This window comes from Arthrobacter oryzae (assembly GCF_030812315.1).
Classification (GTDB): Bacteria; Actinomycetota; Actinomycetes; order Actinomycetales; family Micrococcaceae; genus Arthrobacter; species Arthrobacter oryzae_B.
Window position 1 is genome coordinate 1 of record NZ_JAUSSM010000002.1, and the last position, 55,557, is coordinate 55,557.

At 62.0% G+C, this 55,557-nt stretch carries 56 protein-coding genes and 4 pseudogenes (1 of these 60 only partly in view); 26 read left to right on the plus strand and 34 right to left on the minus strand.

Going from position 1 to position 55,557, the window contains the following annotated elements; genetic code table 11:
• From J2S97_RS03300 to solA, 3 genes are all read right to left on the minus strand, one after another.
• A partial coding sequence (locus J2S97_RS03300) for a transporter substrate-binding domain-containing protein (protein ID WP_307046568.1) occupies positions 1-434 on the minus strand: 434 nt, incomplete at its 3' end.
• 744 nt (positions 435-1,178) lie between these two features.
• Positions 1,179-1,853 (minus strand): haloacid dehalogenase type II, encoded by a 675-nt coding sequence (locus tag J2S97_RS03305; RefSeq protein WP_307046570.1) that lies wholly within the window; start codon positions 1,851-1,853, stop codon positions 1,179-1,181.
• Between the two features lie 88 nt (positions 1,854-1,941).
• On the minus strand, positions 1,942-3,138 hold the full coding sequence (solA, locus tag J2S97_RS03310) for an N-methyl-L-tryptophan oxidase (protein ID WP_307046573.1): 1,197 nt from the start codon (positions 3,136-3,138) through the stop codon (positions 1,942-1,944).
• Between the two features lie 169 nt (positions 3,139-3,307).
• Here solA and J2S97_RS03315 point away from each other — a divergent pair, with 169 nt between their 5' ends.
• From J2S97_RS03315 to J2S97_RS23945, 7 genes and pseudogenes are all read left to right on the plus strand, one after another.
• Complete coding sequence (locus J2S97_RS03315; RefSeq protein ID WP_307046575.1) at positions 3,308-4,210, plus strand: LysR substrate-binding domain-containing protein; 903 nt, start codon at positions 3,308-3,310, stop codon at positions 4,208-4,210.
• 237 nt (positions 4,211-4,447) lie between these two features.
• Positions 4,448-4,795 carry a cupin domain-containing protein gene (locus tag J2S97_RS03320; protein ID WP_307046577.1) on the plus strand — a complete coding sequence of 116 codons (348 nt, stop codon included), beginning with the start codon at positions 4,448-4,450 and terminating at the stop codon, positions 4,793-4,795.
• 687 nt (positions 4,796-5,482) lie between these two features.
• Positions 5,483-6,163 carry an aspartate/glutamate racemase family protein gene (locus J2S97_RS03325; RefSeq protein ID WP_307046579.1) on the plus strand — a complete coding sequence of 227 codons (681 nt, stop codon included), beginning with the start codon at positions 5,483-5,485 and terminating at the stop codon, positions 6,161-6,163.
• Positions 6,164-6,192: 29 nt separating this feature from the next.
• Positions 6,193-7,479, plus strand: a complete 1,287-nt coding sequence (gene otnK, locus J2S97_RS03330; protein WP_307046581.1) for a 3-oxo-tetronate kinase — start codon at positions 6,193-6,195, stop codon at positions 7,477-7,479.
• 5 nt (positions 7,480-7,484) lie between these two features.
• The gene (gene otnC / locus J2S97_RS03335; protein WP_307046584.1) at positions 7,485-8,105 is read left to right on the plus strand and encodes a 3-oxo-tetronate 4-phosphate decarboxylase; all 621 of its coding nucleotides are present in this window, start codon (positions 7,485-7,487) and stop codon (positions 8,103-8,105) included.
• A 54-nt stretch (positions 8,106-8,159) separates the two neighbouring features.
• On the plus strand, positions 8,160-8,321 hold the full coding sequence (locus J2S97_RS03340; RefSeq protein WP_307046586.1) for an FAD-dependent oxidoreductase: 162 nt from the start codon (positions 8,160-8,162) through the stop codon (positions 8,319-8,321).
• Positions 8,322-8,341: 20 nt separating this feature from the next.
• A pseudogene (locus tag J2S97_RS23945) lies at positions 8,342-9,457 on the plus strand (NAD(P)/FAD-dependent oxidoreductase); the annotation flags it as partial.
• 55 nt (positions 9,458-9,512) lie between these two features.
• On the opposite strand, the pseudogene J2S97_RS03345 reads toward J2S97_RS23945, so the two are convergent.
• The 4 genes and pseudogenes from J2S97_RS03345 to J2S97_RS03360 all read right to left on the minus strand — a co-directional run bounded on the left by J2S97_RS03345 (position 9,513) and on the right by J2S97_RS03360 (position 12,188).
• A pseudogene (locus J2S97_RS03345) lies at positions 9,513-10,092 on the minus strand (adenylate kinase).
• A gap of 66 nt (positions 10,093-10,158) precedes the next feature.
• Positions 10,159-11,044: pseudogene (locus J2S97_RS03350) on the minus strand (NAD(P)(+) transhydrogenase (Re/Si-specific) subunit beta); the annotation flags it as partial.
• A gap of 178 nt (positions 11,045-11,222) precedes the next feature.
• Positions 11,223-11,654 carry a DUF309 domain-containing protein gene (locus J2S97_RS03355; protein ID WP_307046588.1) on the minus strand — a complete coding sequence of 144 codons (432 nt, stop codon included), beginning with the start codon at positions 11,652-11,654 and terminating at the stop codon, positions 11,223-11,225.
• Between the two features lie 159 nt (positions 11,655-11,813).
• On the minus strand, positions 11,814-12,188 hold the full coding sequence (locus J2S97_RS03360) for a response regulator transcription factor (protein WP_307046590.1): 375 nt from the start codon (positions 12,186-12,188) through the stop codon (positions 11,814-11,816).
• Positions 12,189-12,389: 201 nt separating this feature from the next.
• Between J2S97_RS03360 and J2S97_RS03365 the strand changes: the two genes are divergently transcribed.
• Entirely contained in the window at positions 12,390-12,722 is a 333-nt protein-coding gene (locus J2S97_RS03365; RefSeq protein WP_307046592.1) for a hypothetical protein, read from the plus strand.
• A 433-nt stretch (positions 12,723-13,155) separates the two neighbouring features.
• Here J2S97_RS03365 and J2S97_RS03370 read toward each other — a convergent pair whose 3' ends face one another.
• The 7 genes from J2S97_RS03370 to J2S97_RS03400 form a co-directional block, all read right to left on the minus strand.
• Positions 13,156-14,691, minus strand: a complete 1,536-nt coding sequence (locus J2S97_RS03370; protein ID WP_307046594.1) for a glycoside hydrolase family 32 protein — start codon at positions 14,689-14,691, stop codon at positions 13,156-13,158.
• Positions 14,684-14,827 carry a hypothetical protein gene (locus tag J2S97_RS03375; RefSeq protein ID WP_307046596.1) on the minus strand — a complete coding sequence of 48 codons (144 nt, stop codon included), beginning with the start codon at positions 14,825-14,827 and terminating at the stop codon, positions 14,684-14,686. Before J2S97_RS03375 ends, J2S97_RS03370 begins: the two co-directional genes overlap by 8 nt.
• 101 nt (positions 14,828-14,928) lie before the next feature.
• A complete protein-coding gene (locus J2S97_RS03380; RefSeq protein WP_307046597.1) occupies positions 14,929-15,972 on the minus strand; it encodes a LacI family DNA-binding transcriptional regulator in 1,044 nt (347 codons plus the stop codon).
• A gap of 151 nt (positions 15,973-16,123) precedes the next feature.
• Positions 16,124-17,479: a right-handed parallel beta-helix repeat-containing protein gene (locus J2S97_RS03385; RefSeq protein ID WP_307046599.1), complete on the minus strand. Its 1,356-nt coding sequence runs from the start codon at positions 17,477-17,479 to the stop codon at positions 16,124-16,126.
• Positions 17,480-17,506: 27 nt separating this feature from the next.
• Positions 17,507-18,520, minus strand: coding sequence for a carbohydrate ABC transporter permease (locus J2S97_RS03390; protein ID WP_307046601.1), 1,014 nt, complete (start codon positions 18,518-18,520; stop codon positions 17,507-17,509).
• Complete coding sequence (locus tag J2S97_RS03395; protein WP_307046603.1) at positions 18,520-19,407, minus strand: carbohydrate ABC transporter permease; 888 nt, start codon at positions 19,405-19,407, stop codon at positions 18,520-18,522. The genes J2S97_RS03390 and J2S97_RS03395 overlap by 1 nt, the downstream gene beginning before the upstream one ends.
• Positions 19,408-19,490: 83 nt before the next feature.
• Positions 19,491-20,768, minus strand: a complete 1,278-nt coding sequence (locus J2S97_RS03400; RefSeq protein ID WP_307046605.1) for an ABC transporter substrate-binding protein — start codon at positions 20,766-20,768, stop codon at positions 19,491-19,493.
• A 356-nt stretch (positions 20,769-21,124) separates the two neighbouring features.
• Between J2S97_RS03400 and J2S97_RS03405 the strand changes: the two genes are divergently transcribed.
• The 4 genes from J2S97_RS03405 to J2S97_RS03420 all read left to right on the plus strand — a co-directional run bounded on the left by J2S97_RS03405 (position 21,125) and on the right by J2S97_RS03420 (position 24,873).
• The gene (locus J2S97_RS03405) at positions 21,125-21,316 is read left to right on the plus strand and encodes a hypothetical protein (protein ID WP_307046607.1); all 192 of its coding nucleotides are present in this window, start codon (positions 21,125-21,127) and stop codon (positions 21,314-21,316) included.
• Positions 21,317-21,369: 53 nt separating this feature from the next.
• Complete coding sequence (locus J2S97_RS03410; protein WP_307046609.1) at positions 21,370-22,575, plus strand: NosD domain-containing protein; 1,206 nt, start codon at positions 21,370-21,372, stop codon at positions 22,573-22,575.
• Positions 22,576-22,673: 98 nt separating this feature from the next.
• Positions 22,674-24,077 (plus strand): glycoside hydrolase family 32 protein, encoded by a 1,404-nt coding sequence (locus tag J2S97_RS03415; protein WP_307046611.1) that lies wholly within the window; start codon positions 22,674-22,676, stop codon positions 24,075-24,077.
• Between the two features lie 337 nt (positions 24,078-24,414).
• Positions 24,415-24,873 carry a GNAT family N-acetyltransferase gene (locus J2S97_RS03420; protein ID WP_307047728.1) on the plus strand — a complete coding sequence of 153 codons (459 nt, stop codon included), beginning with the start codon at positions 24,415-24,417 and terminating at the stop codon, positions 24,871-24,873.
• 139 nt (positions 24,874-25,012) lie between these two features.
• Here J2S97_RS03420 and J2S97_RS03425 read toward each other — a convergent pair whose 3' ends face one another.
• The 4 genes from J2S97_RS03425 to J2S97_RS03440 form a co-directional block, all read right to left on the minus strand.
• Positions 25,013-25,270 carry a PLDc N-terminal domain-containing protein gene (locus tag J2S97_RS03425; RefSeq protein ID WP_307046613.1) on the minus strand — a complete coding sequence of 86 codons (258 nt, stop codon included), beginning with the start codon at positions 25,268-25,270 and terminating at the stop codon, positions 25,013-25,015.
• 70 nt (positions 25,271-25,340) lie between these two features.
• Positions 25,341-25,727 (minus strand): VOC family protein, encoded by a 387-nt coding sequence (locus tag J2S97_RS03430; RefSeq protein ID WP_307046615.1) that lies wholly within the window; start codon positions 25,725-25,727, stop codon positions 25,341-25,343.
• 65 nt (positions 25,728-25,792) lie between these two features.
• On the minus strand, positions 25,793-26,401 hold the full coding sequence (locus J2S97_RS03435; protein ID WP_307046617.1) for a hypothetical protein: 609 nt from the start codon (positions 26,399-26,401) through the stop codon (positions 25,793-25,795).
• A gap of 249 nt (positions 26,402-26,650) precedes the next feature.
• A complete protein-coding gene (locus J2S97_RS03440) occupies positions 26,651-26,968 on the minus strand; it encodes an SDR family oxidoreductase (protein WP_307046619.1) in 318 nt (105 codons plus the stop codon).
• On the opposite strand from J2S97_RS03440, the gene J2S97_RS03445 reads away from it, so the two are divergent.
• The gene (locus tag J2S97_RS03445) at positions 26,933-27,130 is read left to right on the plus strand and encodes a cyclophilin-like fold protein (RefSeq protein ID WP_307046622.1); all 198 of its coding nucleotides are present in this window, start codon (positions 26,933-26,935) and stop codon (positions 27,128-27,130) included. The two genes, J2S97_RS03440 and J2S97_RS03445, sit on opposite strands and share 36 nt — an antisense overlap.
• A gap of 47 nt (positions 27,131-27,177) precedes the next feature.
• Here J2S97_RS03445 and J2S97_RS03450 read toward each other — a convergent pair whose 3' ends face one another.
• The 3 genes and pseudogenes from J2S97_RS03450 to J2S97_RS03460 all read right to left on the minus strand — a co-directional run bounded on the left by J2S97_RS03450 (position 27,178) and on the right by J2S97_RS03460 (position 29,991).
• Positions 27,178-27,351 carry a hypothetical protein gene (locus J2S97_RS03450; RefSeq protein ID WP_307046625.1) on the minus strand — a complete coding sequence of 58 codons (174 nt, stop codon included), beginning with the start codon at positions 27,349-27,351 and terminating at the stop codon, positions 27,178-27,180.
• Between the two features lie 89 nt (positions 27,352-27,440).
• Positions 27,441-28,145 carry an SOS response-associated peptidase gene (locus tag J2S97_RS03455; protein WP_307047730.1) on the minus strand — a complete coding sequence of 235 codons (705 nt, stop codon included), beginning with the start codon at positions 28,143-28,145 and terminating at the stop codon, positions 27,441-27,443.
• A 1,305-nt stretch (positions 28,146-29,450) separates the two neighbouring features.
• Positions 29,451-29,991: pseudogene (locus J2S97_RS03460) on the minus strand (ASCH domain-containing protein).
• Positions 29,992-30,082: 91 nt separating this feature from the next.
• Here J2S97_RS03460 and J2S97_RS03465 point away from each other — a divergent pair.
• From J2S97_RS03465 to J2S97_RS03485, 5 genes are all read left to right on the plus strand, one after another.
• Positions 30,083-30,550 (plus strand): deaminase, encoded by a 468-nt coding sequence (locus tag J2S97_RS03465; protein ID WP_307046627.1) that lies wholly within the window; start codon positions 30,083-30,085, stop codon positions 30,548-30,550.
• Between the two features lie 33 nt (positions 30,551-30,583).
• A complete protein-coding gene (locus J2S97_RS03470; RefSeq protein ID WP_307046629.1) occupies positions 30,584-31,033 on the plus strand; it encodes a carbonic anhydrase in 450 nt (149 codons plus the stop codon).
• Between the two features lie 361 nt (positions 31,034-31,394).
• The gene (locus J2S97_RS03475; protein WP_307046631.1) at positions 31,395-31,700 is read left to right on the plus strand and encodes a hypothetical protein; all 306 of its coding nucleotides are present in this window, start codon (positions 31,395-31,397) and stop codon (positions 31,698-31,700) included.
• The gene (locus J2S97_RS03480; protein WP_307046633.1) at positions 31,697-31,861 is read left to right on the plus strand and encodes a hypothetical protein; all 165 of its coding nucleotides are present in this window, start codon (positions 31,697-31,699) and stop codon (positions 31,859-31,861) included. The genes J2S97_RS03475 and J2S97_RS03480 overlap by 4 nt, the downstream gene beginning before the upstream one ends.
• A 25-nt stretch (positions 31,862-31,886) precedes the next feature.
• On the plus strand, positions 31,887-32,327 hold the full coding sequence (locus tag J2S97_RS03485) for a hypothetical protein (protein WP_307046635.1): 441 nt from the start codon (positions 31,887-31,889) through the stop codon (positions 32,325-32,327).
• 33 nt (positions 32,328-32,360) lie between these two features.
• On the opposite strand, the gene J2S97_RS03490 is transcribed toward J2S97_RS03485, so the two are convergent.
• The gene (locus J2S97_RS03490; RefSeq protein WP_307046637.1) at positions 32,361-34,520 is read right to left on the minus strand and encodes an amylo-alpha-1,6-glucosidase; all 2,160 of its coding nucleotides are present in this window, start codon (positions 34,518-34,520) and stop codon (positions 32,361-32,363) included.
• Positions 34,521-34,569: 49 nt separating this feature from the next.
• On the opposite strand from J2S97_RS03490, the gene J2S97_RS03495 reads away from it, so the two are divergent.
• Positions 34,570-34,902 (plus strand): hypothetical protein, encoded by a 333-nt coding sequence (locus J2S97_RS03495; RefSeq protein ID WP_307046639.1) that lies wholly within the window; start codon positions 34,570-34,572, stop codon positions 34,900-34,902.
• Positions 34,903-35,077: 175 nt separating this feature from the next.
• On the opposite strand, the gene J2S97_RS03500 is transcribed toward J2S97_RS03495, so the two are convergent.
• The 11 genes from J2S97_RS03500 to J2S97_RS03550 all read right to left on the minus strand — a co-directional run bounded on the left by J2S97_RS03500 (position 35,078) and on the right by J2S97_RS03550 (position 46,063).
• Complete coding sequence (locus tag J2S97_RS03500; RefSeq protein ID WP_307046641.1) at positions 35,078-35,797, minus strand: GntR family transcriptional regulator; 720 nt, start codon at positions 35,795-35,797, stop codon at positions 35,078-35,080.
• 91 nt (positions 35,798-35,888) lie between these two features.
• A complete protein-coding gene (locus J2S97_RS03505) occupies positions 35,889-36,656 on the minus strand; it encodes an amino acid ABC transporter ATP-binding protein (protein WP_307046642.1) in 768 nt (255 codons plus the stop codon).
• Positions 36,653-37,459, minus strand: coding sequence for an amino acid ABC transporter permease (locus J2S97_RS03510; protein WP_307046644.1), 807 nt, complete (start codon positions 37,457-37,459; stop codon positions 36,653-36,655). The genes J2S97_RS03505 and J2S97_RS03510 overlap by 4 nt, the downstream gene beginning before the upstream one ends.
• Positions 37,460-37,590: 131 nt before the next feature.
• Positions 37,591-38,511 (minus strand): ABC transporter substrate-binding protein, encoded by a 921-nt coding sequence (locus J2S97_RS03515; protein ID WP_307046646.1) that lies wholly within the window; start codon positions 38,509-38,511, stop codon positions 37,591-37,593.
• A 240-nt stretch (positions 38,512-38,751) separates the two neighbouring features.
• On the minus strand, positions 38,752-39,444 hold the full coding sequence (locus J2S97_RS03520) for a GntR family transcriptional regulator (protein WP_307046648.1): 693 nt from the start codon (positions 39,442-39,444) through the stop codon (positions 38,752-38,754).
• A 40-nt stretch (positions 39,445-39,484) separates the two neighbouring features.
• Positions 39,485-40,939 carry an NAD-dependent succinate-semialdehyde dehydrogenase gene (locus J2S97_RS03525; RefSeq protein WP_307046650.1) on the minus strand — a complete coding sequence of 485 codons (1,455 nt, stop codon included), beginning with the start codon at positions 40,937-40,939 and terminating at the stop codon, positions 39,485-39,487.
• A gap of 28 nt (positions 40,940-40,967) precedes the next feature.
• Positions 40,968-42,221, minus strand: a complete 1,254-nt coding sequence (locus tag J2S97_RS03530; protein WP_307046652.1) for an aspartate aminotransferase family protein — start codon at positions 42,219-42,221, stop codon at positions 40,968-40,970.
• 78 nt (positions 42,222-42,299) lie between these two features.
• The gene (locus J2S97_RS03535) at positions 42,300-43,433 is read right to left on the minus strand and encodes an FAD-dependent oxidoreductase (RefSeq protein ID WP_307046654.1); all 1,134 of its coding nucleotides are present in this window, start codon (positions 43,431-43,433) and stop codon (positions 42,300-42,302) included.
• A 2-nt stretch (positions 43,434-43,435) separates the two neighbouring features.
• Positions 43,436-44,203 carry an amino acid ABC transporter ATP-binding protein gene (locus J2S97_RS03540; protein WP_307046655.1) on the minus strand — a complete coding sequence of 256 codons (768 nt, stop codon included), beginning with the start codon at positions 44,201-44,203 and terminating at the stop codon, positions 43,436-43,438.
• Positions 44,200-45,096 carry an amino acid ABC transporter permease gene (locus J2S97_RS03545; RefSeq protein ID WP_307046657.1) on the minus strand — a complete coding sequence of 299 codons (897 nt, stop codon included), beginning with the start codon at positions 45,094-45,096 and terminating at the stop codon, positions 44,200-44,202. The genes J2S97_RS03540 and J2S97_RS03545 overlap by 4 nt, the downstream gene beginning before the upstream one ends.
• 46 nt (positions 45,097-45,142) lie before the next feature.
• Positions 45,143-46,063: an ABC transporter substrate-binding protein gene (locus tag J2S97_RS03550; RefSeq protein ID WP_307046659.1), complete on the minus strand. Its 921-nt coding sequence runs from the start codon at positions 46,061-46,063 to the stop codon at positions 45,143-45,145.
• A gap of 405 nt (positions 46,064-46,468) precedes the next feature.
• On the opposite strand from J2S97_RS03550, the gene J2S97_RS03555 reads away from it, so the two are divergent.
• From J2S97_RS03555 to J2S97_RS03585, 7 genes are all read left to right on the plus strand, one after another.
• Positions 46,469-47,140 carry a haloacid dehalogenase type II gene (locus tag J2S97_RS03555; RefSeq protein ID WP_307046661.1) on the plus strand — a complete coding sequence of 224 codons (672 nt, stop codon included), beginning with the start codon at positions 46,469-46,471 and terminating at the stop codon, positions 47,138-47,140.
• A 27-nt stretch (positions 47,141-47,167) separates the two neighbouring features.
• Positions 47,168-48,445 carry an NAD(P)/FAD-dependent oxidoreductase gene (locus J2S97_RS03560; protein WP_307046663.1) on the plus strand — a complete coding sequence of 426 codons (1,278 nt, stop codon included), beginning with the start codon at positions 47,168-47,170 and terminating at the stop codon, positions 48,443-48,445.
• An 89-nt stretch (positions 48,446-48,534) separates the two neighbouring features.
• Complete coding sequence (locus J2S97_RS03565) at positions 48,535-50,007, plus strand: aldehyde dehydrogenase family protein (protein WP_307046665.1); 1,473 nt, start codon at positions 48,535-48,537, stop codon at positions 50,005-50,007.
• Positions 50,004-51,107 carry a tartrate dehydrogenase gene (locus J2S97_RS03570; RefSeq protein WP_307046667.1) on the plus strand — a complete coding sequence of 368 codons (1,104 nt, stop codon included), beginning with the start codon at positions 50,004-50,006 and terminating at the stop codon, positions 51,105-51,107. Before J2S97_RS03565 ends, J2S97_RS03570 begins: the two co-directional genes overlap by 4 nt.
• Positions 51,104-52,087, plus strand: coding sequence for a D-2-hydroxyacid dehydrogenase (locus J2S97_RS03575; RefSeq protein WP_307046669.1), 984 nt, complete (start codon positions 51,104-51,106; stop codon positions 52,085-52,087). Before J2S97_RS03570 ends, J2S97_RS03575 begins: the two co-directional genes overlap by 4 nt.
• Positions 52,088-52,183: 96 nt before the next feature.
• Positions 52,184-53,632, plus strand: a complete 1,449-nt coding sequence (aspA, locus tag J2S97_RS03580; protein WP_307046671.1) for an aspartate ammonia-lyase — start codon at positions 52,184-52,186, stop codon at positions 53,630-53,632.
• Positions 53,633-53,661: 29 nt separating this feature from the next.
• Positions 53,662-54,705 carry an NAD(P)-dependent alcohol dehydrogenase gene (locus J2S97_RS03585; protein WP_307046673.1) on the plus strand — a complete coding sequence of 348 codons (1,044 nt, stop codon included), beginning with the start codon at positions 53,662-53,664 and terminating at the stop codon, positions 54,703-54,705.
• 679 nt (positions 54,706-55,384) lie between these two features.
• Here J2S97_RS03585 and J2S97_RS03590 read toward each other — a convergent pair.
• Positions 55,385-55,557, minus strand: the 3' portion of a protein-coding gene (locus J2S97_RS03590; protein ID WP_307046675.1) for a carboxypeptidase regulatory-like domain-containing protein. Its footprint extends 136 nt past the window's final position; the window shows 173 of its 309 coding nt (coding positions 137-309); its start codon lies beyond the right edge, outside the window — the gene reads right to left on this strand; its stop codon occupies positions 55,385-55,387.

Sequence of the window (55,557 nt, forward strand, 5' to 3'; positions counted from 1 at the left end):
TCCAGGACCTTCAGCCGCTCTTCGGTGGCGGACATCGTGGTGGCGGTGAAGTCGTACCGGCCGCCGTCGATACCGGGAATGATCGTGTCGAACGCTGTGTTCTCGAACTTCAGCTTCAGGCCCAGCTTTTTGGCCACCAGACGGGCGAGGTCCGGGTTTACGCCGATCGGGGTGGAGTTGTCCTCGGCCAGGAACGTCATGGGCGGGGAACTCAGATCCATCGCCACCGTCAGTTGACCCTTGGCCTTGAAGGACTCCGGCAACAACGCGACCGCGGCCGGATCGGGCTGGACACCCTCGGAGACATCACGAGTGTTCTGCGTCTTCGGAATGTCCGCCCCCGACGTGCCCGTAGCCGCGCCGCCACAGCCACTCAAAGCCAACAGGACAACAAGCCCCGCAGCCGCCGTCTGGATCTTATTACAAGTCTTCATGATGCTTCCCTTCAAATGGCCTTCAGTGGCAGAGGCGCGCCCTGTAGCAGGTGCAGGCTTTTTGATGCCCTTCGGGATCCTTATGCCATGGGCGAGGCGTGGTCTCCGACGCTTCACGCCAGCTGTGATTTGTATCTCGTTCTGCACCACTAATAAAACTCTGAATGTCGTCCAATGTCAACAGTAGAACAGTCCAAATTTCAACTGTTGAACAGTCTCTTCCTTTTTGGGCCTTGGATCCTGCCGGACGGGTGCTTCGCGTAAGAGCAGGACGGCTTTGAACGGCGCCCTGGCGACTGAGCCAACGCAGACGAGATGCCTGTCCAGGAATCGACGAGGCTTTCCTCGGCGTCAAAGGCTCGGACGCTGGGCTTTGCAAGATGCCCGTCTTCTCGATCCTCAGCGGGTGCGGAACCATTACCGAACCGGACGGCAACAGCTTCGATATCGGACCCGGTACCCTCTTCGTGACCCCGCGGGCTGGGAGGGTCACTAAACCATCCACGAAACGCTCCGGAAGATGTGGGTTGTGGCGGATGTTCCCGCCACAACCGAATAACCGGGGAAAACCAACCGGCGAAACCTTGCCGGGGACTGTAGGTGCGTTCACTGATAGAGCGTTGAAAGAGTCTTTAAAAAGCCAAAGGGCCTGAGCCCGGTGCAATACCGTGCTCAGGCCCTCGCAGCTAGCGCTCGTATCTAGCCAGTCCGTCTCACTTCTCTGAACAGGTCTTGGCCCGGGGTTCAGAGACCCAGGTGCTTGTTCAGCTCGTCCAAGGACTTGACGGTGAAGATGTTGTAGCCATCGGCGAAGGGTTCAGCGCCACGGTCAAGCATGACAAGGTCCCGGAAACCCAGGTTGTACATCGGGATGTGGTCGTACAGTGGGTGCGAGGAGACATGCAGGAAGTCCTCTGGCTTGGCGTTCAGGGTGTCCAGCATGTACTCAAACGCCTGGAGTCGCGGCTTGTAGGCCCCGGCCTGCTCGGCGGTAAGCACGGCGTGCCAATCTGCACCGAGCTTGGGAATGCTGATGTCCAGGAAGCTTTCGTCGGCGTTGGACAGAGCCACCAGCTTGTAGTTGTCGCCCTGGAGCTTCAGCGCAGCCGGCACGTCCTCGTGGGCAACGGCGTTGCGTACAGCCTCAGCGAGCTCTGCGCCGGCACCGGGGGTCGGCCCGATGTCAAACCGCTTGCATGCGCGGTCAAAGGCATCCTGAAGGATCTGCTCGTAGGGCTTGTAGTCGCCATTGACTTCGTCAAACCGGTATGCACGGAAAACCTTCTTGAAGACCAGCCACTGATCGTCCGGGATGCGGTCACCGAGCAGGCGCTGGGTGGTGGGATAAATGTTGAAGTTGATCAGCGTGCCGTAGACATCATAAGAGATGTACTTTGGCCGGAAGTTCGTGTCTGCCATTATTAGTCCGTTCCTAGTTGTTTTGTATTTTTTGCGGGTTGAGATTTCAACAATTGCCGACCGGTAATGGATCACCTTTGTTGAACGATCAGTGCTGCCCTTGGCTCAGAGCCAGTGACGTGAGTCGCGTGTCGGGTCCGAGGAACCGTGCTGGGTTCATGAAACTGACGTCGGTGGCCGTTGTTCCGTCCAGCAGGATGTCGGCGGCAATAGCTCCCAGTGCAGAAGCCATCTTGAATCCGTGGCCGGAGAAGCCGGCCGCCACGACGACGCCTTCCATTCCGGGCACTGTGCCGAACAGCGCGGTCGTATCAGGCAAATGACCGTCCGCGCACGTGGCAACCCGCACCGGGTCCGGAATCAGTCCCGGAATGAACTCCCGGACCCATGCCCGGATGGTGTCCAAATGCTGAGGATCCCAGGTGGGAGGCTTTTCCATGGACTCAACTTCGTCCAGAAATATGCTCGCGACGACTTTTACTGTCCAACCGTCAGCGCTCGGGAACCCGTAGAACTGGGCGTTGTCCGACCTTCCGTCTTCCTCCGCCCTCCTGAGGAAGACCGGCATTTCTTCCCTGCAGAATGCTGTCGGATCCACAACGGGGAACCATGTCAGGATCTGCGGCAGGACGGAAAGGTGAACACCGAGTTCCTTGCACACCGCTCCCGCACCATTGCCCTGCGAGACGATCACCCGGGAGGCGATGATTTCTTCTTGATCGGTCCGCACGATGTACCGGTCACCGTACGGCTCAACGCTGTGCGCCTTCCGGTTTCCCAGGAACTTGGCACCAAGCCGGGTGGCCTCCACGAGTGCGGCGGTCACGGCCTTCTCTGAATGCAGGTAGCCACCCTCAGGGTCAAAGATCGTGACATCCATGTCCCTGATTACGTGTTCGGGATACCTTGCCCTGGCTTCGTCGCCCCGGAGCATCTCGTAGTCAAGGTCATTGTCTTTCCCGGCGGCAAGGAGCGATGCCAGCCGCGGATTGTGCTCGTCATAGATCGTGACAGCGCCCGTAGTGTTGAGCAGCCGGGTACCGCTGATTTTTTCCAGGTCACGCCACAGGTCCTGCGACCTTTGCAAAAGGGGTGTGTAATGCCCGCCTTCCGCGTAGACCTTGCGAAAAAGGCGCGATTCGCCGGCGTAGGCAGAGAAGGGGCCGGGGATCGAAAACCTGTCTACTCCAATTACCCGCTGACCACGGGAGGCGAGTTGCCAACTCGCCATGCTTCCTACTGAGCCAACTCCGACGATCACAACGTCCGCTTCGAGTGCAGTCATGCCCATACCTTGCTTTCCCTTATTACAAGCCGTTGTCCCGATCCCGGGTCTGCCTCTGAAGGGCACCAACTTCGGCTGTGCTTCCAGTCAGATCAGCGTACGACACAAGAAGGTGATGATTAATAGCCCATGAGAGAATGCATTGTTTCCAAAAACGAAAGAAGACGTCATGGACCTTACATCAATCGACGATTTGGATTTCTTTGAACAGATTTCCCGTTCCCAGAGCCTGACAGAAGCGGCGAGGAACTGGGGAAAGTCGGTGTCAGCTGTGAGCAAACGCCTCGCCGCACTTGAGTCGCGGCTGGGGGTACCACTGGTCCGGCGCAGCACCCGCCGGCTGACGCTCACGGAAGAGGGGCAGCTCTATGCCACAGGCGCCTTGACCATCCTGCAGCAGAAAACCGATCTCGAAGAAGCCCTGTCCATGCAGCATGGTGAGCTCAAGGGACGCATTACTGTGCATTCGAGCCTGGGGATCGGACGTAAGCACATTGCGCCGCTGCTGGGGGAGTTCGTCCGGCAGCACCCTTTGATCGAGATAGACCTGGGGCTTTCTCCGCTGCCTTTGAACATCTCGGGTACGAATTTCGACATCGCCATCCGGGTCGGAGGACTGTCCGACTCCAGGCTCAAGGCAAAACTGCTGGCACGGAACCGGAGGATTGTGTGCGCGGCGCCCAGCTACTTTGACAGCGCCCCGCCGCTGCAGACCATTAGGGACCTGGAGCGGCACAACTGCATCGTCCTGCGAGAAAACAATAGCGACTATTCACTGTGGCGCTTTGGCGAGAAGGAGCAGGAATACGTCGACGTCAGGGGAAGCATGATCAGTGACGACGGGGATGTGGTGACGGACTGGTGCATCCAGGGCCTCGGCTTGATCATGCGATCTACGTGGCACGTCAACCCGCTGATCCAGCAGGGAGTACTTCAGCAGGTCCTTCCGGACGTCCAGACGCCCAGCGCCGACATTTACGCCCTCTACCCCTCCACGGACAGGACACCACGCCGGATCACCGCGGCCATCGAGCATCTGAGGCAGGGCCTTGCGGCGAGGATCGGTTCTTAGTGTGAGGCCGACCATGGCGCGGACCGCTGCAGGGGCGGGCTGAGGAGGAAGATCCACCAGCTCGTCACGGACACTGCGTGCCCCTGGTCGCGTGCGCAACTGCTGGACGCGGCCCGAACTTAAGGGGCGCATCAACTGCGGCGATGTGAAGGGGTTTTGAATCGGGGTGTGATAGACGCGTGCTGATCCAATAGAGTAGAATTGTCAACAATTCACGATCCACTGGAAGGAAAAACCATGCGTCCATACGTATACGTCCCTGCAGCTGAGGTTCAGGGCGAGCTCGAGCCCAACGGCTACCGCGCCGGCTACGACTCAGGTGATCCAAAGACGGCAATCCTGAAGTTCGACACCGAGGTCAAGACCGGTGTCTGGGAATGCCAGCCCGGCGGCTGGGACATCACCCCTCGCGAGGACACCGAGCTGTGCTACATCGTGAGCGGCCGCGTGACCGTAACAGACGGCGATACCGGCAACGTTTATGAGGTCTCTGCCGGCGACGTGGTCGTGCAGCCCAAGGGCTGGTCGGGCCGCTGGGTGGTCACCGAGACCATCCGCAAGGTCTACTGCCACGGCTTCGACTGATCATCATCTGACCTGACGCTAAACTGTGGCGGGCCGTACCCTCATGGGGGTGCGGCCCGCTCGCGTCTCCGGCACCGCAGCAGGATCAAGTCGCGTTCCAGCGTCGCTCATTGTGATCGCCTGCACCATGACTGCTCCTTCCCATCTTTCACTCGCTAATGCGACATCCCGAGTCCGGGCTTGGTGGACTTCCAGTCACACGAACGTACCAGACAAGAAGCTCACGACTAGTCGCACTTGAAGCAAAGCATTGTTTCCAAAAACGAAAGAAGTAGGAAATGGGCTTTCGATCCATTGATCGCGGCGGTCAGTTGCTCGCCTCGTTCTTGATGTTCCCGCCGCTGCCGAATAATCCCGGAAACCCACTTGGCGGGCAAGAGTCCTTAACCACGCTGGATTGCTCCCCGGAAGTTGGATTGAGAAATCAGTCTCCCGGGGAGCATTTTTGTGCCGTCACGCGGACGATCTCCTGCTTCTTGCGTTTTTAGAAATATTGCATTCCCTTATGTGCTGTTAATCAGCATCTTCTTGTGTCCTACGCTGGTTTGACCGGAAGCACAGCCGGTAGTGCACTCAGAGGCAAACCCGGAATCGGGATCACGGCGCTCAAAAAGGAAGAGACGCAACCATGACCCCCCTCACGATGCTGCAGTTTCATCAGTCGCTGCAAAGAGCAGAAAGAAGATCATGAACTCACCCTTGAACACCATCGCAATGCTGCACACGGTGCCTGGCCTGGTAACGGACATGGAAGCCCGGGCCCGGGAGACGGTTGCCGGCCTCCGCGTCCTGCACTACGTGGACGAGTCATTGCTCCAGGACACCATTGCCCACGGAACAACGCCAGGACATGTTCGACGGCGGCTGGTCAACTATGCCCGCTACGCCGAGGAATCCGGTGCACAGGCATTGCTAGTCAGCTGCTCCTCCATCGGCGAAGCTGCAACCGCTGCCGCCGACTTCGTCTCCATCCCTGTCCTGCGCATCGACACTCCAATGGCCGAGGTCGCCGTACTATCCGGCGACAGGATCGGCGTGCTCGCGACCCTGTCTGCGACCCTTGGACCAACCACGCGGCTCGTCCAGGACTCAGCCAAAAGGCAGGACATGACGCCAACCATCACCGCCAGAATAGTCGACGGCGCTTTCTCCGCCCTCCGCGCAGGCGACCGGGCGATGCATGACAGGTTGGTGCTCACCGCTTTCTCAGAACTGGCAGCGGAATGCGACGTCGTCGTTCTCGCCCAAGCGTCCATGGCTCGCGTCATTGAGCACACCCAGGATCAGGCCGGAGGACCCACCGTCCTTACTTCCCCCGACTCCGGGATGTCCCAGCTCAGCACTCTCTTCCCTTCCAAAGACTCCTAATTACGTCACTACCCGAGAAGGACCCGACTATGTCAAACACTGAAATGACAGCGAATGTCCCATGGCTGGGAGTTATAGCAGACGACTTCACCGGAGCCTCCGACGTGGCCGGCACTCTGGTGGGCGCCGGGATGCGGGTTGTGCAGACCTTCGGCCTCCCCGACCCGTCGATGCAGCTGCACGATGTCGACTGCATAGTCGTTTCCCTGAAGATCCGCAGCGTTCCCGCCGCCGAGGCTGTAGAAGAGTCCCTGGCCGCGGCACGCGCCCTCAAGTCCCGAGGCGTCCAGCAGCTGTACTTCAAATACTGCTCCACGTTCGACTCAACCCCGGAAGGCAACATCGGCCCGGTGGCCGACGCCCTGCGCAAAGAGTTCGTCCCGGCCGGCCAGATCACAGTCGTCGCTCCCGGTACTCCTGCACTGCGGCGGACCGTGTACAACGGTGTGCTGTTTGCAGGCACGGACCTGCTCCAGGAATCATCCATGCGGAACCACCCGCTGACCCCGATGACCGATTCGAGCGTGCCAAGGCTGCTCCAGGCCCAAACCAAAAACCTCGTGGGCCACATCGGCACCAGCGCGATAGAAGCCGGTGCCCCCACAGTTCAATCCCACTTCCAGACCCTGAGCGGCCAAGGTACCCAGTACGCCGTCGTTGACACTCTTACTTACAGCCACCTGGCAGTGCTGGGGACTGCAGTGCTCGATCACCCGCTTGTCACCGGCGGATCGGGACTGGTCGGTGGGCTGGCAGCTGCCCGCGGGTTCCGCGTCCACGCAGAATCGGCGAGCGCCGCGAGGCCAACGGGCCCGGCCGCCGTCGTCGCCGGCAGCTGCTCGGAGATGACGAACGTCCAGATCGACACGTTCCGGCAGTTCCGCCCCTGTTTCCTGGTTGACCCTGTGGCCATCGTGGAAGGACACGACGTCGTCACCGAAGCGCTGCTGTTCGCGTGGGAGAATCTTGCGGACGGCCCGATCCTGATCCATTCCACCGCCTCCCCACAGGAAGTCTCAAGAGCGCAAAGGCAACTTGGTCGGGCCCGCGCCGCGGAGATAACCGAAGACAGTCTTTCCACGATCGCCGAAGGGCTCGTCGGCTTAGGCTGCCGCCAACTTATCGTCGCCGGCGGAGAAACCTCCGGCGCTGTCGTCCGCAGGCTCGGCATCACCACAGCCCGTGTCGGCAAGGAAGTCTCTCCCGGCGTGCCATGGCTGAAAACGGAAACTGACCCCGGGCTGTCCATCCTGCTCAAATCCGGAAACCTCGGAATGCCGGGACTTTTCCTTGACGCATGGGACCACAACCGGTGACCGACATGGATAGCCGCAACGAGCTCGTCCGACTGGCCAGGTCCCTGCACCAAAGAGGACTAACCAGGGGAACATCCGGAAACCTCAGCGCCCGGGTGGGGGGCGGAATGCTGGTCACGCCGACCAACGCCTCCCTGGGTGAACTCACAACAGACGATCTGGCCATGGTCTCCGACACCGGTGAACACCTGTCCGGAGCCCGCCCGTCCAAAGAGGCATTCCTGCACCTGGCGATGTACCGGGCGAGGCCGCAGGACCATGCCGCAGTCCATCTGCATTCCACCTATGCCACCGCCCTTTCATGCCTGGACGACCTGGACGACGATGACGTTCTGCCACCCTTGACGGCCTATTTTGTAATGAGGGTCGGACGGCTCGTCCGGTTGCCTTATTTCGCACCGGGAGACCAAGGCCTGGGCGAGGCGGCCCAAAAAGCCGCAGAATCGACCCGCGCCCTGCTGCTGGCGAACCATGGACCGATCGTTTCCGCGCCTTCCCTGGCACAAGCAGTGGACGCTGTTGAGGAAGTAGAAGAAACAGCACGAGTGTTCTTTCTCCTCCAAGGCCACGCGACGCGACCCCTCCAACCCGCCCAGGTGGCCCGACTCTCCGCAACCCGCACCTAGTAACAGAGGAACTTGCCATGGGAAACCACACCACCACCGCCTAAGGAATTATTAATGAAAATCGCCGTTATCGGAGCAGGAGTAATCGGCGTCTCCATCGCCGCCGAGGCAGCTGCCCGTGGGGCTGATGTAATGCTTATCGACAAGAACGCCCCGGGCTCCGGGACTTCCTCAATCACTTACGCATGGGTTAATTCGAATGGCAAGGAACCGTAGGCTAATACGAACTAAACCGCGCCGGCCTTGAAGCACACCACCGGCTTGCCGGCACCGGTGCGGACTGGTTTCGACCCACCGGTCACATCGAACTCGCCGCTACGCCTGAGCACGCCGACGAACTCCAGCGCCGATTGGAACGGTTGGGTCAATTGGGGTACGAAGTTACAGGCATCAGCAGCTCAACCGCCAGCGAACTCATCCCGGACCTGATCGTTCCTGAGGACTGCACCGCCGTAGCGCACTTCCCGAACGAAGCACACTGCTACCCGGCCCTTTACATACGTCACCAACTCCGGCGTGCCAAGCAGCTCGGTGTTTGTCTTCGCGTCGGAACGGCCGTGGCATCATTTGAAGAGACTGCTGAGGGCGTGAACGTCATCCTCAGCGACGGCACCAGTATCCTCGTGGACCAAGTGATCAGTGCCGTTGGACGGTGGACGAATGACATCACAGCAGCAGCAGGATTGGGTCCGGTTGTCACCGAGTACCAAGAGCCAGGAGATGTGACAGTGGGGTATCTCGCCGTCACGACCCCCCTGCCTGTAGCCATAGACCGGGTTCTCACCAGCCCGAAGCTTAACGTTCGCCCTGCTGGCGGTGGGCGCTTGTTACTGCAGGCGCTCGATCTTGATACGACCGCGTCGGCTGATACTGTCCCTGCCATCGGTTCGGATTTGGCACGCGAGTTTGTCCGGCGGCTCCAAGAGATCCTGAAGAACACAGGAAACGCTCACATCACCGAACTCCATGCCGGAGTCCGAGCCATGCCTGCTGATGGGCGCAGTGTCATCGGCGCCGTCCCGTCCAGGCCCTGGCTTTACCTCGTCGTCACTCACAGCGGCGTGACCTTGGCCCCGTTCTTGGGACCGGCAGTCGCAGGGGAGGTATTTGCTGAGCCGAGCCGCTTTTTGATGAATTCCGGCCCACAAGGCTGTTGGACAGCTACCGCCACGAGGCCTTGGCCGCGCCCCGCAAGCCCGGGGAGCAATAATCAAAACGCTGACACGCCAGTGACGTACGGGCCCGCACCCTCGGTGAGGGTACGGCCCGTTCGCGCTTTCGGCACCACGGCGGGGGTGACCCAGGACTACGCCGTGGCCGGGATCGCCGACGCCGACCTTAGGTTCCGATAATGGCCACCCACTTGGCTCCTCTGTATATGGGGGGATCCTTCGAGGAGCCTGCCGTTCAGACCGCCCGGAAAACTTTGATGGCCCGCATGACACGGTCGGTAACCTCGTCTATGAAGCCAATGCCGTTCACCTGGGTCAGGATGCCGCGCTCGGCGTACGCGGCCACAACGGCCTCGGTCTGCTCACGGTAGAGGTCCAGGCGGTGGCGGATGACCGCCTCATTGTCGTCGCTGCGTCAAGATTCCTTCGCACGGCCCAGAAGCCGTATGCAACGAGTTCCTCGTCGTCCGCGGTCAGCTGGAGCACGACGTCGACGCTCTGGCCGCCTTCGGCGAGAATCCCGTCCAGGTAATCCACCTGTGCAGTGGTGCGGGGGTTACCGTCCAGAAGGAAGCCGTCGTCGACGTCGCTTACACTGAGGCGGTCCCGCACCATCCTGTTCGTTACGCTGTCCGGAACGAAATCCCCGGCGTCATGTACTTCTTGGCCTTGACGCCCAGCGGCGTCTCACCCTTGACGTTGGCACGGAAGATATCACCGGTGGAGATCGCAACGACCCCAACGCGTTCCGAGATGCGTTCGGCCTGCGTACCCTTGCCGGAGCCTGGAGGTCCGATGATAAACATTCTGGTCATCGCATTAGTCCTTCGTAGTGGCACTGCCGTAGCTGCGCGTTGATTGCTTGCTGTATGGGACGCCGGTCAGAAGGCGCGGAGGATGTCTTCGACGCGTGCTTTGGCGTCGCCGAAGAGCATCTGGGAGTTATCGCGGAAGAACAGAGGGTTTTGGACGCCGGCGTATCCAGCGGCCATGGACCGCTTGAACACCACGACGTTCTCAGCCTCCCAGACCCGCAGGGCGGGCATGCCGGCGATGGGGGCTGGACGGGTCCTCGGCGGCGGAGGGGTTGACTGTGTCGTTGGCGCCGATGACGAGGACCACGGAGGTGTCGCCGAGGTCTTCGTTGATCTCGTCCATTTCCAGGACGATGTCGTAGGGGACTTTGGCTTCGGCGATGAGCACGTTCATCTGCCCGGGAAGGCGTCCGGCGACGGGATGGATGCCGAACCTGACGTCTACGCCGCGTTCGCGCAGCTGGTGGGCGAGTTCTGCGACTGGGTACTGCGCCTGGGCGACGGCCATACCGTAGCCGGGTGTAATGACCACGCTGGAGGCGTTGGTCAGCATCTCCGCGGTTGCCTGGGCCGTGATTTCGCGGTGCTCACCGTACTCGGCATCGGCCGCGGAGGGTGCCGCAATGCCGAAGCCGCCGGCAATCACGGAGATAAAGGACCGGTTCATGGCTTTGCACATGATGCAGGACAGGTACGCACCCGAGGAACCGACAAGGGCGCCGGTAATGATGAGCAGGTCGTTGTTCAGCAGGAAACCAGCCGCGGCCGCGGCCCAGCCGGAGTAGCTGTTGAGCATGGCCACGACCACCGGCATGTCACCGCCGTCGATCGAGGCCACCAGATGCCAGCCCAGCCCGAGGGCCAGGGCGGTGACGACGACGAGGAGCCAGAGCTGGGAGTCGTTGACGTACCAGACGGTCAGGGCCACGAACGCGGCGAGGGCGCCGAGGTTTCGCATCCGCAGATCAACGCGCTGCGGGAGCAGCTGCTTGCTCTGCGTGACCGCGAGGTCTTCTTCCTGGGCGTTGACGCCCTGCTCGACGCGGTTGGCGCAACCGTCGAACGCCGCAATCCCTAGCTGAACGAAAGGCCCCATCCGGGCCGATTTCACGAGGCTGTTGGTCGCCCTTTCAGTGGCCGGTCTGCATCCGATCGCGTGCGCAATTCACAACGGCGGACAGGTCGAGCCCGTAGGTCGGCCCTTCGCTGGAACCGTACTCCTCGAGTCGGGCCGTGCCACGCTCGAAAAGCCGGAGCGCGCCAACGCTGTTACCCCGGGCGGCGTGGGTGAGACCGACGCAGATTTGGGCGAGTCCTTGCCATAGGTTGCGTTCTTCGGCGGGCCCAGCTTTCCAGCGGGCCTCGAGGACCTCATGGGCGGCGAAGGGTCGGCCGGCTTCCACCAAGCTCTTGGCTGAGACCAAAGTCTGCTCCGGCGGCAGCGGCTCCTCCGAGACCGGTTCGACGCCAGCGCTTCCATACGGCAGTGGCCGCCCGAGGGCGTCACGTGGCCGGGCCTGTCGCGGGCGCCTTGAAGCGTCCCGGTCCCTGTCAGTGGTCATTGCAGTTTCCGCCCTGAGCATCCCTGGACCTTCCGAACCTTCATACGCCCAATGCTACGACTGCCCTTCGAACATCCGTCACCGCATTAGGGCTCTCTGCGTGGGCTCGTCGGTGTGGGCGCCAGCCTTTTGCCCCCATCGCGGCGGCAGGGAGCGCTGCTACGTGGCGCTGCGGGCAGGCGAGAGCTTGGTGACTGCGTCCCTGAGCTCGGCGGGGCGGAATGGCTTGTTGAGGTAAGCGGAAGCACCGGCGGCCATGCCGTTGTACTGGTCGCTGGCAGTGGCGCGTGCAGTGATCATCAGCAGTGGTGCCGGACTGAGTTCGCGGATGTCTTTGGCGATCTGCAGCCCGTCCAGGTCAGGCAATCCCAGATCGAGAGTGATGAGTGCCGGCTTCAGGCCGCGTAGCTGGTGGAGGGCGGCAGAAGCTGTCCGGACGGAGCGTACGGTAAACCCTTCGCGCGTGAGTATGAGGCTGATCAGGCCGGCGATGTCCTCGTCATCTTCGATGACAAGGCAGATTCCCCTCGACATGGCGCCCCCGGCTGTTGGTTTGGCTCTAGTCTAGCCATCACCAGCATCACCAGCATCACAAAATGCTGACTGTACGGAAACGGCCCGCGAGCCCGGTGGGCAAATCGGATGCTTGCCGTGCATCGGATCGGGGTCTAGCCTGAACTCGGGAGCACGGTTCCAGCAACGGGCAGAAGCCTCCCCGTCCAAAGGAAACAGTCAGTGTCGACCATCTCCGATTCATATCTCCCGGGCGGCGTCCGCCCGGACGCAAGCCATCCGCCTTACCTCAGATCTTCCACCGTCCCGCAGACCGCGGCCCGTCTGCACCGACGCGCACCCCGGCGCACCCCGGAGGTCCTGCAGCTTGGCGGCAAGTACATCCACTGCGGCGAGCCGATGCAGGCCACCGACTCCGCCCTGCACAGTATCTATGCGCCGATGACCACGGAGCACGCGCCCACAGAGCAGACGTCTAACGGACTCCTGGAGGTCTATCTGCGCACCCGGGTCCAGCGCTGCATCTGCGGCTTTCAAATGGAAATACCCGAATAACCGCTCCCGGCGCCTGGCGGGGAGAAGTCGAGTACAGCGGCCCGACCGGACAGATCTGGAGCGTGCTATCCGGACCCCTGTAAGGACAATCCAAGGAGCAGATCATGACACTACCGCCACAACGCGAACCCGAACCGTTTCCGCCCCAACCGGAGCCAACACCTGAATCCCCTGACCCCACCAATCCATTTCCGCCGGGTCCCGGTCCGGACCCGGACCCCGCGCCGGGACGGGTCCCCGGACCCGGGCCCCTGGGACCAGATGCTGATCCGCCCCTCCGGGCCTGGCCGCCCCGGAAGAGATCTCTGCCTGTCTGGGGCGCACGATGAGCGTTCCCGGTCCTGCATGAGGGGTTGGGGCAGATCTCAAGAGCCCCACCGCGCCCGTTGGTGTGTCCCCGACCATGCGCCGAACTGCAGGGCGGTGCTGTCAATTAGGACATGGCCGTGACGGCCAGTTTCCGCACAATGGCCGTGCCGCCTTCCACGCACACGTCGGTGCCCAGGTTCCCGGACCGGGGGAACACCAGATCGCTCAGGACAACCCTGCCGCCTTGGGCGAAGACCTCCACTGAGCACTGGTCGACGATTACACGTAGCCTTAGCACGCCGCCGTCGAGCTTCACCGGTGCGGACTCAGCCGACGCGAACTTTCCGTGGAAGGCGGTGTTTCCGGAGTAGCGGCGATCCAGGGTGAGCCGGCTCGTCACGGCATCAAAGCTGAGAACCGTTGCGGCGCTTCCGCCCGATGCGGCGAGAAGCCTGAGAGCAACGGTCCGGGCCGTGCCGGGCAGGATCTCGGCCTCGATCAGCTGGGCTGATCCGGGCATCGCGTCAGACAGTTGCAACAGGGAGTCCTGAAGTTCCACGTCCTGGATGGTGCGGGCCGGCTCCCCACAGTCCAACGGCAGCACCGGGCGCTGCACCAGGCGCGGCAAACCGTCCACCGTCGCGAGCTCGACCTCGCGGGCAAGCGACATCCCGGAGCGCCACGGAGACGTGGGCAAGGAGTTGGCATAGTCCCAGTTGTTCATCCAGCCGATCATGATGCGGCGGTTCTCCGGGGCATTGCTGAAGGAGACGGCGGCGTAGTAGTCACGTCCCCAGTCGAGCCACAGGCAGTGTCTGAGATCCGTGGTCCCATCGGCATCCGCCGGAACGAGTGAATCAGAGTCTGCGGTGAACTGCACCCCATCGAAGTCGCCGACGAAGTACTGCCCTCCCGAGCCGCCGGCCACTGCACCCGGGTTGATATTGACCACCAGGACCCACTTGACGCTGTCCGGGTCTCCGTCGACGGGGAGCGGGAACAGGTCGGGGCATTCCCATTCGCCTCCTGCGGCGTTTGCAGGGCCGAAGGTGCTCAGGTATTCCCAATCCTTGAGGTTGGCCGAGCGGTACAGCACAACCTGCTGATGCCGGGCCTCCACCGCCACCATGATCCAGCAGGAACCGGCCGGTCCCTCGTGGCGGAACACCTTGGGATCCCGGAAATGGGCCGAGCCGCGGCCAAGCACCGGGTTGCCTGCGTATTTGTTCCACGTCATGCCGGCATCCGTGGAGAACGCGAGAGACTGGGCTTGTGTCCCTTGGTGCACCGATCCTTCCCTGAAGGCGCTCGTGTAGATGGCCACCAAGGCCGGATCTTCCACTGTGCCGAATCCCGATGTATTGCCGTGGTCCACCACGACGCTGCCTGAAAAGACGTCTTCTTCCTCGTCGCAGGCGATGGCAACCGGGTGTTCGGTCCAGTGCAGAAGGTCGGTTGAGGTGGCATGTCCCCAGGACATGTTGCCCCAGACGTTGTCGAAGGGGTTGTTTTGGTAGAAGAGGTGGTAGACGCCCTGGTGCCACACCAGTCCGTTGGGGTCGTTCAGCCAAGTGTTCTTGGCTGTGTAGTGAAGTATCGGCCGGAAGTTGGGGGTGGTTTCTTCGGCGGGGCCGGCAGGGTGCGTTGTTGTTTCAGTCATCGGAGTTCTTTCGGGAAGTCTGGGCCAGTTCCAGAGATCGGATCAGTTCTACCCGTGTTGGCCGGATGTCGATTATGGCCTCGCCGACGACGACGACATCCGTTTCAGGGCATGCGGGAACTGGGGAGCTGTGCATTCGAGGTCCTTGGAAGGTTGGGCGCGTCCTCTACTGGACGCGTTCGAGGTCAGGTGTTGGCGCGAGTAGGTGAGTCCGGTGCTGCTCTACTCAAAGTTCGCTTATGTTTTGGGGGAGGCGACGGAATCGCGAAGAACCATGGGACAGGGAAGAAGGGTCGGGCGAGCGGCGAACAGCTGCAGGTCAGTTTTTCCCTCGATCGCGTCGATCAGGTTCTCGGTTGCCCATGCGCCCATTTCGTAGTGGGGCAGGGCGACGGTTGTCAGTGCGGGGTAGAGGTTCTCGGCGATGAGTTGTTGGTTGTCGAAACCGACGAAGGAAATGTCGTCCGGAATCCTCAGACCAAGTTCCCCGGCGGCCCGGTACGCGCCCATGGCCATGCGGTCGTTGTAGCAGAACACGGCCGTGGGCCGGTTTTGGGGTGTCAGCAGGCGCAGGGCCGCTTGGTGGCCGCCAGGCACCTCCGAATGCTCGGACTGGACCAGTTCTTCGTGGAACGGCAGCCCGGCATCTGCCAGCGTGTCCTTGAAGGCCTTGAGCCGGGAGTGAGTTGCTGGCACGTCGTCGGTGTTATTGAGCATGCCGATCCGCGTGTGCCCGGCGTCGATCAGGGTTTGCACGGCCGACCGTGCGCCGCCCACTTCGTCGGGGATGACGGAGGAAACAGTGTGGCTGATGTCTTCGGAGTCCACCAGGACTGCCGGCAGTCCGGTCAGGTTCCGGGGGACAGCCAGCTTCCGGTGATACATCGTGGCGTACAGGATGCCGTCCACCTGCCGGTCCAGCAGATCCGCCACCTGGCTTTCCTTGGAATCCTGGGAGCTGGTGCTGGTGGAGTTGATGATCATGATGCGGTACCCGCGGGCCCGGGCCGTTTCCTCGGCCCCGAGGATGATCCTGCCTGCGTGCGGGGTGGTGGCGATTTCCTCGCTGATGAACCCGATCATCCCGGAGCGTTGAGTGCGCAGGGCCTGGGCGAGCCGGTTGGGCCCGTAGCCCAGCCGTTGGGCCGCTTCGTGGACCCGTTCTCTCGTTCCTGCGCCCACTCGGGCGTAGGCAACGTCATTGAGGACGTGGGAGACGGTCGTGACAGAGACCCCGGCCGCGGCCGCCACATCCTTGATACCGACTGATCTATTGGTCATTTGGTCTCCCACGTCCTCATGGTGTTAGTGCTCATCCTACGTTCGGCTTATTCGTCCCAGAGGCCGTACTCCGGCCAGCGGCGCGGAAGCCTGTCCTCGACGGGCGGCAGTTCGGCGTGATCCGCGTGCTTTCCGGTTTGATACCAGTAGGCTACCGAGGAATAGTCGCTGCCTTGGTTGTTGGTGTGGCCCTAAAGGCGTTAAGAGCCCTGTCTGCGATAACTTGGGCGTCACTTCCGGAATCAAGGATCGTATTCCGGGCTGATTCGGAATCGACCATGACGGCCGTAACGGCGAGGCCGTCCGAAGCTCCGGTCGTCAACAGGGCGTCCACCTGAGCCTCGAAGCAGGAGTCACTTGAGTTGGATTGAACGTCCTTCGCTACCACGTGGTTGGTGGAGACGAAGTTGCCAACCCCCGCTATCAGCCGGATGATGACAGGCGTTGCACCTGCCGGCCGGATGCTCTGTGAGTCGATGATCTCGGAGAAGTGGTTGCCGATGACAGAGTTGTTGCTGCCGCTGACACAGAGAAGTCCATTGAGGTCGTCCAGTCCGTTGTCGACTCCCAGGAAGGGCGTCCAGGGCTCATGGTCACGCAAGAAATGATTCGTGGCAACGAGGTTCTCCGAACTATTCGCTGCGAGAATCAACATCCCTGGGTAGAACGAATGCAAACGGTTGTTGGTGACGCTGGAACGCGTGACGCCGTTGAGATGGACGCTGCTCGCACCACGGGGGAAGATGTTGTTCGCGGTTATCAGGAGCCCGCCATGGTTCTCGGCGTAGATCGAATGGCCTTTGAAGCCTGCTCCGACCAAGTTGTCGGTGATCTTTGACGCCTGTCCCCACCCGCGCAGCTCGATGCAGCTTCCGCATTCAGCGATGAAGTTGTCGTGAACGGAAAGCGCGTCCGCGTTGTAGATGGTGAGGGCGTTCTCCAGGTAGACGAACCCCATGCCGGTTACGCGGAATGAGTCATTGGCGTTCGCGACATAGATACCGGTCTTGCCGTTGACGTAGGTGTTCTCCGGATGCATCCCCGAGCCATCCGGGTTGAAGTGCAACCCGTCGATGCAGAAGTTGGAGAACTCGACCGAGCTGATCCGCGGGCTCCCACTTCGCTCAACGTAGAAGGCGGTTCCCTTGGATTCCCCGCTGTCTCCGCCGAGGGGAATGTCAACGAGAATGCGACTTCCTCCGGGCCACAGCTCATGCAAGTCAGGCCATTCGTCTTCGGGCACGTTGAACCGGATGCTCGACGACGTAAAGCCGTGTCCCGAGCCATGGATCCTGAGAAAGCTCACGTCGATCACCACCTGCGTACGAAGGCGGTAGTCCCCGGGCGGAATGTAGATCACCGCGCCTGGCTTTCCTCCATTGTTCGCATCGGTGACCGTCTGCCGGTCCTTGATGTCAGCGATGATGCTGTTGATTACTTCACCGACGTCCTCGGACGGATTGCCGACGGGCCATGTAGTCACGTCGTAGTAGTTGTTACTTGACATAGGTTCTTCCCTTTGTGCTGTGGTTTCTCAGCCCTTGACGGCGCCGAGCGTCATGCCTGCGACGATCTTGCGCTGCAAGAGAAGTGTTAGGAGGATGACCGGGATCGAGTAGACGGCGGCCAGTGCCGTCATGGATCCCCAGTCGAGTCCGAACTGGGTCTGGAAGTTTGCGATGACCACGGGGGTGGTCTGGGAGCGGATCGCCGTCATGAGGAGGGCGAAGAGGAACTCGTTCCAGGAGGCCAGGAAGGCGAAGATCGCGGTGACCGCGATGCCGCCGGAGACCACCGGGATGACCACCCGCCACAGGGCGCCGAGCCGGCTGCAGCCATCGACGGTGGCCGCTTCCTCCAGGTCCTTGGGCACGGCTTCGAAGAAGCTGGACATCAGCCAGATGGACAGCGGCAGCGAGATGGTGGTGTGGGCGATGGAGAGGGCAATCGGGGTGTCCGAAAGTCCCACGGAGGACATCATCGATGCCAACGGAATGCCGATGGCTACCGGCGGCACCATGCGGGTGACCAGTGCGGCCATGATAAACACCCGGCCACTCGGTGTCTTGTAGCGGGTGATCCCATACGCCGCGGGGACCGCCAGGACCAGGGACAGCAGGGTGCTGATGATGGCGGTCTGCGTGCTGTTGATGAACGAGGCCAGAACCCCGCTGCGGCCGAGGGCGTTGGTGTAGTTCTCCAGCGTCCATTCCCGGGGCAGGATGGTGGGCGGCACGGCGATGGTGTCGATCGGGGTCTTGAAGGACGTGAACAGCAGGTACAGGAACGGAAAACCGTAGAGCACCATGGCTGCCGCCAGGAGGATCCACAGCAGCGTCCTGGTGCTTCGCTTGCCCGCCTCGAGGCCCTCGGCGTGGTGCCGACGGCGGCGCGGGCCATTGCCGCCCGTCGTCGAAACCTCCGGGCCGTTGTTCGGGCTGGAGCTGGAGTGCACGACGCCGGCGGGCCGGGGACGGTAGGCCACGTCCGGGGCGGCGTTTCCGCTGGTGGTTCCTCCACCGGCTTGGCGTGTTTTGGCGATGCTCATCAGGTGTCCTTTCCTGGCCGCCAGATGGTGGCCACCGCGAAGAACGCGACGGCGAGCATCGCCAGCAGGTAGATGGTGCCCATGGCGCTGGCCAGGCCCGGATCGCCGAAGCGGATCATGGTCCGGTAGATCAGCAGGCTCATGGTTTCGGAGGCGGACTGCGGACCGCCGTTTGTCTGGATGAGGATGGTGTCGAAGGCCCTTGCGGCATCGATTCCGCGGACCACCAGGGCCACGGCGATGACGGGCCGCAGCAGAGGAAGGATGATCCGGAAAAGCAGGGTGTGGGCTCTGGCGCCGTCGAGCCGGGCGGCCTCAATGAGGTCTCCGGGAATGTTCTGGAGTCCGGCGAAGAGGACCAGGCACATGAAGGACGTGGTCAGCCAGATGTCCGGAACGGCCACTGAGAACAGCACGATGTCCGGGTTGGAGAGCCAGCCGATCTGGTTCGGGTTCTGCAGGATGCCGGCCTGGTGCAGGAGGGTGCCAATTAGGCCGAAGTTGTCGATCATCAGGAATTTCCACAGGAGGCCGGCCACGATCGGGGCGATCATCAGCGGGTACAGGAACACGGTCCGCCAGATCTCGGATTTGCGTCCCAGGGTGGTGAACAGCAGGGCCATGCCCAGGCCGAGGGCGAACTCGAGGGTGACCACCATCAGGGTGTAGGCCAGCGTGCGCCAGCCTGCCCCCATGAAGGCCTCCGAGGTGAATGCCCGGACATAGTTGTCCAGGCCGACGAAGTCGCGGGGGCCGCCGGCCATGGGTGAGATCTTGTAGAAGCTGTCCGCGATGAGCCGGAACAGCGGATAGGCCACGAATACTGCCAGGAACAGGGCCGCCGGGGTCATGAGGTAAAGGGCGAAGCGGCGATCGGAGATGCGCACGGTTTTCTCTTCTGTTGGTTGGGGCCACGGCCGGCACCGCACTTGCGAGCGGTGCTGCGCTGGCTGGTGCCGGCCGCGGAGTCTTACTTGAGGAGGTCCTGGATCTGCTTCTTGGCGTCCGCCAGGAGGGCTGCGGTGTCGCCGCCGGCCACGGCCTTCTGCAGGAGGGGAATCAGCACGGTGTCCACGATCTGCTGCCACTTCTCGGTGGCGGGCCGGGTGGCCGTGGCGTCCCCGTTCAGGGTTTCGATGAGAGGCTTGAAGCTTTCGTAGCCGGCCTTGTCCTGGTACTTTTCGAAGGCCGAGATCCGGGAAGCAAGGCCCAGGCTGGATTCAATACCGAGGCTGTTGTTGTCGTAGGCGCACTTGATGAACTTTTTGGCGTTGTCCGTGTTCTTGGTTGCCTTGGGGACGCTCAGATACCACGGTCCAGGGACGCCTGCCACCCCGGCGGAGCCGCCGATCATGGCCGCGGTGCCCACCTTGCCTGCGACGGGGGCGTCCTTGGGGATCTGCCGGTAGGCGTGGGCCCAGAACCGGGTCATGGCGGTCTTGCCTTGGTTGAAGAGGTTCTGGGCGGCGGCCCAGTCCACCTGTGCGGCGCCCGGGGGAGCCGACTTTGTCATGCTGACGTAGAAGTCGAGGGCTTCCTTATGGGCGGCGTTGTCCACGATTACGTTGTTGTTTTCGTCCAGGACCATGGCGGATCCTGCCTGCAGGACGTGGGCGAGCCATTCGGTTTCGACGGCGCCTTTCACGTCCGTGCCGTACATGCCGTCCTTGGTGAAGAATTCAGAGATGTCCTGGTACTGCTTCCAGGTGGTGGGGGCTGCCAGGTCGTAGCCGTACTTTGCCTTGAAATCGGCCTTGTTTTTGGCGTCCTCGAAGAGATCCTTGCGGTACAGGATGATTTCGGCGTTGGTCCACGCCGGCATGCCGATGAAGTGCCCGTCCACTTCGGCTTCTTTCACCAAGGCCGGGAAGATGTCCTTCTTTACGTCGTCGGTGAACAGTTCGTCGATGGGCTGGACGGCGTCCTTGAAGCTGGGAAGCCAGACCGAGTCGAGGGCGGCGACGTCGAAAGAGACGGTACCGGACGAGAATTCGCTGGAGAGCCTGTTGAACAGGCCGTCGTAGGGGAGCTCGACGAAGTTGACGTCGAGTCCGGTGTCTTTCTTGCATTGTTCGGCAACGCCGGTCAGCTCGGCGTGGCCACCGGCTTCAACCAGGACGTTGATGGAGCTGGCGGCGCTTCCGGACGTAGCCGGGCCCCCGGCGCCGCAGGCGGTGGCCGTCAGGGCCACGGCCGTGCAAAGGCCGCCGATGGTGGCGAGCCTGGAGATGGTCTTTCGAGTGGACATCGCTGTCGACTTTCTCTCGGAACGGGATGGCAAGAATGTTTGCGGGGTGAAGAATCGTTTTGCCAAAACGAATTGGCATCACCTTAGGGGCGTCTGCCCGAACGTGTCAAGCGTCACAAAGCGAAAGATTTTGGGCATTGACGTATGGGCCGGCGCAGCCCTAGAGTCATCGTCGCAGGCAGATAAACCGTTTTGGCATACTTTGGCTGATTTGGCAAGTTTTGGCATCCGTCGTGTGCATCCGGTTCCCGCCTGTGGGCGCACCCTCCCGTCCGCCGGCAAACCACCGTTAACGTTCGGCCCCTTCCCAAACTGTCGCACGGCCCAGTTGGGGACCCCCATTCAAAGGAGAACGTATGAAACCCATCCCGGATATCAGCCGCCGGAGTGTGCTGCGCGCTCTCACGGCGTCGGCAGCAGTGGCGGCCGCTGCCTTCACCTTGGCAGCCACCGGCAGCGCTGCCGCCGCAGCACCTGGACAGTTGGCCGCAACGCCCGACGCCGGTCTCCCGCAGTCGGGACACGGCCACCTGATCGGCGTCCTGTAGAAGCACTAGAAGCACCCAGAGTTCAGTCCCCAACGATGTGAGGAGAACCAGCTTTGACCACCGTCTACGACGTCACCACCTCGAGCGTGCCAGGGAATCCCTCCGCTACCCCGTACGACGACATCGGGCTCATCATTAACAGCATCATCGCTGACATCAAGAGCCAGCAGACCAGCCAGGCCTCCAAGCCTGGCGCCGTCATCTACATCCCGCCGGGAGACTACTCCCTCAAAACCCGCGTCAACGTGGACATCAGCTTCCTGACCATCCGCGGATCGGGCCACGGCTTCACCTCCCTGAGCATCCGCTACAACGCCGGCAGCACCTCAGGCTGGCACGAGATCAATCCCGGCGGCAGCCGCGTCCGGGTGGAAAACACCGACGGGAAAACCGACGCCTTCCGGGTCTACCGCACCGGGGATCCACGGCTCAGCGCGGTGGTGTTCGAGAACTTCTGCCTCGACGGCGTGTCCTTCGGTTCCAACGAAAACGACTACACCAACGGCAAAACAGGCATCCGCTTCGATTCTGCCAACGATTCCTGCCGGGTCGAAGGCATGGGGATGGTGTACCTCGAGCATGGCCTTGTGGTGAGGGATACGGACGCCCTGAGCGTCAGCAGCAACTTCCTCGCCGAATGTGGATCATGTGTGGAGCTGACCGGCTCGGGCCAGGCCTCGAAAGTCACCGACAACCTGATTGGCGCCGGCTACGTGGGTTTCTCGATCTTCGCCGAGGGGCACATGGGCCTGCTGGTCACGGGCAACAATGTCTTTCCGAGGAGCAAGAGCAGCGTGCACTTCAAGGACTGCACGCGTTCCTCCATAACGTCCAACCGTTTCCATGCCTTCTACCCCGGCATGGTGAATTTTGAAGGAAGCTGTACGGAGAACCTCGTTGGGGCCAACCACCTCCTGCGCCAGATGGAACCGTTCGATCCCCTCAAGCCATACAACAACGGGTTGGACGATCTCTTCGGCCTGGTGCACATAGCGGGCAGCAACAACACCGTCGCAGGAAACCACTTCAGCTACGACGTTGCCTCCGGGTCTGTCACGCCGTCGGGGCAGACGCCCACCATCATCCTGGTGGCTTCCGGAAACGGCAACTACATCGCCACCAACAACACCGTGTCAGCCATCACGGTGCACACCGTAGTCCTGGATGCATCGACCTCGGGGTCCAAGGTGCTGGACAGCGGCGACAGCAACCAGGTGGTGCGGTACGCGTCCAACTACGCGTTCAGGGCCACGCCGTAACCGCACGGCATAAATAACGACGACGGCGGACGTCGCCCAAGGGTGGGTCCGCCGTCGTCGTACTGCAACGCAAGCCCTTGACGAAAGGTCTGTCAAAGATGACAAGACGCACCAAAGCCTTAACGTCGATCGGGGCGGCCGTGGCACTCACCGCCGCCTCATTCGCCGTTGCCTCCAGTACCGCCCAGGCCACCGACCCGGACCCGGCCACCCAGCAATACCGGCCGTACCTGCACTACACGCCGGAAGCGAACTGGATGAACGACCCCAACGGGCTCGTCTTCCACAACGGGAAATACCACATGTATTACCAGTACAACCCCAACGGGACACGGTGGGGGGACATGAGCTGGGGCCACGGCGGAAGCCCCACCGACGGGGAACTCCAGGTTGAGCTGCTGGCGGGCGGCACGCCGGTACGTACCGCAACGGGCACGAATTCAGGCGACCTGAACTGGCAGAACTGGGACGTTTCCCCCTGGTACGGCCAGATCGCCCGCACCCGGGTTGTGGACAACGCAACGGGGCCATGGGGCCATCTGACGCTTGACCACATGGTGCTGGGTTCGGAGCTGGCGAAGCCCAGGAGCGCTGAAACGACCGTGAACCTTGTGGTCAATGGCCAGACAGTCCGTACCGCCACCGGCAACGACTCCGAACATCTGGAGTGGAAAGCCTGGGACGTCAGCGCCTACAAGGGTAGCCAGGCCACCATCAAAATCGTGGACAACAACCGCGGCGGCTGGGGACACATCCTGGCGGATGAGTTCGTTTCCTCGGATGCCTCCCACCTCGAGCCGCACGATTGGCTGGACTGGGGCAGGGACTACTACGCCACGGTGTCCTTCAACAATGCTCCCGGCGGCAAGCGCATCATGCTGGGCTGGATGAACAACTGGGACTACGGCCAGGACACTCCCTCCACGACGTGGCGCGGGACCATGGCCTTGCCGCGTGAAGTCGTACTGACCCAGACGTCCACTGGCCCGCGGCTGCGGCAGCAGGTGGTGTCCCAGGCCGATGCGTTGAAGAACACGGCAGCCACGTACACGGCGCCGGCCCAGGACATCGCGCCGGGAACAACGACACTTCCAGTCACAGGGGAGGTGGTCCAAGTTGACGCCGAGTTCTCTCCGGGGACGGCGTTGTCGTTTGGCCTGAAGGTCCTTGACAACGGAACCGAAGCAACCCGGATCGGCTACGCTCCGTCCACGAAACGGCTTTCCATCGACAGGACCAACTCCGGCAACGAGGAATTCCATCCAGCCTTCAGTCCGGTAGAGGACCCGCGGGTCGAGTTGATCAATGGCCGGCTCCGCCTGCGCCTGTACGTGGACCGTGCATCCGTGGAGCTCTTCGCCCAGGACGGCCTGACCACCATCACGGACCAGGTCTTCCCAGCTGCTGGCGCGACAAGCATCTCGGTCTTCTCCGAAGGAGGAACCGCGCGGCTCGAAAGCATGACGGTGACTCCCTTGAACCAGGCCATGTGGGGCGGCTGACCTGGTCCGTGTCCGAGGCGCACGTAGCAGTAAGGCCCCAGTTGCAGCCTCGGCGGCTGGGGCCGTGCCGCGCTCAGGTATTCAGTTGTGGCTCACAGTCCAAGCGGACCGTCCACGGCGACGATCGTTTGGCGTTTACAGCTACCGCCGGCGGGCTGCACCAGCGGATACTTGATCATGGAAGTCAGCCCTATAACCTATTCGAGTGCTCTGGGAGCATTTTGATGGGCCGGCTGTTGATCAGTTCCAGCGTGGCTGTTTGTGCATTTGAGGGGTCAGGGTGGACTGCGGCTCACCTGCCCAGCATGATGTAGCCGTGACGACTGATGATTCCGTAATCGGGGCGAGGCCGCGACGGGCAACAACGGCTGACGCCGGTGTGGTGGCACAGCTGCTTCACGACTTCAACGGCGAGTTTTCGACGCCGAGCCCTGGCACAGACGTGCTCACGTCACGGCTGACGCTGCTATTGGCGGGTGAAGACGTGGTCGTGCTGCTGGTCGGCGAGCCAGCGAGTGGCCTTGCGGTGCTTAGTTTCCGGCCGAACGTCTGGTACGAAGGTCCGGTTGCGATCCTTGACGAACTCTATGTCCGTCCGGACCTGCGTGGTCGTCGTCTGGGCAGCGCTCTCCTGGACGCTGCATGTGATCTGTTGCGGGATCGGGGAGGCGCGCTCATGGAAATCAACGTCGATGGCGAGGACACCGGGGCGCGACGATTCTATGAGGCGCATGGGTTCACCAACACCGAACCTGACGGTACGGACCCGATGCTGTACTACTATCGGGAGCTCTGAAGCTTAGAAATTGCCGACTGCCGTGGAACGCCTAAGTCGAGTGCAGACGGACGCGCGATCCTGACCCCGCGTCGAAACCCTCATCCGGGCAGAAGATGGCGCTACCACACGTCGGACAGAACTAGGTTGAGGCCGCCCGCTATCTCAACTGGTTCCGTAGATGTTGGCCAAAAGAGTCCCTACGCCCAATCAAGAACCACAGAATCGGGCCAAGAATTGGGAGCGCGAGAACGATCAGAGCCCAAACGACAGTGCCGCCAGAAGTGTGTGTCCGATTGCGCGCAATGCTTACCAGCGCGGCAATGAACACGATTGCGTTCAAAATCAGAAAGAACCCCAGGATGCCCCAGGACGGTATCAGCGGTTCTATTTCCGATGCCGATAGCTTCAGTGTCATTTTTCCCCCGAGATAGCGCGGCTACTGATGCCTGAACCCTATCGTCAGCGTCCTTCGCGTACCTAGGACTTCATGCAGCAGCCGATCCGTACGGACGCGTGATCGCCTCGAGGAAATGCCCGTCAGGATCCGCGAAGTAGACGCCACGTCCGCCGTCGTTGTGGTTGATCTGCTGCGGGCGGGACCGTCCCGGATCCGCCCAGTAGGGGATGCGCCGGGCTTGGATCCTAGCGAAGATTCCGTCGAAGTCCTCCTCGCTGACCAGGAAGGCGTAGTGCTGCGGGGAGACGGGCCGGTCCGCCGTGGCGAAATCGAGGGCCACTCCGTGGTCGAGGGGCACGGTCATGAATGACCACATGGCTTGGGGTTTCGGCAGTCCGAGCACGTTGGCCAGAAACTCCGCCGAACGGCGCTTGTCCGTTGCGTAGACGATAGTGTGGTTGAAAGTGACCGTCATGGCGACCTCCTCGGGTGTTTGTCTAGCAGTCGGGGATGCTCACGCTGCTGAGCGCGGAGGTCTGATCAGGCCTCGGCGAGCGGCAGCACCAGCATGTAGCCGGTCGGCAGATTGCTGCTCCAGCGTCGCGGCTCGCGGACGACGAACTGCGTCGCCAACTGCTCGGGGGTGAGCAGGGCGTTGGGCGCGGGGGACGGTCCCCACTGCTCACTGCCGTACGGGTAGAGCGGATCTTGGACGCGGATGCCGGTGACCGAGAACTCCGGGAACTGGTCGGGATCGCCGAGTGACTCGAAGCCGCTCATCACCCATACATGGCGACCGCGCCAATTGACCAGCCCAACTGGCCGGTCCGTGTCGGCGATGGCGCGCGCCGCGGTCTGCAGCGCTTCCTCGTAGTCGGCGACGCTGACGACGGCGTACGGCCCCATCCCGACCTCAGTCAGCACCTGCGCCCAACCCAAGGGGTTGGCACCGTTGAAGGAGTTGGACGACCGTGCCCGGGCCATCTCCCACAGCTCGCCCTGTTGAACGGGATCGGCCCACGTGCCGGCTCCCGTGTCGTCGATGAGGTTGTGCATGATCTGGATGCTTGCCGCCACACACCACTCAAAGGTGTACTGAGGCACGAAGTCCCCCTCCTGGTAGAGGTTGAGGGCGAATGCCTGGGGCACCGGGGTAGGCGTGGGAACCGATGTCGGGGTGGGGGACGGGGGCTGGTCAGGAGCGGGGACGTCATCGCGTGCGGCTGGCGGGCCCGAGGATGTCTGGATCGGTCGATCGGTGGTGGCCTCGTCGAATCTGATCGCGGGCGCGCAAGCCGAGAGGAGGGTCGCCAGGATGACGAACCAGGCCAGAAGACGGAGCCGGGCACCGATCATGATCGATCTATTTTATCGCGACTCGGCGGGAATCGGTGGTGGTCAGCGGACGTAGTCGGCTCCGGTGATGTCGATGGTGGCGCCTGTGGTGTGCCGGGATCTTCCTGAGGCAAGGAAGGCTATGACTTCGGCGACGTCCTCCGGCGGGGTGACTTCGCCCAGCGGGAGGCTGTCAAGCAAGGAATCATCGGGGGAGAGGTGGGAGGCAATATCTGTGGCTACCCAGCCGGGCGCAACGGCGTAGGCGAGGATGTTGTCCTTGCCGTATCCCCGTGCGATGCCCTTGGTCAGGGCATCGAGTACATCAGTGAACTCTCCGCCCCCATGACGGAGACGGGTCCGTACTATACGGACGTGCAACCCGGAGACATCGTCTACTACAACCCGCTCGACAGCATCACCATCATCTACGAGCAAACGAGCTCCGTTCCCACCCTCACGAAGATGGGAGAGATCACCTCGGACCTCAGCGTCTTCGAGAACCTCCCCAACGACGTAGACATGCGCATCGAGCTCGGCTAACCCTCCATCCCTTTCCTTTCCCAATGCAGGACAGCCCGGACCGTGCCTTAGGTGCCTGTTTCTTCAGGATCCGTGCGTGCCTGTTTCTCCTCAGGTGTGGCGGTTTCGGCATGGGGCACCAGGTTTGGGTCGACAACGGGGGAGAAGGCATCGGCAGGAACTTCGTTCCCCTGAGGGCCGTCGTCGGGATCAGGGGAGCCATTGTTTGGAATCTCACTCATCTGCACACGTTAGGACCCGCGGGTCCGTGCTGTCCATGGATCTGGGCGTACGACGTTCCCGCACGGCACCCGTCATACCGACGAGTGGCTCAGGATGCCGGTTCGATGAGCTCCGGGCCGTTGTTCCGGACGCTGTTCACGCGGTCGCTGACGATCCTGGGGGTCAGGACCGGCTCCGGGATGGTATCCAGCAGGCGCTGTATTTCGTCTTTTTCGGTCGTTTCCGGGTTCAGCCAGCTGCCGTACATTTCCGGCGGAATGATGACCGGCGCCCGGTCGTGGACATGGCCGAACGAGTCGTGGGCGGTCGTGGTGAGGACAGTGCAGCTGAGCAGCCAACGGCCGGGATCATCCTCAGGAAGCGACGGATCCGGCCAGAACTCGTAGAGGCCGGCGAACGCGAGCAGGTCCTGTTTCTCCGAGTAGAGGTAGTTCGGGATCTTCTTTCCGTCCTCGGTCTTCTGCCACTCGTAGTAGCCCTCCGCGGGGATCAGGGCGCGGCGCTTCACAGCGGCTTTGCGGAAGGCTGGCTTCTCCAGGAAAGATTCGCTGCGGGCGTTAATCAGCCGTGAACCGATCTTGAGGTCTTTGGCCCAGGACGGGACCAGACCCCACCGGGCGATGAGCAGATGCCGGTCGAGTGTGCCCTCGTCGAACCTCTCGGCGATGATCGGGACATCCTGTGTCGGAGCCACGTTCCAGCTCGGGGGAGGCGGGCTGCCTTCGACTTCCTTGGCATCAAAAGCGGAGAGAAGGTCGCCGGTGGCCTTTGACATAACGTATCTGCCGCACATGGCCCCATTCTGCCGCACAAACAGGTGGGCTGCCGGGCGGATGCCGGATTGACGATTCGCCTGTTCGGGGTCCTTCTGCTGCTCCCGCTGCGCGGCAAGCGCGAAATACGGGTAGCGGGTACTCGTGTTCACATCCGGATTGGGACGTACATTATTGGTCAAAGATTCTGTACGAAACCCGTCAGATCGCCGAAATGGCCAATTGGTCGCCGCGAACAGGGAGGAGGTCCCGGCTATGCACGCAGAGGAGACTCATCACCTGGCCGACGTTCGGCCGGGTCCTCTGGCCGCCCCCGGGCGACCGGTTGCCGCACTGGCGCTGGAGGACGCGATCGGCCGTCAGGCGACAGAGATTATTGACGGCGTGCTGGCCCCGGACAGCGGGTGTGACCTTTACCTTCGCCAACGGCTGCGGTGGCATGTTGCGACACGCCCGGAGCACCCGGAGCTGGCGCTCCTTGAGCATGTCCTCGCCATCCGCGGACACGAACGACCGGCGAGGGCGGACAATGCGCGGGAATACGTCCAATCGTCACATGAAGAGAGGAAGAGATGTACGTTACCGTAACCAGCCCCGGACTAGCCGAGTCTGCCCCCGGCTGGCATGATGGCGCAACGCTCACAGCGTACGTCCACCAGGCGACCCTGGTGATGAGTTCAGCGGCTGACCTCGACGCCCCGGGAACCGCGATCACGTTGAAGCTCTGCGGGAGCTGGAATCACACGCCACCTTGCCCATTCCCGCACCACACCCATGTCGAAAGGACCGGTACGACAGTCAGTGTCCGGGTACTTTTCGTGTCGGAGCCGGAAAACGAGAACGTCGTGCGTGAGCGGATCGATAAGGCACTCAGTTTGGGTTTCGTCACCGACCGGACGGGCTCGTCAACCCGGTGGGAGCTTCACGGCAGCACACCTGCTGAGCTCACCAGGTCCGAGCTTGCACGCGCAAGGCGCCTTGCCGGCGTCTGAATTGCCCTCGCTCCACGACGATTGCCCTCGCTCCACGACGCCACGCCCCGCGGGCGACGTGGAGCGGCAGCCACGAACAGAAGACCTTTGCCGCTCCGTGCCGTCGCTTGGATCGGTGAAGTGGCGCCAGTGCCCGGAGTTGCCGCTGGCCCGGACACTGGCGCGCCTACCGTCGAGAACGGTTCCCGAAGGAAACCAACCCCGGACCAAATGTAGCCCGCTGCCCCGGCCGCTGGCTTGAGTATGCGCTACCTGTTTTGCCCGCCGACCGGTCCAAACCGGTTCGCGTTCCATGGCCGGTGCAACAGTGACTGCGGTGCCCCTCGAGCAGCATCAGGCCGGCCAGGTTAGTGGTCGGGCACGCAAAGTGTCCGCGTGTTCGGGTAGCCAGACCACTTCGAACCGTTCGAAGACGATCTCGTCGTCCTCTGACCATGCACGTCCCGCTGCGGCGCAGACACGCGTCCAGTAGCGCCTGTGTTCAAGCTGCCATGTTTGTTTCCAGGGTCAGGTCGTCTTCGCCCTCATCGCGAGCGAATGCTGCATCAGCGCTCGTGAACGGGCCGATACGGAGCTCTGTGCTGCGGATGATGGTGCGGGGTAGCCCTTCGCCGTCGCAAGCTATCCAATGGGATCCGATGCGGGGCACTTGGTCGCCGCCGGCGATAAAGTCAGCGACGAGCTCGGCTGTTGTGCGTTTTCTTCCGCTGAGAACAATGCCAAGGAGTTCGTTGGCGAGCTGTTTCGTATCACCGAAGTGTTCGACCGTGTATTCGGACGATGCGACAACGGCCTCGGGATGTGCGGCGGCGTAAGCACCCCACAGTAGATCAGCTGCTTGAAGGTCAGGTGAGGCGACAGGATGAGAATGCACCTCCCCATCCTCGCAGGACCGAAAAGAAAGCTCCGCGTTCGGCGTCAAGTCTGTATCCACCTACCGATCAACCGCACTCGAGGAGAACATCATGACCGCTACCTACACTTTCGACGTCTTTTCCAGCCTCGACGGCTTCGGCGCTCATAGCGGCAGCTGGGGCGGCTATTTGGGCAAGCAAGGCCCCGAGTTGCTCGACCGCCGCCTCGCCTTGTACGACACGGAACAACGGATGGTCTTCTGCGCCAACACGTATCGGGCGCACGCCCAGATGCTGGCCTCGAGCACCGAAGAGTCCGACGTCCGTGACCCCTGGGTCACCCGGATGAGGAACCTGCCGGCAACGGTGGTGTCGAGCACACTGGAAGGACCCCTCGACTGGCCGGACGCGACCGTCGTGAGCAGCGACGCCGTCGACATCGTCGCCCGGCTCAAGGAGGAGTCCGAGGTGCCGTCGCGGTCGCACGGCAGTCTGTCGATGAACCGGGCGCTGATCGAGAGCCGGACGCTCGACGGCAACATCCAAGAGCTCATGTACCGGCCCACCCTGCATATCTGAGTCCGCATACGCACCGCCCCTACAGTAAATAGGGTGAGCAGCAGAATCAGCACGTACGAGGCATGGCAGCGCCTGCTTGACGGCAACGAGCGTTTCGTCTCGGGCGATTCGCTGCACCCGAACCAGAACGCCTCCCGGCGCAGCGAGCTAGTGAACACCCAAAATCCGTTTGCAGTCATCTTTGGCTGCGCGGACTCCCGCCTCGCCGCGAAAGAAGCCGTGGAAACCGGGGAGGCGCCCCAGGGCCACATCCGCGACCTGTTTGAACGGATCACACCGTCGGTGCTGAAGTCGCTGGGTGAGGACAAGACGGACGTCGACGACATGGTCATCGAACACGTCAAGCAGACCGTGCGCCGGCTGTTGGACAGTTCACGGATGATTTTCGACGCGGTGGACAATTATTCCGCCGTAGTGGTCGGCGTCTCATACCGGCTCGAAGAGGGCCAGGCGCAACTCGTCTCCAAATCCGGCGTCCTCTAAAACCGACGAGGCCTGCTGGTCCTGTGGCCGGACAGACGTTGACAACCAGCGCGGGCCAACGGGATGGACCCCAGGTTGCCCTCCTGAGTGTGCTGGACAGTACACCGCGGAATGGAGGGCAGCGGCCCACCGTCCGCGCTGCCGGGAAGGGCAAGAGCAGGCTTCAGTGACGATAGGCTGGAGCCATGACGTTGGGGGACACGGCGGAGCCGTATGCGCATATCAATGACCTCCGGGTGGGCCTCGGGGACCGTTTCCTGAGGCTTCGCCCGTCCAACCCATTGTTCCGATATGGCTTCGTTGAGTACGACAGCAAGCATTCCATCGCAGGGCCTTTCCTTCTCAGAGAACTTACATCCAGGTGAGCCCGTTTATCGTGGTGCCAGTCGTCGTAGGCGTTCTCTGGGTGGTGCATGCGTTCCTGAGTATGGCCGGTAGCCGCGAGTACCGCTATACGCGCTGGATTCTCTTCGCCGGTCTGCCCGTCTTGGCTGTGACGATGGTCTTATCGGGCGGCATGGTGGGGTTCATGTTCGCGCTATTAGCCGTCCTGACCTGGCTTGTCGTTGCCTTCCTGGAAGTCTTCCTCGTAATGGGGGCAACGGTCGGGCGGCACGCTCAGGCCCGAAAACACTCGAACGAACCTGCCCAGGCCGGGGGACTGTGAAGCTGTCGGAAGCAAACGGTACCGCGCTGGCCTTGTTCCTTGGCGTGGCGGCGTTCTGGCTGGTGAATTTCGGCCTTCGGCTTGCCGGCCACCGCCTGTACTGGCTCGCGTTCTGGGCCTTGGTCATTGGGTTGGACCATCCGCGGAGTCGGAGCGCCTAGTGAATCCTGCTCAGGATGCGGCCGTATGAGTCAGCGCGAGGCGTGGGGTGCGGCCCTCATTGTCGCGGCTGCCTTGGCCGGATGGGGTGGAGCCATGATAGAAGCGGTGGTCAGGGCGGCTCAAAGTCAGCACCTCGTGCTCTACGTTGTAGTCCCGGTGGCGAGCATCGGCGCGTTTCTTGTGGTCCTCGCTCTCCTTACAGGCGTTGGTGGAATGCTCCTCCTTATCCCGGCCCTGATCGCCCGCATCCGCCGCCGCAAGCTGCGGCTTGCCACCTGCTGGATCACTGGCGCGGCTGCCGCCGCAGCGGCGCCGTACCTTGCACTCCTTGTGTTCTTCGCAATCCTCGGGGCTGCCATGTCTGCTAATTACGTGAGGGTCGAAGCGCTCCCGAGCTCGCCGGATGGCCGCGGGTCGAGGACCAGGACTGCAAGCTGGAGGCAGCCGGCGAGGATCTTCAGCTGACCTGTGGAGACAGCGCCGTGGCAATCATGCTGGCTAGCCCTTCGGGTGCAATCCCGCCTGTTCCACGAGTTCAGCCAGCCATGGTCGATGACCTTGGTGGAAAACCATTCCGTCGGGCAGTCCCTGGACTGAGGGTACGGAATTGATGATGTCTATGGTGATTCGGCCGCCAGCCATGGGCGCGTTGGTGATGTGCAGGTCGCCATATGAATCCGGGAGCACCGGATCCAGCCAAAATCCGCCACGGGAAACATGGGTGTCATAGCGCATCAGGCTTGTCACGAGCTGGATCGGGGTGGTCGCTGCCCAGGCTTGGGGGGAGCACGCCGTTGGATATGGCACCGGCTCAGCGAACTGCTCCCGGCTGAAGCCGCAGAACAGTTCCGGCAGCCGCCCGCCCGAATAGTCGGCAGCCTCCAGGAGGGCAGTGGAGATCCGTTTCGCCTGCTCCACGAAGCCGTAGCGCATGAGGCCAGCCACGATAACCGCGTTGTCATGGGGCCAGACCGACCCGTTGTGGTAGCTGGCCGGATTGTAGGCGCCCATATCGCTGGCGAGGGTGCGCACACCCCAACCACTGAACATCTCCGGAGACATCAGCCGTTCGGCCACCAGCGGTGCCTTGTCCTCATCAACCAGACCGACCCATAGGCAGTGGCCCATGTTGGACGCGCACGCGTCGACCGGCCGTTTCTTGCCGTCCAGTGCGATCGCATAGTAGCCGCGCTCGGGCAGCCAGAACTGCTCATTGAACCGCTTCTTCAGTTGGGCCGCTTCGTCGGCGAGTTGGGCCGCTAAACGTGCGTCGCCGGCGTCGTACGCTATCCAGGCGCGCGCCATGAATGCGTCGTAGACGTAGGCTTGCACTTCGCAGAGAGCGATAGGCGGTTCGGCCATGCGGCCGTTGGCGAAATTGATGCCGTCCCAGGAGTCCTTCCAGCCCTGATTGATGAGCCCCCGGGGGTTGAGGCGCTCATATTCGACAAAGCCGTCGCCGTCCTTGTCCCCATAGTTGCGGATCCAGTCGAGGGCACGGTCGGCATTGGGCAGCAGCGCGGCGATGGTCTCGGCGGCAAAGCCCCAGCGGCTCACCGATCCGAGTACAGCCACGAAAAGAGGAGTGGCGTCCGCGCTGCCGTAGTAGATGTTCTTTCCGCCGAGGGACAGACCGCTTGAGACATCGAGCCTGACCTCGTGCAGGATTTTCCCCGGTTCTTCCTCGCTTACCGGATCCTCTACGCTGCCCTGGCGGTCAGCCAGCGTCTGGAGCGTGCCGAGGGCCAGTGATGGGTCCACCGGCATGGACATTTCTGAAGCCCACAGTGAGTCCCTGCCGAACAGGGTCATGAACCAAGGGGCGCCAGCGGCCACCACAACCCGCTCAGGGTGGTTCGGATCCTCGATGCGAAGCGCGCCCAGGTCGTCGTAGCTGCGACGGAGAGTCCGTTCGATGGACTGGTTGCCCATATGTAGCTTCGGAATCTTCGCCACCCACTCTTGCTGGCGGCGGTCCCTGGGGGATATACCATCGCCCTCAGTGTGGACGAACGACGGCGGCGGAGGGCTGGCCGCCTCGTTGCTCGGCACGGCGGTGAGGACAGTACTCCACTGGCTGTGTGGCGCGACAGTCACGCTGTACGTCAACGCGTCATGCGTGACGTCGGCCCCAGGGGCCTGGACAACGATGCCCTTCCGGACATCCTGCCAGATAGCCCGGATGGTCAGGGAATCACCGTCCACTTCCCTGGTTTCTTCCCAGCGCCGCTGGATCCGGGCCTCCTTAACCTCGAAAAGGTCAGCGAAATCTGCTTCAGCCCTCAAGGAAATGACGCACGCAGCGGGCTCGATCGAGTGATTGCGAATAGTGACCTGCTCCTGGATCCCTGCGCCCACTTCTCGCAGCCGCTCCACTATCACCGGGCTGTCCGCGTACCCGTCCGAGCGGGTAACGCGGGCGGCAAACAGCGCCCTGTACGGCTCTTTCGTCTGCGCTGCCAGCGGTTCCAGCGGTTGCCCGTTGACGGTCAGGCTCCAGCGGGACAGGATGCGCGTGTCCTGGAAGAAAACCCCGTGCGGATGTTCGGGATGGATATCACCATTTAACAAGGAGATGCAGAAGGACGTGCCTTCCACGAGGGTGATCGTCCCTGCTCCGACAGGTCCGGCAGCAGTGTCAGCGTTCCATCCAGCCATCCCGGCCCCTTTATGAAAACCAACGCCGGCGCCCCCGGACCATCAAGTCATGCTGCTGGCCGGCATCGCCATGTTCTATACGACGCTACTCTTGCTTGCCCACGGATTCCAGCGGCTTACCGCGTGCCTAGTAGGAATAGACAGTGTCGTTGACCAGCAACTCGTATTCATCCTCAATGTGGAACAGTCGGCGATCGCCGATTCCGTCTGTGACCCAAATCGTTCGACCATCTTCCGTCCGGTCATCGATAGAGCCTTTGTGGGCCTGCACGCCGTGCCTGAGAAGAGTGACGAAGTCTCCGCGCTGGAGGGATGTCCACATAGCTGCACTACGGCTCTGCCGCATGTCTTGTTGTCCTTCTTGCCTTGGTTGAATTCCTAAAGATTTCCCCGGCACATTCTATCGTCGATTGTTGACAATTACCAGGTGATAGCAGTGCCTTCCAATGAAGGCAGGCACGTCAGTACAGGGCGCAGCCCTCGTTGCCCTATCCGCGGCCAATTCTCCGGGCGAATCCCGAATGAGCCCCCGTGCAGCAGAGACTGTTCAGGGGGTTCTAGCCCACGTCAGTGGGAGGGGTTTCCCCTGTAGTTCCGTCTTTGGCTTGTGTGGGTGCGGTGAGATCCTCAACGGCCTTTTGCATGTGCTGCTTGATGGCCTTGAGTAGTCCTTTTCTGTCGCCTGCTGCGAGGAGATCCAGAAGGTTCTGGTGTTCCTGCACCAGATCGTCCGCTCGGGGGTAGGAAACTTCCAGATTGAGAATGCACATCCTGGATTCCGCGGCGAGGGTCTTGTAAATCCGGGTCAGGCGGGTGTTGCCTGCGCCGGCAACGAAGGAGGTATGAAATTCCATGTCCAGCCGCGCAATTGCCTGCCAGTCGGACACGGCAACCTGTTTTGCCATGTCTTTGACGATTCCCTTCAGCACCTGGCATGTGTCGTCGATCTGCTGTTGCCCGGCGTCCATCAGTGTATTTGCGGCGGTTGTTTCGACGGCCTCACGGACGGTGTAAATCTCCTTGATGTCGCCAGTTGTAAGCTCCAGGACGAACACCCCCCGGTTGCGATGGCTCACGAGGATCCCCTCCTGGGCCAGCCGCTGCAACGCCTCACGGACAGGACCCCGGGACGTCCGAAGCTGGCCTGAAAGGATGGATTCATTAATCTGCTGTCCTGGGCGGAAGACCCCCTGGACGATTTGCTCCCGCAGTTGATCCGCAATCAGTTGCGCTGTGGGCCTTCCCTCGAGCACAAGCAGTCCTTCCGGCGCCGTCATTGACATCCTTTTATCTCCCTCTCGTAGGTGTAACAAAATTCAGGCAGTCAGAACTACCAAGGCCCATGATGACCAGCTTTCCGTTCATCGGTCAGAGCACCTTATCCAGAAAGGCCTTGGTCCGGAGCTCTTTCGGATCGGCTAGGACCGCCCGTGCATCGCCGCGTTCGACGACGACGCCTTCATCCATGAACAGAAGGGAGTCGGACACCTCCCTGGCAAAACCCATTTCATGCGTAACGACCACCATGGTCATGCCCTTCTTGGCCAGGTCCTTCATGACTGCCAGGACCTCGCCGACTTTCTCGGGATCCAAGGCACTCGTGGGCTCGTCGAAGAGCATGATTTCGGGGTCCATTGCCAGGGAACGGGCGATTGCGACACGCTGCTGCTGGCCGCCGGAAAGCTGTGCCGGGTAGTAGTCCCCGAACCCGGCCAGGCCGACACTTGCCAGCAGCTCCTGGGCACGCTTGGCGGACTCCTTCCTGTCAGCACCCTTGACCAGCACGGGGCCGGCCATGATGTTTTCCCGGGAAGTCATGTTGGGAAAGAGGTTAAATTGCTGGAAAACCATGCCGATTCTGGTGCGCTGTTCGGCGATTTCCTTCTTGCTGAGGGCATGGAAGGCGGTTTCGGTTTCGTAGTAACCGAGGTCTTCGCCGTTGACTTTGAGAACCCCTGAGTCGACGGTCTCCAGGCCGTTAACGCAGCGCAGAAGGGTTGATTTGCCGGACCCGCTGGGCCCAATGATGCAACAGATTTCACCGCTGGCGATGTCGAGATCAACGTCTTTCAAGACCAATTTGGGGCCGAAGGACTTTCGGATTCCGCGGGCGTGAATGGTGCCGTCGGCACTCATCGGGCGATACCTTCCGGTGCTGTCAGCACAATCCCTTTCGCCTTACGGGGAATCCTGGAGGATGTGCGCGAGTATTTTTGCTCCAGCTTGGACTGGGGGTAGCTCAGCAGCAGGGTCATCACGAGGTACCAGAGGCTGGCGACGATCAGCAGCGGGATGGTCTCGTACGTGCGGGCATAGATGAGCTGGGCGCTTTGGAGCAGTTCCGCGACGCCTAGGACGCTGACGAGTGAGGTTTCCTTGAACATGCCGATGACCTGGTTGCCGGTCGCCGGAATGATCGAGGGCATGGCCTGGGGAATGATGACCTTGCGCATCTTCATCGCACCGCTCATGCCGAGCGAGTCGGCGGCCTCGATCTGGCCCTTGCCGACGGATGAGAAGCCCCCGCGGATGATCTCGGCCATGTACGCGGCCTCGTTGAGGGTCAGGCCGATAAGGGCTGCCGTGATGGGCGCTATCAGGGCGTTCACGTCGATCGCGATGCCGATGTCGGTGAACGGTATGCCGAGGGTCAGGTTCGGGTACAGTGCGGCGATGTTGAACCAGAAGATCAGCTGCACCAGGACCGGTGTGCCACGGAACAGGGTGATGTAGACGCCCGCTGTGGCCGCGATGGGTTTGATGCGGGAGGACCTCATGATCGCAAGCAGGAGACCGAGTAGTGTTCCGAGGACCATGCTGGCAACCGTGAGGAAGATGGTGAGCATCAGGCCGCGGATGATGGTTTCGTGGGTGAAGTACCTGGCGACCACGCCCCACCTGAAGTTGGGGTTGGTCGATACGGAGAGGAGTATGCCCAAGGCCAGAAGGCAACATACGATCCAGGCGATATATTCAAAGGCACTTCGACGCCGCAGCCTTGGTTTGAGTGCCGGGTCTTTCCCGCTGGTGGTTTGGCGTCTGTGGCCAAGGAATTTCAGCACACTGCCCCCTAGTTGAGTTTCGCTTCGGTGATGGCGCCTGTCTCGAGGCCCCAATTGGCGAGCGACTTTTTGTATTCGGGGCTGTCCAGGACGGACTGGGTGGCCTTCTGCAGGGCCGGCGTCAGCGGCGAGCCCTTCTTCAGGGCAATGGCAACCACGTGATCCGACCGCGTGTCCACCTGCGGAGTCAGAATCGTGAAGGTGCTCGGCTGCTGCTGGTCTGCCCAAACGAGCGAAACAGTGTCGTAGAAGACGCCGTCGACTCGCTTGGAACTCAATTGCGTGAGTGCCTCCTGGATGTTGGGAAGTGTGACGCCGTTAATGGCGGGCTTGCCCTTGGAGGTGCAGGTCCACTCGGAGACATTCGGCAGGTGCTTCAGCTGAGCATTCGAGCCTTTGGTGACCGCAATGCTCCTGCCGCACATGTCATCGTTGCTGATTTTTAAGGGATTGCCTTCGCTCACGGCAACAGAAACCCCTCCATTGAAGTAGTCGATCATGTCCAGCACGTTCAGCCGCTCGGGCGTGGGGGACATGGTAGTGGCGGTGAAGTCGTAGCGGCCACCGTCAAGACCGGGAATGATGGTGTCGAACGCAGTGTTCTCGAACTTCAGCTTCAGGCCCAGCTTCTTGGCAATCAGCCGTGCCATGTCCGGGTTGAGGCCGATCGGAGTGACGTTGTCATCGGCGAGGAACGTGGTGGGCGGGTAGTGAAGATCCATGGCCACCGTGAGTTCACCCTTGTCCTTGTAGGACTGCGGCAAGAGCTTTACCGCGGCGTCGTCGGGCTGGACTCCCTCGGAGATGTCAGCCGTATTCGACGTGTTCGGGCCCTCCCGCGCCGGATCACTGCCGCCGCCGCACCCGAAGAGTGCCAACAGAACCGCCAATCCTGCAACTGCACGCTGGACTTTGCTTCTGGTCTTCATCGCTGCTTCCCTGGGGGGTGGTGCCGGAATCGACTCCTGATCGGACCGCCCCTAATGTTCTTATTTACTAATGGAACCACCCGAATCGCAGATAATCGACAATTTACAGAAAGTTTTTGGCGCGTATCTTTTCGTCCCGTCTACGCACGTGGCGGGCAACCCACAGTGCAAAAGGGAAGAGGTGGCCAGGTCCATGGGACCTGGCCACCTCTTCACTGTGGATCCTGCTTGAGGAATGCTCTAGGCGATGATTTCGTCGTCTTGCCTCGTGACGGTGAGATCTTCAACAGCCTTTTGCAGGTGGCGTTTAACGGCCTGCTGAAGTCCATTTCTGTCTTTCGCTTCGAGCAGGTCCAGCAGGTTTTGGTGTTCCTGAACCAACACATCCAGGCGGGGGTAGGCAACTTCCAGGCTGAGAATGCACATTCTCGACTCGGCCGCGAGTGTCTCGTAAATCCGGATTAGGCGGGTATTGCCCGTGCCTGCAACGAAGGACGTGTGGAATTGCATGTCCAACCGTGCAATCGCCTGCCAGTCGGATACGGCAACGTGCTTTGCCATGTCCCTGATGATTTCCTTCAATCCCAGGCAAGTGTCGTTGATCTGATCCTGCCCGGCATCCATCAAGGTGTCGGACGCGGCCAGTTCCACGGCCTCGCGGACGGCGTAGATCTCCTTGATGTCGGCGGTCGAAAGCTCCAGGACGAAGACTCCACGGTTACGGTGGCTGATCAGGAGACCCTCCTGGCACAGGCGCTGCAATGCTTCCCTGAGTGGGCCCCTGGACGTACGGAACTGCGCGGCCACCGCAGATTCATTGATCTGCTGTCCCGGGCGGAAGGTCCCCTGGACGATTTGTTCCCGCAACTGATCGGCGATCAGCTGCGCCGTGGGCCTTCCTTCCAGAACAAACAGTCCTTCTGGTGCCGCCATTGACATCCCCCTCATTTCATTCTTCGGCTTACTGCGCTCTCTAGACCGCTATTGCGGTGTACTTGGTCTCAAGAAATTCTTCGATGCCAATCTTGCCGCCTTCGCGTCCCAGCCCGGACTGCTTGACGCCGCCGAACGGGGCTGCAGGATTGGACACAAGGCCGGTATTCAGTCCGACCATGCCGACTTCCAGTTCTGCGGAGAAGCGAAGGGCCTTATCCATGGTCTCAGTAAAGACGTAGCCAACGAGGCCCCACTCCGTGTCGTTAGCGAGGCGAAGCACTTCGTCCTCGCTGTCGAACGCGGTGATGGCTGCTACCGGACCGAAAATTTCGGTGTTCATCAGGTCAGCATCCAGGGGCACGTCCGTCAGGACGGTGGGGGTGTAGAAATATCCGGGTCCTTCGGGGCGGGTACCGCCGGTCAGGACGCGTGCACCTTTGGCGACTGCGTCCGCCACGAGGCTTTCGACCTTGTCCAGGCCCTTCTGCTCAATGAGGGGCCCCACTTCGGTCCCGGCCAGGGCGCCGTTGCCTACCCGCAGTTCGGAGATCTTCTTGGCGAACTTCTCGCTGAATTCCCCCACCACTGAGCGGTGCACGAAGAAGCGGTTCGCGGCGGTGCAGGCCTCGCCCATGTTGCGCATTTTGGCCTTCATGGCCCCGTCAACTGCCTTCTCGATGTCCGCGTCGGCCAGGACGATGAACGGGGCGTTTCCGCCCAGTTCCATCGAGGAGCGCATCACGTTGTCGGCCGCCTGGCGCAGCAGGATTTTGCCCACCTCGGTGGAGCCGGTGAAGCTGATCTTCCGTGCGATGCCGCTGCTGGTCCAGGTCCCAACCACGCTGGAGGCGCTGGAGGTCGTGACCACGTTCAGGACGCCGTCAGGAAGGCCTGCCTCCCGGAAGATCTGTACTAGGGCGAGGGACGTCAGCGGTGTCAGCTCGGCAGGCTTGAAGACCATGGTGCATCCGGCGGCGACGGCGGGGGCGATCTTGCGGGCGCCCATGGCCAGCGGGAAGTTCCACGGGGTGACGAGCACGCACGGACCGACAGGTTCCTTGGTGATCATGATCCGGGTGTTGCCGTCAACGGAGGTGGCGTGATCGCCGCCGATGCGGACGGCTTCTTCGGAGAACCAGCGGATCATTTCGGCCCCGTAGGCCACTTCGCCCTTAGCCTCTCCCAGGGGTTTGCCCATCTCGGCGGTCATGATCGCGGCGAGCCGGTCGGTGTTGGCAATCACCAGCTCAAAGGCGCGCCGCAGAATGTCGGCCCTTTCGCGCGGGGTGGACCTTGCCCACCCCGCCTGGGCGCGGCCGGCGGCCTCGATGGCTGCGCGGGCTTCTTCGGGCCCGCCATCCGCCACGTGGGCGATAATTTCGTTCGTGGCCGGGTTCTCCACGGGGAAAGTGGCGCCGCTGGCGGCCTTTTGCCACGCGCCATCGATGAACAGCTCAGTGTGGAGGCTATTGGGGTCAAATGAAGAGCTCATGTCACGCTTTCAAGGATCGTAGGAGAGATTAGGAGGTGGCTGTTTTCAGGGCCTGGGTGAACCTGGTCAGGCCGGCCTGGATCTCGTCGCTGGTTACGTTGAGCGCCGGGATGATGCGGACGACGTTGCCGTGCGGGCCGCAGGTGAGGAGGAGGAGTTCTTCTTTGATGGCTGCTTGCTGGACTGCCAGCGCCGTCGCGGCATCAGGGGTGTTGTCTGAAGACGTGAACTCGACGCCTTGCATGAGGCCGCGGCCCCGCACGTTGCCGATTCCCGCAAATTCAGTCTTGAGCTGGTCAAGCCCTGCCCGCAGTTCATCGCCCCGGACCAGGGCATTCTCGACCAGGTTCTCGCGCTCGATGACGCCCAGCGTTGCGACGCCGGCCGCGGCCGCTACGGCGTTTCCACCATAGGTGCCGCCCTGCGAGCCTGCCCATGCCTTGCCCATCAGCTCTGCCGAGGCGGCAATGGCCGAGATCGGGAAGCCGCTGGCGAGTCCCTTGGCGGTGATGACGACGTCAGGGGTGATGCCTGCCCAGTCGTGGCCCCAGAACTTGCCGGTGCGTCCGACGCCTGCCTGGACTTCGTCCAGGATGAGGACGATTCCGTGGCGGTCTGCGCGTTCCCGCAGTCCCTGCAGGAACGCCGGGGGAGTGGGGATATAACCGCCGTCGCCCAGGACGGGTTCGATAATGAAGCCTGCCGTGTCTGCGGGGCTGCTGATGCTCAGGAGGAGGTGGTCCAGTTCCTTCAGGGCGAAGGCGACGGCGGTTGCTTCGTCCCAGCCGTAGCGGTACCAGTGCGGGAAAGGCGCGATGTGCACGCCGCCCATAAGGGGAGAGAAACCGGAGCGGAACTTCGTGCCGGCCGTGGTGAGTGAGGCTGCGCCCACGGTCCGGCCGTGGAAGCCGCCGTGGAAGGAGATGATGTTGGGCCGCCCGGTGGCCATCCGGGCCAGGCGGACGGAAGCCTCCACTGCCTCGGAGCCGGACGTGGCGTAGAAAACGCTGTCCAGCCCCGAGGGCAGGAACTCTCCGAGCTTTTCGGTGAGCTCAAGCAAGGGCTTGTGCATCACGGTGGTGTACTGGGCATGGACAATCTTGCCGACCTGCTCGCGTGCTGCCGCTACGACATCGGGGTGGCAGTGACCCGTGCTGGTAACACCGATTCCGGTGGTGAAATCGAGGTACTTTTTGCCGTCGGTCGCGTGGATCCAGCTGCCAAGGGCGTGGTCTACGACGACGGGAGTGGCCTGCTTGAGGAGGGGGCTGAGAGTTGCCATGGGCTTCATACTTTCTTAGAGAGTGTAGATTGTCAACAATAGGCGATGTTGAGGGAATCGGAAAGGTAAGTGCTTCTATTAGCTCGACTTGAAGCGTCGCGGTCGCGCAAAATCGAGGCCCTCAAAGGTTCGCTTGCCCAAGGCTTCGTGTGCGGCGATTTCGCCGTAGCCGGTGGCCATTTTGAAGCCCTGGCCGGAGAAGCCGGTGGCGAAGTAGATTTTGCTTCCTTCGTTCACGTGGCCGATCAGGGGCTTCCCGTCCGAGGTGAAGAGGTCCGGGAAGGCATCCGAGCGGACGATGTTGGGGAACAGCCCTGGGAAGAATTCGGTGACCGTCTCCATGGTTTCCGAGATTTCCGCGGATGTCAGGTCCCGGGGGACTGAATCCGCATGAGGTGTTGGTCCTCCCCGTCCGTCAAGCGTTGCCTTAACCGTCACGCCGTCGACGGCGGGTGCGCCGTACATGGAGCGGTCCCCGGAGATTCGGATGAAGACGGGAAACTTCTCAGGTGAGAACTCCGATGCATCCCGGGCGACGAACCAGGTCAGGAAGACCCGCTTGGTCTGCGTTGCTGCCTTCAGGTAGTCGGGCATCAGCCGCTGGGACCAGCCGCCGGAGGCGACGATGACGTTCTCGAAGGTCCAGGATTTGTCGCCGGAGGTGATGAGGACGCCGTCTGCGGTTTCGGTGATGCTGTCGATCGGGGTGTTGCTGTGGACTGTTGCGCCGTTGGCCTGGGCGGCGGCAACCGCCGCCGTGACCGCACGGTCGGTGCGCAGGGCGCCGGCGTGGGGGTCGTAGACGGCGATGTCGTCGGCACGGAGGTTGTGCTGCGGGTAGCGTTCGGCCATGTCCTCGCGGCTGAGGATTTCGTGGTCCGCGCCGTTGATCCTGGTTGTTTCCAGCAGGGCCGGGATGTAGGGCCCATCGGCGGATCCGATGGAGAGTCCGCCGCAGCGGGTCAGGATGTTCTGGCCGGTTTCGGCTTCGAGCTGGGCCCAGAGATCCCGTGAACGCTCCAGAATGGGGTAGAAGTCAGGCACTCCACGGTAAAGCATGCGGAAGAGCCGGGTGTCACCGCCCACGGCGCTGCGGGCATGAGCGGGTGCGTGGGCTTCGAATCCGGTGACGGAACCGGTCAGGCGGGAGGCCTGCCAGAGGGCCATGGATCCGATGCTGCCCAGGCCGATGATGGCGAGTTTTCCGTTCATGGTTAGAGGACCTGTTCGAGGAAGGCCTGGGTGCGGGCTTCTTTGGGGTTGGTGAGGACTTCGCGGGCGTCGCCGCGTTCGATGACGTAGCCGTCGTCCATGAAGATCAGGGAGTCGGCGACTTCGCGGGCGAAGCCCATTTCGTGGGTGACGACGACCATGGTCATGCCTTTTTTGGCGAGCTGTTTCATGACGGCGAGGACCTCACCGACTTTTTCGGGGTCCAGGGCCGAGGTGGGCTCGTCGAAGAGCATGATCTCGGGGTCCATGGCCAGGGACCGGGCGATCGCGACGCGTTGCTGCTGCCCGCCGGAGAGCTGGGCGGGGTAGTAGTCCCCGAACCGGGCCAGGCCGACGCTGGCGAGCAGTTCGTGGGCCTGCTTCATGGATTGTTTTTTGTCCTGGCCTTTGACCAGGACGGGTCCGGACATGATGTTTTCCTGTGCTGTCATGTTCGGGAAGAGGTTGAATGACTGGAAGACCATGCCGACCCTGGTGCGCTGCTGGGCGAGTTTTTTCGGCGGCAGGGCGTGGTAGGCGGTGTCGGTTTCGTAGTAGCCGAAGTCTTCACCGTTGACTTTCAGGACCCCGGAGTCCACGGTTTCCAGGCCGTTGATGCAGCGCAGGATGGTGGATTTACCGGAGCCGGACGGTCCGATGATGCAGCAGATCTCGCCGCTGGCGATCTGAAGGTTGATGTCTTTGAGGACTGTTTTGGGTCCGAAGGACTTGCGGATTTTCTGGGCAAGGATCGTGCCGTCGGTGCTCATCGGAGGTTACCTTCCGGGTCGGTCAGCACAACTTTTTTCGCCTTCCGGGGAAGCCTGGAGGTTGCGCGGGAGTATTTCTGTTCGAGCTTGGACTGCGGGTAGCTCAGCAGCAGGGTCATCACGAGGTACCAGAGGCAGGCCACGAGCAGCAGCGGGATGGTCTCGTAGGTGCGGGCGTAGATCAGCTGGGCGCTTTGGAGCAGTTCGGCAACACCGAGGACGCTGACCAGGGAGGTTCCCTTGAACATGCCGATCACCTGGTTGCCGGTCGCGGGGATGATCGAGGGCATCGCCTGGGGGATGATGACCTTGCGCATCCTGGTGCCGGAGCTCATGCCCAGGGAGTCGGCGGCCTCGATCTGGCCCTTGCCGACCGAGGAGAACCCGCCGCGGATGATCTCGGCCATGTAGGCGGCTTCGTTCAGGGTCAGGCCGACCAGGGCCGCGGTGATGGGTGCCATCAGGGCGTTCATGTCGATCGCGGTGCCGATGTTCGTGAACGGGATCCCGATGCTCAGGTTCGGGTAGAGGGCGGAGATGTTGAACCAGAAGATCAGCTGCACCAGGACCGGGGTGCCACGGAACAAGGTGATATAGATATTTGCGGCGATGGAAACCGGCTTCACGTGCGAGGAGCGCATGATTGCCAGGCCCAGCCCCAGCAGCGTTCCCAGTGTCATGCTCGCAACCGTGAGGAAGATCGTGAGCATCAGCCCGCGGAGGATGGATTCATGCGTGAAGTACTGGGCGACCACACCCCACTTGAAGTTGGGGTTGGTCAGGACGGAGGTGAGGATCCCGATTCCGACGAGAATGCTGAGGACCCATCCCGCGTACTCTTTGGGAGTCCGAAGCCGAATCCGGGGCTTGAGGGCTGCATCAATGCTACCCATCGTTGCTTTACTTTCTTTGCTGGTAGCTGTGACCATGGAGCGCCTCCTAGTTCAGCTTGGCGTCGGTGATGGCCCCGGAGTCCAGACCCCAGGTCTCAAGGGACTTCTTGTATTCCGGGGTTTCCAGGACGGCCTGGAGCGCTTTCTGGAAGGCGGGTGTCAGCGGCGAGCCCTTCTTCAGGCCGACGGCGGTCAAATCGCTCGAGCCGACGTCGACCCGGCCGAGGATGGTGAAGGAGCCCGGCTGCTGCTTCTCTGCCCATCCGAGAGCGGTTGTGTCGTAGAGGATGCCGTCGATCCGCTTGGAGTGCAGCTGGGTGAGGGCGTCCTGGATGTTGGGCAGCGTCACGCCATTGATAGCCGGCTGTCCCTTGGATGTGCAGGTCTGCTCGCTAAGGGTCGGGAGGCGCTTGAGCTGGCCGGTCGAGCCCTGGGTGACGGCGATGTTCTTCCCGCACAGGGTCTCGACGGTGAGGTTCTGCGGGTTCCCGGCGACCGCGGCCACGGAGTTGCCGGCCTTGAAGTAGTCGATCATGTCCAGGACCTTGAGTCGCTCTTCGGTTTTGGACATGGTCGTGGCGGTGAAGTCGAACCGGCCACCGTCCAGACCCGGGACGATCGTGTCGAACTTCGTGTCAACGAACTTCAGCTTCAGGTCCAGCTTCTTCGCAATGAGCCGGGCGACGTCCGGGTTGAGCCCGATCGGGGTCTGGTTGTCCTCCGCAAGGAAGGTCGTCGGCGGGTAGTGCAGGTCCATCGCAACCGTGAGCTCGCCCTTGTCCTTGAAGGACTGCGGCAACAGTGCCACGGCACCGGCGTCAGGCTGGATGCCTTCTGAAATGTCGGTGGTGTTGTTGGTCTTTGACTCAGATCCCGGCGTGCTGCTGGCCGCGCCGCCGCAAGCGCTCAACGCCAATAGAACTGCCAAGCCTGCAGCTGCGGTCTGGACTTTGTTGCTGGTCTTCATGGTGCTTCCCTTCGAATGGTTTCGGCTGAAGTGGATCCGCCAAAACGAGTGCATATTTCGCAGGACCGCCCGGTCGGCATCCCTTGCTTCGGGGCCGTGGCCTGGCGTTTGTGTGGTGCGCTTCATGCGGGGTTGTGATCCGGATCTCCTCCGCATCTAAGCCAATGCAACCCCCTTGAGAGAAGATTGTCAACAATTGACGAAAAGAAAAATGATGGGTTAACGATGCCCGAAGGGGAAGTCGCGAAACTGTTGACAATTTACAATTTGCGCCTCTAGAGTCGATGTATCGGGCAGCAGAGTCCCCTGCCACGGGGAAGAATCCAACCGGCTCTGCACATGCCTTGGGACCACATGAGACTCGGTATCCGAGCCTTCGACACAACTTCAAGAAACGGACGAATCATGGCAGACTCCAACCGCCCGAAGTACATCTCTTTTGATATCTACGGCACACTGATCAACTTCGACATTGATCCCACCACGCGTCGCCTGCTGGATGGCCGCATCTCTGAGGAGCAGTGGCCTGCCTTCAAGAAGCAGTTCCGTGGGTACCGGTTCGACGAGGTCCTTGGCGACTACAAGCCCTACGAGCAGATCCTCCAGGATTCCTTTGACCGGGTGTGCAAACGCTGGGGCATTGGGCCGACCGAAGGCGCCGGCGCTGCGTTCGCTGAGGCGGTACGCGGCTGGGTTGCCCACGAGGACGTGCCGGCTCCGCTGAAACTCATGGGCGACAACTACAAGCTGGTGGCTCTGTCCAACGCCGACGACAGCTTCCTGGACATCAGCATTCCCAAGCTCGGCGCACACTTCCACGCCGTGCTGACCGCTGAGCAGGCCCAGGCCTACAAGCCGCGCTACCAGGCGTTCGAGTACATGCTTGATACCCTGAACGCCAAGCCGGAGGACTTCCTGCACATCTCCTCGCACACACGCTACGACATTCACCCGATGCACGACATGGGCTTCCGCAACCTCTGGCTGCTGGACCGTGGCTATGACCCCATTGGCCCGGGCTACGACCTCACCACCGCCAAGTCCCTGGACGAGATCAACAAGCACCTCGGTCTCTAAACCGATTTCGAGGCGAAAGGTCAAACCGTGAAACTCATTCCTTACTGGCTGGACACAGCCGAAGCATCCGGAGACTACCGTCAGACTCCGGTACCCGAAAATGTCGATGTGGCAATCATCGGCGCCGGCTTCACCGGACTCTCCGCAGCCCTGGAATTTGCCAAGCAAGGCGCCAGCGTTGCCGTTTTCGAAACCCACACCGTCGGGTGGGGCGCGTCCGGCCGCAACGGGGGAATGGCAACCACTGGGTTGGCCATCAGCTTCAGCACCGCGGTCAAGCGCTACGGCGCCACCCGGGCCGTGGAGATGTTCCAGGAATACAACGACGCCATCGACACCATCGAAAAGCTCGTGCATGACAATGGCATCGACTGCGACTACAACCGCTTTGGAAAGCTCTCGCTGGCCTTCCACAAGTCCCACTACGAGGGCTTCCTGAAGTCGCAGGAGAAGCTGGCCGCCCTGGCCGACCACCATGTCACCGTTATCCCCAAGTCCGAGATCCACAGTGAAATCGGCACGGACTTCTACCAGGGCGCGATGGTTGACCCGCTCGGGGCTGGTCTGCACGTGGGCAAGTTCGTCCATGGCCTGGCCGGAGCGGCTGTTGCCGCCGGAGCCGATATTTGCGAGAACGCGGCGGTGACCGAACTGAACAAGGTGTCCGGCACCGTGCACGACGTGCACACCACCCGCGGCATCACCAGGGCCAAGCAGGTCCTGGTGGCTACCAGCGGCTACACCGGCAACATCACGCCATGGATGCAGCGCAGGGTCATTCCCGTGGGCAGCTTCATCATTGTCACTGACCCGTTGCCCGAAGACGTGGTCAACCGGATCCTGCCCAACCGGCGCCAGGCTTCGGACAGCAAGATGCTGACCTACTACTTCCGGATCACGCCGGACAACCGTCTGCTCTTCGGCGGCCGGGCCCGTTTTGCCCTGTCCAGCCCGGATTCGGACGTCAAGAGCGCTGAGATCCTGCGGAAGGCCATGCTCGAACTCTTCCCGTACCTGTCCAACGCCAAGGTGGACTACATCTGGGGCGGCCTGGTGGACCTTTCGATGGACCAGATGGTTCACGCCGGCGTCCACGACGGACTCTACTACTCCCTGTGCTACAGCGGGCACGGTGTGCAGATGGCAGCTCACATGGGCAAGCGGATGGCGCACTACATGGCCGGCGACAAGTCCGCCAATGTCTGGGAAGACCTGAAAAACCCGCCCGTTCCAGGCCACTTCGGTCCGCCCTGGTTCCTGCCCTTCATCGGTGCAGCGGCAAAAATCATCGACCGGGTCAAATAGGCAGGATAAGGGTTCATATGCTTTCATCAACGACCGCGGCTCAAGCGCGCCCGAAAACAGCTGAGGAAACGGGTTATGGCCGGGCAAACGTGGCCAACCTTCCTGGCGGTGCCTATTTTGAAGGCCAGTGGCAGACTACCGACAGGACCCTGGAAATACGGGATCCTGAAGATGGCATCCTGCTTGGCCGGGTCTGCACATCAACGCCGCAGGACGTGCGGCGAGCGATCGCGCACATTCATCGCCACCTCCAGGTTGACGAATGGCCGCTCCGCTCACGCCGCCAGGCGCTTGAAAAGGCTGTGCAGCTCCTGGGCGAACAGTCCGAGCGGTTCTCGAAGATCATTGCCGCGGAAAGCAGCAAGACGATAGTCGAGGCCGAGCGCGAGGTGCGGCGTTGCATGGAAACCCTGCGGCTCTCCGCCGCCGCTTCCAGCGAACTGACGGGGGAGACGCTGGGCTTTGATGACAGCGTGGCCGGCGGAAACAAGATCGGCTGGTACAGCCGTAAGCCGGTAGGGATCGTCGCGGCGATCACGCCGTTCAATGATCCACTGAACCTCGTGGCTCACAAGCTGGGCCCGGCTCTCATCGGAGGCAACGGCGTCGTGCTTAAGCCTTCCGGCCGGACCCCGCTGTCCGGGCTGGCGCTGGTCCAGCTGCTGGTTGAAGCGGGTGTTCCGTCCGGACGTATTGCGGCGATCGTGGCCGGTCCGGGCGTTTCCGAAGCACTGGTGACGGACCCGCAAGTGGATCTGATCTCCTTCACCGGGGGTCCCCAAACAGCGGACCGTATTGCCGCCGCGGCAGGCGCCAAGAAGATCATCTCCGAACTCGGCGGCAACAATGCCACGATTGTCTGCCCGGACGCTGACGCCGTCCAGGCAGCCAAGGCGATTGTGGCCGGAGCGTTCGGTGTGGCCGGGCAGAACTGCCTGTCCGTGCAGCGTGTGTACGTGCACACCTCGCTCTTCGAGCAGGTGCTCGAACACGTCACCGCCGGGACCAAGGCACTCAGGACCGGGTCCAAGCTGGACCGGAACACCAACGTCGGCCCCCTTATTTCGGAGGACGAAGCCCGGCGCGTGGAGGAATGGGTGGAGGAAGCGAAGGCTGCCGGCGCCACCGTCCACGCCGGAGGCAATCGCACTAAGGCCTACTACGAACCCACGGTGCTGACCGATGTGCCCTCGGAATGCCGGGTGATCCGGGAGGAAGTGTTCGGGCCAGTTGTCAGCATCCTGCCGTTCATTGAAGCCCAGGACGCCATTTTTGCAGCCAACAGCTCCGAGTACGGTCTCCAGGCAGGTGTCTTCACGCAATCGATCGACCTCGCCATGGCCATCGCCGACCGGCTGCACGTCGGCGCCGTTGTCATCAATGAAACCAGCGACGTCCGGATTGATTCCATGCCGTTCGGCGGATTCAAGAAATCCGGCGTAGGGCGCGAAGGTGTCAAGTACGCCGTCCTGGAGATGACCGAACCCAAGAACACCATCATCAACCTCGGAGAGCCGACCCGCCGGCAGCAACAGGGCTGGCCGACAGAACGGACACCATGAGCAGGCACAGCATTGCAGTAATTGCAGGCGACGGCATCGGGAATGAAGTTGTTCCCGCTGCCATCGCCTGCCTCGAGCGGATCGCAAGCATCCACTCCCTGAACCTGGAGTTCACGTACTTCGACTGGGGTTCTGACTACTACGGACGGCACGGGCGGATGATGCCCGTTGACGGGCTGGAACAGCTCGCCAGGCATGAAGCCATTTTCCTGGGCGCCGTGGGCTCGCCGGAGGTTCCGGACACGGAATCGCTGTGGGGGCTGCTGATCCCGATCCGCCGGGAGTTCCAGCAGTACATCAACCTCCGTCCGGTCAAAACGCTCGACGGCGTTGCCTCGCCTCTCGCGGCGGACAACCCGATTGACATCCTCATCGTCCGCGAGAACAACGAAGGCGAGTACTCCGAGGTCGGCGGGCGGATGTACCGCGGCCTGCCGCACGAAAGCGCGGTGCAGGAAACCATCTTCACCCGCCTGGGAGTCTCGCGTGCTGCCCATTTCGCCGCTTCTCTTGCTGCTTCCCGCCAGGGCAGGCTGACGTCCGCCACGAAGAGCAACGGCATTATCCACACGATGCCGTTTTGGGACGAAGTGGTCGAGGAAACCGTCCGGCTGTATCCGGGTGTGACCGTGACCCATGAGTTGGTGGATGCGCTGGCTGCGCACCTGGTCCTGAAGCCGTGGACATTGGATGTCATTGTCGCCTCCAACCTCCTCGGAGACATTCTCTCGGACCTGGGCAGCTCCGTGACCGGTTCCATCGGCTTGGCGCCCAGCGCCAACCTGAACCCGGAGGGCAACTTCCCATCCCTCTTCGAACCGGTCCACGGTTCTGCTCCGGACATCGCCGGCAAGGGCCTGGCAAACCCGGTAGGCCAGATCTGGTCCGGCGCCATGATGCTCGAGCACCTCGGACACCCCGAGGCAGCAGGGCACCTCCAGGCTGCCTTCGAGTCTGCCCTCCGCGACGGTCACGGCACCCGCGACGTCGGCGGCACCTCATCGACGTCGGAATTTACGGCAGCAGTCCTGACTGCGATCAACACCCTCGCCCTGGCAACGGACCAGCCAGCCAACGCTAGCGCGGTCACGGCGTCATGAGCGCCGCCGCAGAACGCAGGCGGCCCGTCGTCGCCGCCCTCTACCGCGAGGCACTGCCGCCCCGGCTTTCCGAGATCGAGGAGCTTGCCGAGGTCCGGCTGACCAAAGCCGATGGTCTCGCGAAGGCGATGGACGGCGCCGACGTGCTGTACCAATGGCACTCGTTCTCGCCGGCGCTCAAGGAGAACTGGAGCGCTGCCTCTACGCTGAAGTGGGTCCATGTCACGGCGGCCGGCGTCAGCCAGCTCCTGTTCGACGAACTGATCCAGAGCGACATTACCTACACGAACTCCCGCGGGGTCCTCAGCACGGCCATCGCCGAGTTCGCCCTCGGCTTCGTCCTGGACATGGCCAAGGACTCCCAAGGGTCCTACCGCCTGCAGCAGGAGCAACGCTGGCAGCACCGGACCACCCGCAAGATCCAGGGACAGACCGCCCTCGTGGTGGGGACCGGGTCCATCGGCCGCGAAATCGCCCGGCTCTTCCGCGCCGTCGGCATGGGAGCCGACGGCGGAGGACGGACAGCCCGCCCCGGGGATACTGATTTTGGGCAGATCCACTCCTCCCGGGACCTAGTCTCAGTGGTCAAGGATTACGACTATCTCGTGCTCGCTGCTCCGCTGACCTCAGAGACCAAGGGACTGGTCAACGCGGAGGTCCTGGCGGCCATGAAACCATCTGCACGCCTGATCAACGTAGGGCGCGGCGAGCTGGTGCACACGGGCGCCCTGACTGATGCCCTGGCCTCGGGCACCATTGCAGGCGCGGCGCTGGACGTTGTGCACCCGGAACCGCTTCCTGCCGGCCATGCCCTGTGGAGCGGGGACAACGTCATTATCACTCCGCACATGAGCGGGGACACCGAGGACTATCTTGACGACCTCGGGCTGCTGTTCCTCGAGAACCTGAGGCTGTACCGCGCAGGCGAGCCGCTGCAGAACGTCGTTGATAAGAAACTCGGCTTCGTCTCCGCTTCCTGAGCCTTCCCGTACCACCTAACCCATTGATTGCTCCGTAAGTGCCGTTTTGGGCTTCCAAAAGGGCACTTACGGAGCAATCGACACAAGGATTGAGACATGATCGAGAAATCGTCCCTTTTGGAAACCACAGGAAGCCGGACAGAGTCCGACTTCCTGGGTGTCCGGCAGATCCCGGTCACCGCATACTGGGGGATCCAGACCCTGCGTGCAGTGGAGAACTTCCCGATCACCGGCACGGCGATCTCCGCGTACCCGATGCTCGTCACGGCGCTGGCCCAGGTCAAGCATGCCGCTCTGTTGGCAAACTTCGATCTCGGCCTGATTGACCAGGTGAAAAAGGACGCAATCTCGCGCGCCTGCCAAGACATTGAACAGGGTCGGCTCCTGGAGCAGTTCGTGGTGGATGTGATCCAGGGCGGGGCCGGTACCTCGACGAACATGAATGCCAATGAGGTCATTGCCAACCGTGCACTGGAGCATCTGGGACTGGACAAAGGTGAGTATTCCACCATTCATCCGAATGGGGACGTGAACCTGGGCCAGTCAACCAACGACGTGTACCCCACGGCGATCAAGATCGCCACGATCCAGGGCGCCCTTGTGTTACTGGCAGCTATGGCACATCTTCGCAGAGCGCTGGCGCGGAAGGCTGTGGAGTTCGACGACGTGGTGAAAGTCGGCAGGACGCAACTGCAGGATGCAGTGCCCATGACCCTTGGTCAGGAGTTCAGCACCTATGCGGTGATGGTTGACGAGGACGAACGCCGGATTCGCGAAGCCCTGGTTCATCTTCACGAGATCAACCTCGGCGCGACCGCCATCGGCACCGGCATCAACACCCATCCACGATATGCCGCCGAGGCCTGCACTCACTTGCAGCGCATCACCGGGCTACCGCTGGTGACGGCAGGCAACCTCGTGGAAGCGACCCAGGACTGCGGTGCCTTTGTGCTGTTCTCCGGGACCCTAAAGCGCGTGGCGGTAAAGCTGTCGAAGATCTGCAACGACCTGCGGCTGCTCTCCTCGGGACCCAGGGCGGGCTTCGCCGAAATCAACCTTCCCCCGCGCCAGGCCGGGTCGAGCATCATGCCCGGGAAAGTGAACCCGGTCATTCCGGAAGTGGTGAACCAGGTCGCCTTTGAGGTTGTCGGCAACGACCTGACCATCACCATGGCCGCCGAGGCCGGGCAGCTGCAGTTGAACGCGTTTGAACCGATCATCGCGCGCTCCCTGTTCGCCAGTCTGACCCACCTCACGGCGGCATGCACCACGCTGGCGGACCACTGCATCGACGGGATCACTGCCAACAAGGAATACCTTCGTTCCCAGGTCGAAGCGAGCATCGGTGTCGTCACCGTCCTCAACCCGCTCATCGGCTACGATGCGGCAACCTCCATCGCCCGCCAAGCACTCTCCACGGGCCGCAGCGTCACCTCCCTCGTCCTCGAACGCGGACTACTCACGGCCGACGAACTCGACGAGATCCTCCGCCCCGAACACCTGGCCAACCCGCACACCCACACCGCGGACCGGCCGTCCCTCTAGATAGCGTCACGTTAGGAACGGAGCCCTACATGCCCACGCTTGCCAAAGCCTATGTCGCAGTCTCGGCCGCGTCGCCCCTGCAGCCAGGCACCATCGAACGCCGCGAGCCCGGTGAGTTCGACGTGCAGATCGCCATCAAGTTCGCAGGGATCTGTCATTCCGATATTCACACGGCGCGGGGCGACTGGGCGGGCGTGAATTACCCGGTGGTCGTGGGGCACGAGATTGCCGGCGTCGTGGAGGCCATCGGCGCCAAGGTGACGCGACATTCAGTGGGGGACCGTGTGGGCGTGGGCTGCTTTGTGGATTCCTGCCGTGACTGCGTCAACTGCCGTGCCGGCGAGGAACAGTACTGTTTGTCCGGGGCGACGAGCACCTACAACTCCGTGGGCCGGGACGGCCTGCCCACAGCCGGCGGCTACAGCACAAGCATTGTGGTGGACGAGAACTATGTCCTGCGGATTCCTGACGGCATTCCACTTGACGCCGCCGCACCCCTGCTGTGCGCCGGCATCACCATGTACTCGCCGCTGCGCACCTGGAAGGCCGGACCGGGGAAGCGCGTGGCCATCATCGGCATGGGCGGACTCGGCCATATGGGCGTCAAGATCGCCGCAGCCATGGGCGCGGAGGTCACAGTACTCAGCCAGTCGCTCAAGAAGCAGGAGGACGCGCTCCGGCTTGGGGCGGAGCATCACTATGCCACGTCCGACCCGTCCACTTTCGAGATTCTGAGGGGTCATTTTGATCTGATCATCAATACGGTCTCCGCTGATATCGACGTCGACGGGTACCTTTCACTGCTTGCTTTGGACGGCACGATGGTTCTCGTGGGGCTGCCATCGAAACCGCTGACGCAACGCGCCTGGTCACTGGTCAGCTTCCGCCGCAGCCTCTCCGGATCCAAGATGGGCGGGATACGGCAGGCCCAGGAGATGTTCAACTTCTGCGCCGCCCACGGGCTGGGGGCAGAGGTGGAAGTGATTCCGGCCAGCAAAATCAACGACGCCTACGAGCGCGTCCTCGCCAGTGACGTGCGGTACCGCTTCGTCATCGACGCAAACACGTTTTGAGCCATTGCTGCAATTAATGCCCCCTCCGAAGGAACGACATGAAGAAAAGAACCTTGGACTCGCTGCCGACTCACGACGGACATGTGACATCCCTGACGGGTCATCATTGCCCGCAGACCGGCTGGTGGTTGGCGGATGGCGACCCCGACACGAGATTCATCTCCAAGGGTGACGTGATGCCTGCGATCAACGGCCGGCCCACGCATTGGATACTGTGCTCAGAGGCACGCCGCCCGGGCCTTCGACCTGCCTCGGCGGCGTTTGGAACCTGATCAGTTAGGGCGGCGCTTGTATGTTGTCTTCGTCAGTTCGGCCGGTCCCTGCCCAGTGACGTGCGGCGGTACCAGTCAGTGGTTGGCTTCCTGCCTTTGCTGCTGTTGGCACAATTTCGGTTACTGCAGTGCGACGGGATTTCCTCCTGCGGCTGCCTCGCACCCGGCCCGCCGTATTGCAGCCTCGCCGAGACCACGGCTGATCCACACGCGGCACAGACCAGAATCGACCTCATGGTTGGCCACTGCAACCTGTCTCGGCCGTGGAGGTCCTATGGCGAGTAGTGGCCAGCTTGCCGTGGATCTCGCTTGTGCTTTCGCTCTTGGCTTCCATACGTCCCCCCTGAATTGGCCTGCGATTAGAGTACCGCGTCCGGGGTCCAGACATTCAGCGGTGCCCCGACGGCTCAGCGGATCCCGCTGTCCACAATGAGAGTGATGTGAACAGGAGTGTCCGAAACGACCACGGGCTCGGAAGCCGTCGAGGCGTAGCCGCCGACATTGGTCGCCTGAATAACGTATCGGCCCTCGGGCAGCGTCAGGCTGAAGGCACCTTCCATGTCTGTGAGCGTTGAGCCCC

What these genes read in the sequence shown, in the direction of transcription:
- J2S97_RS03465 (WP_307046627.1), top strand. Translation starts at nt 30,083, where the DNA reads ATGACCGCTACCTACACTTTCGACGTCTTTTCCAGCCTCGACGGCTTC.
- J2S97_RS03585 (WP_307046673.1), top strand. Translation starts at nt 53,662, where the DNA reads ATGCCCACGCTTGCCAAAGCCTATGTCGCAGTCTCGGCCGCGTCGCCC.
- J2S97_RS03455 (WP_307047730.1), bottom strand. Translation starts at nt 28,145, where the DNA reads ATGTGCGGCAGATACGTTATGTCAAAGGCCACCGGCGACCTTCTCTCC.
- J2S97_RS03400 (WP_307046605.1), bottom strand. Translation starts at nt 20,768, where the DNA reads ATGTCCACTCGAAAGACCATCTCCAGGCTCGCCACCATCGGCGGCCTT.
- J2S97_RS03555 (WP_307046661.1), top strand. Translation starts at nt 46,469, where the DNA reads ATGGCAGACTCCAACCGCCCGAAGTACATCTCTTTTGATATCTACGGC.
- J2S97_RS03495 (WP_307046639.1), top strand. Translation starts at nt 34,570, where the DNA reads ATGCTGCTGGCCGGCATCGCCATGTTCTATACGACGCTACTCTTGCTT.
- J2S97_RS03445 (WP_307046622.1), top strand. Translation starts at nt 26,933, where the DNA reads ATGACGGAGACGGGTCCGTACTATACGGACGTGCAACCCGGAGACATC.
- J2S97_RS03355 (WP_307046588.1), bottom strand. Translation starts at nt 11,654, where the DNA reads ATGACCACTGACAGGGACCGGGACGCTTCAAGGCGCCCGCGACAGGCC.
- J2S97_RS03320 (WP_307046577.1), top strand. Translation starts at nt 4,448, where the DNA reads ATGCGTCCATACGTATACGTCCCTGCAGCTGAGGTTCAGGGCGAGCTC.
- otnK (WP_307046581.1), top strand. Translation starts at nt 6,193, where the DNA reads ATGTCAAACACTGAAATGACAGCGAATGTCCCATGGCTGGGAGTTATA.
- J2S97_RS03550 (WP_307046659.1), bottom strand. Translation starts at nt 46,063, where the DNA reads ATGAAGACCAGCAACAAAGTCCAGACCGCAGCTGCAGGCTTGGCAGTT.
- J2S97_RS03315 (WP_307046575.1), top strand. Translation starts at nt 3,308, where the DNA reads ATGGACCTTACATCAATCGACGATTTGGATTTCTTTGAACAGATTTCC.
- J2S97_RS03500 (WP_307046641.1), bottom strand. Translation starts at nt 35,797, where the DNA reads ATGACGGCGCCGGAAGGACTGCTTGTGCTCGAGGGAAGGCCCACAGCG.
- J2S97_RS03540 (WP_307046655.1), bottom strand. Translation starts at nt 44,203, where the DNA reads ATGAGCACCGACGGCACGATCCTTGCCCAGAAAATCCGCAAGTCCTTC.
- J2S97_RS03515 (WP_307046646.1), bottom strand. Translation starts at nt 38,511, where the DNA reads ATGAAGACCAGAAGCAAAGTCCAGCGTGCAGTTGCAGGATTGGCGGTT.
- J2S97_RS03520 (WP_307046648.1), bottom strand. Translation starts at nt 39,444, where the DNA reads ATGGCGGCACCAGAAGGACTGTTTGTTCTGGAAGGAAGGCCCACGGCG.
- solA (WP_307046573.1), bottom strand. Translation starts at nt 3,138, where the DNA reads ATGACTGCACTCGAAGCGGACGTTGTGATCGTCGGAGTTGGCTCAGTA.
- J2S97_RS03415 (WP_307046611.1), top strand. Translation starts at nt 22,674, where the DNA reads ATGACAAGACGCACCAAAGCCTTAACGTCGATCGGGGCGGCCGTGGCA.
- J2S97_RS03405 (WP_307046607.1), top strand. Translation starts at nt 21,125, where the DNA reads ATGAAACCCATCCCGGATATCAGCCGCCGGAGTGTGCTGCGCGCTCTC.
- J2S97_RS03360 (WP_307046590.1), bottom strand. Translation starts at nt 12,188, where the DNA reads ATGTCGAGGGGAATCTGCCTTGTCATCGAAGATGACGAGGACATCGCC.
- J2S97_RS03525 (WP_307046650.1), bottom strand. Translation starts at nt 40,939, where the DNA reads ATGAGCTCTTCATTTGACCCCAATAGCCTCCACACTGAGCTGTTCATC.
- J2S97_RS03305 (WP_307046570.1), bottom strand. Translation starts at nt 1,853, where the DNA reads ATGGCAGACACGAACTTCCGGCCAAAGTACATCTCTTATGATGTCTAC.
- J2S97_RS03485 (WP_307046635.1), top strand. Translation starts at nt 31,887, where the DNA reads ATGAGTCAGCGCGAGGCGTGGGGTGCGGCCCTCATTGTCGCGGCTGCC.
- J2S97_RS03380 (WP_307046597.1), bottom strand. Translation starts at nt 15,972, where the DNA reads ATGACCAATAGATCAGTCGGTATCAAGGATGTGGCGGCCGCGGCCGGG.
- J2S97_RS03430 (WP_307046615.1), bottom strand. Translation starts at nt 25,727, where the DNA reads ATGACGGTCACTTTCAACCACACTATCGTCTACGCAACGGACAAGCGC.
- J2S97_RS03325 (WP_307046579.1), top strand. Translation starts at nt 5,483, where the DNA reads ATGAACTCACCCTTGAACACCATCGCAATGCTGCACACGGTGCCTGGC.
- J2S97_RS03575 (WP_307046669.1), top strand. Translation starts at nt 51,104, where the DNA reads ATGAGCGCCGCCGCAGAACGCAGGCGGCCCGTCGTCGCCGCCCTCTAC.
- J2S97_RS03370 (WP_307046594.1), bottom strand. Translation starts at nt 14,691, where the DNA reads ATGACTGAAACAACAACGCACCCTGCCGGCCCCGCCGAAGAAACCACC.
- otnC (WP_307046584.1), top strand. Translation starts at nt 7,485, where the DNA reads ATGGATAGCCGCAACGAGCTCGTCCGACTGGCCAGGTCCCTGCACCAA.
- J2S97_RS03340 (WP_307046586.1), top strand. Translation starts at nt 8,160, where the DNA reads ATGAAAATCGCCGTTATCGGAGCAGGAGTAATCGGCGTCTCCATCGCC.
- J2S97_RS03425 (WP_307046613.1), bottom strand. Translation starts at nt 25,270, where the DNA reads ATGACACTGAAGCTATCGGCATCGGAAATAGAACCGCTGATACCGTCC.
- J2S97_RS03530 (WP_307046652.1), bottom strand. Translation starts at nt 42,221, where the DNA reads ATGGCAACTCTCAGCCCCCTCCTCAAGCAGGCCACTCCCGTCGTCGTA.
- J2S97_RS03385 (WP_307046599.1), bottom strand. Translation starts at nt 17,479, where the DNA reads ATGTCAAGTAACAACTACTACGACGTGACTACATGGCCCGTCGGCAAT.
- J2S97_RS03450 (WP_307046625.1), bottom strand. Translation starts at nt 27,351, where the DNA reads ATGAGTGAGATTCCAAACAATGGCTCCCCTGATCCCGACGACGGCCCT.
- J2S97_RS03490 (WP_307046637.1), bottom strand. Translation starts at nt 34,520, where the DNA reads ATGGCTGGATGGAACGCTGACACTGCTGCCGGACCTGTCGGAGCAGGG.
- J2S97_RS03390 (WP_307046601.1), bottom strand. Translation starts at nt 18,520, where the DNA reads ATGAGCATCGCCAAAACACGCCAAGCCGGTGGAGGAACCACCAGCGGA.
- J2S97_RS03535 (WP_307046654.1), bottom strand. Translation starts at nt 43,433, where the DNA reads ATGAACGGAAAACTCGCCATCATCGGCCTGGGCAGCATCGGATCCATG.
- J2S97_RS03545 (WP_307046657.1), bottom strand. Translation starts at nt 45,096, where the DNA reads ATGGGTAGCATTGATGCAGCCCTCAAGCCCCGGATTCGGCTTCGGACT.
- aspA (WP_307046671.1), top strand. Translation starts at nt 52,184, where the DNA reads ATGATCGAGAAATCGTCCCTTTTGGAAACCACAGGAAGCCGGACAGAG.
- J2S97_RS03505 (WP_307046642.1), bottom strand. Translation starts at nt 36,656, where the DNA reads ATGAGTGCCGACGGCACCATTCACGCCCGCGGAATCCGAAAGTCCTTC.
- J2S97_RS03570 (WP_307046667.1), top strand. Translation starts at nt 50,004, where the DNA reads ATGAGCAGGCACAGCATTGCAGTAATTGCAGGCGACGGCATCGGGAAT.
- J2S97_RS03375 (WP_307046596.1), bottom strand. Translation starts at nt 14,827, where the DNA reads ATGCACAGCTCCCCAGTTCCCGCATGCCCTGAAACGGATGTCGTCGTC.